The sequence below is a fragment of the Chryseobacterium rhizoplanae genome (genome assembly GCF_900182655.1).
Lineage (GTDB): Bacteria > Bacteroidota > Bacteroidia > Flavobacteriales > Weeksellaceae > Chryseobacterium > Chryseobacterium rhizoplanae.
Map to the genome: position 1 here is coordinate 230,687 of NZ_FXTC01000006.1, position 57,452 is coordinate 288,138.

A 57,452-nucleotide genomic window follows, 5' to 3' on the forward strand; every position below is an offset into this window, starting at 1 on the left:
AGTCACCCACAGACTGAAGCGGGAAAATATTTTTTACCATGAGTTTACAAGGTCCACACCATGAAGCATATGCATCTATAAAGACCAGTTTGTTTTCTTTTTTTGCTTTGGCAAGGACAGAGGCAAAATTGCCGTCTTCAAATTTAATTCCCTGTGCCCATGCAAGAACTCCTATAAAGATTGAGGAAAGTATTGCTATTTTTTTCATAAAAACTTTTTATTCCCTGCAAATGTAATAAATATGATGACACATGAGCCGTTCACATTGAAAATAATTGTAAGGGAACTTTAGTTTTAAAACAGCTATCGGTTTATATGAAGGAAAATCATTTATTATTTGTGTCTAATTATTAAAATTAATGTAAAACACTGTTTTAAGTTAAATGATTAAATTTCAATATAATATTTTAATAAAAAATAAAATATCACTAGTTTTGTAAAAAACAAAAAGACACCCGTGAAAATAATGATGAATTATTATAAAATAAAAATAATAATTTGTTTTTGTATGTCTAAGAATCTCCTGAAATTTTTGTTTTTGCTGGCAACAGCAGTCCCTATATTCGCTCAGAAAAAAAACAGCTTTGACCTTATCTGTGAAAGAACTTCTTCTGTTACGGCGCATAAGGATTTACCAAAGGCGATCAAGACAGCAGACTCTCTTTATATGTTGGCACAGAAGCCTTCTGAGAAAATACAATGTCTTATCCTCTCTTCAGAACTTTATCATCATGCCGGTGAGCTTAAAAAAGCAATTTGTTATAGTGAAAATGCGCATTCGGTGATCAATCAGATTAACGATCCTGAACAGATGGCTGTTGTCACCAGATTACTTGCCAGGCAATATAGACAGGTAGGGTTATATGAAAGATCTAAAAAATACATTATAAAAGGGCTGGAAGCTTCCGGCAGGATTACCGATTTTGAAAAAAGCAATGAAGCGGCAGGGCTTCTGAATCAGGAAATGGCTTTCTATGAAATGGAGCTGGGTAATTATTCCAATGCCATACGATTCATAGAATCTTCACTGAAATATTTTGAAAGAATAAACAGCCGTAACGAAAACAGAACGGCTGCTGCCTCTTATCAGCTGCTGGGCGATGTTTATTTCAAACTTAATGACTATCCGGTTTCAGAAAATTATTACAGAAAAGCTGAAAGCCTGCTTAAGGTCGGAAGCTGTACACTCGGATTGGTTTATAATGGTTTGGGAGGAATTCGCCTGAAGCAGAAAAACTGGAAAGATGCCGAACTATACCTGAAAAAAGCAGAAAAAATAGCAGATACTTCCCGAAGTCTTAAGCTGAAAAAAGCAGTATACTCTAATATAAATGATTATTATGAAGGGACAGGGGATAATTTTAAAGCCTCTTTATATGCTGTGAAATATGTGCGTGCATATGATAGCATTGAAGCCCGTAATCAAAGCTTCACAATGAAAGGAGCAGAGATTCCAAAAGGAAAGAGCAGCAAAAAGAACGGACATATGAATCTGGTGAAAAATGCTACCATTATTGTCCTGTTCACTTTACTGATTGGTTTACTTGTTTTCTTCAGGTCAAAGCAGAAAAAACAACGTTCAAAGTTCAGAAATATCATAAGAGCCCAGTTGAATATGATCAGCAGCAGGAGTAATCCTCCTTTAAAACAACCTCATGATTCTGAATTTTCCAATATATCTGTGGAAGAAATTGATGAAAAAGATTCTGAAACAGACCGAAGACGAAATGATTCTCTGATGACTTCCGAAACGGAATCAAAGCTGCTTGAACTTCTTGAAGATTTTGAGAAAGGTGATCTCTATAACAATAAAGGAATGTCCCTTTCTTTCCTTGCTGGTGAATTGAATACCAATACAAAATATCTGTCTTATGTAATCAATCAGCATAAGAGTGCTGATTTTAAATCGTACATCAACCGTTTGAGAATCAAATATATTGTGGATAAACTGATCAATGATGAGAAGTACAGGCAATATAAAATAAGCATCCTTGCGGATGAGTGTGGCTTTTCTTCGCACAGTAAATTTGCTGCAGTTTTCAAAGCAGTTACAGACTATTCACCATCAGCTTATATCAAATATCTTGATGCTGAAAATCAATCAGATAAAAATATCCATTTTCCCGAAAATGATTAAAAAGAGATAGGTTTTTAAATTCTATCTTGCTATTTTCACGAAAATGAACAACCTATTATTTTACAGAAACGCTTTGCTATCCTATCTTTGCGCCAGTTCGAGGGACATGAACACCATTATACTACAGCTTAGCTCTTTTAATTTTTGAAAAAATATCTCTTTTCTGAAATTAAGATTATCATAAGATCATCATCCCAACTGAAAACTAAGCCATGAAAATTAATATATAGAACAAGTGTATATTTCATTATTGAGACATCCACGATTCCCACTTTATTTTCAAAGGAATATTCTGTTCAGAATATAAACCATATCTCATAATCGGGGTTGATTGCCCGGTTTTTTTTCAGTCAAGTTTTTTTAAGTGCAAATCCACAGACTTCTGTGGATTTGTGATTTTATTTAACCTTTGTACTGTTGGGTTTTGTTTTTGAAGTATCGGCAGCTGCCGGAGCGGGTATAGAATTGGCTACTGCAGAATCTCCCATTTTGTTTCTTAAAGAATCCTTATTGTGGGCGTCTTTATATTCTTCTCTTTTTTCTTTATTCTGAGCACAACTTCCAAGGAAAAGAAGTCCAATAACTGCTCCTATCCAGAATTTTTTCATAGGGTGTATTTTAATGTTTGGTATTAATCAAATATAAAGATAAAAGATAAAAGATAAAAGATAAAAGATAAAAGATAAAAGATAAAAGATAAAAGATAAAAGATAAAAGATAAAAGATAAAAGATAAAAGATGTTGTTATTAAAATTCAATAGGGGTGGGTTTTAACCCACCTTTAAAAATAATACCTCATCATTGGCTTTAGCCAAAACCTAAAATAACGGTCCTTTTAAAGCCAAAACTGCGTTATAGTTCCAACATTTCCAGTTATTCAATAAAAAAATCTGCAGCGCTTTCATCTGCAGATTTTCCATTTTAAATTGAACGTATATCAATACTACTTGACAGGAGACATCACCGCTGAATCCTTTTTGATCTTGATACTGTCAGGATTTGTCATTTTTGTAGTCGTTGTATCAGTTGTGGTAGGCGGTATGCTTTTTTGTGCATTATCTACTGTTGCTGAATCACGGCTGCTTGATGACATTGTCGATTCTTTGGTTCCACAGCTCACTGCAAATATTCCTATTCCAACGGCTGTTAGCAATAACTTTTTCATACTATTTTATTTTGGGGTGTATAATATTTTAAAAATCAACAATTATTCCTAACAGGGTAGAGAAAATCGTAAAATATAGGTAAAGTTTGTTAAAAGATGTTAGGTAGCAGGTAGGGGTTGTAGGGATCAGGAGTTAGGGTGTTGGAGAGTTAGAGAGTTAGAGAGTTTGGGGAGAGTATTGAGTATCGAAGGAGTAAAAGTGTATTTATGGATACCAGTAACCTTAAACCTTAAACCCTGAACCTCTGCAACTCACATCCCGAACCTCGCACCCCGCCTCTCACCACAAAAAAGCCCCGAAATCTAAATTCCGAGGCTGTATTTAAGAACAGACAATAATTACTCATTGCCTATTATTCATTACTTATTAATTACCCTAGGTATGGATATTTGTAGTTTTTTGGAGAAACAAACGTTTCTTTTACGCTTCTTACAGAAACCCATCTCAGAAGATTCATTTTAGAACCTGCTTTATCATTTGTTCCCGAAGCTCTACCACCACCGAAAGGCTGTTGTCCTACTACAGCACCTGTTGGCTTATCATTGATGTAGAAGTTACCTGAAGCATTCTCTAAAGCTTTATAAGCTTCATTGATAGCATAACGGTCTTGTGAGAATACAGAACCTGTTAATGAATAAGGAGAAGTTGAATCTACCAGTTTTAGAGTTTCTTTCCAGTCCTGATCTTCATATACGTAGATTGATAAGATTGGGCCAAAGATCTCTTCTACCATACTTTCATAGTGAGGATTTGTAGTTTCAATTACTGTTGGGTGTACGAACCATCCTTTAGAATCGTCATATTTCCCACCGATAGCTACAGTAGCTTCACCTGAAGCATTAGCTCTGTCGATATATCCTTTACATTTCTCGAAAGAATTTTTGTCAATTACAGCGTTGACGAAGTTTGAAGTATCTTCCGGAGAACCTACTTTAATAGAATTCATCTGAGTTTCCATTACTTTTTTCACGTCAGCCCAAAGAGATTTAGGTACATACGCTCTTGAAGCAGCAGAACATTTTTGTCCCTGATATTCAAAAGCACCTCTTACCAATGCAGTCGCTACAGCTTCTACGTTAGCAGATGGGTGAGCAATTACAAAGTCTTTACCTCCTGTTTCTCCAACAATTCTTGGATATGTTCTGTAGTTGTGGATATTATCACCAATCATTTTCCACATTCCCTGGAATACTTTTGTAGAACCTGTGAAGTGAAGACCCGCAAAATCACGGTGTGCCAATACTTTTTCAGCAGTTTCTTTTCCGTCTGTAAAGATCATGTTGATTACCCCTGCAGGAAGACCCGCTTCTGTCAATACATCCATGATTACTTTTGCAGAATATACCTGCTTGTCAGAAGGCTTCCAAACGACAACGTTTCCTAGCATTGCCATACAAGTAGGAAGGTTTCCGGAAATCGCTGTAAAGTTGAATGGAGTTACTGCAAAACAGAATCCTTCTAATGGTCTGTACTCAACACGGTTCCAGATTCCATTGTCAGAAACCGGCTGCTCAGCATACATTTCTGTCATGAACTCTACATTGAATCTTAAGAAGTCGATGAACTCACAAGCTGCATCAATTTCAGCCTGGTGTACATTTTTAGACTGTCCGATCATGGTAGCAGCATTGATTACATCTCTGTAAGGACCAGCCAAAAGATCAGCTGCCTTTAAGAAAATTGCTGCACGCTGTTCCCAGCCTAGTTCATTCCATTCCTGTTTAGCTGCCAATGCCGCGTTGATAGCGTCATCCACATGCTGCATACCACCCTGATAGTAGAAACCGAAGTCATGAGCATGATCCTGTGGAGACTGAAGCTGTACTTTTGTATCAGTTTTAACTTCTTTTCCATTGATGATCATTGGAATCTCTACCTTTTCTGCCCACATTTTTTTATAAGTGTCGATAAGGCTTTTAACTTCCGGAGATCCCGGTTCATAAGAATTTACCGGCTCATTTACCGCTAATGGTACTTGCGAAATTGCTTTTGACATATTACGTTTTATTATTTTATTAAATTAAATAAGATGTGTATACAAATTTACGATAATTATAAGGAAAGAAAAAAATACCGTCTGTTTTTATGAAATAAAGCTTATTGTTAAGTAATCATTAATGAATAAAGGGTTTTTAACATGTTGTATTGAGAATAACAGATGTATTTATTCGATCTTTTAAATAGAAGGAAAAGATGATGCAGATTATCATAATTACAGGAATAAGGACAAGAAAATATTTGTCACAGTTCAAAAGTAATGCTTAAGTGTTATAAATAAGGGATTTATCATGAAATGTTAAAATTACATAAAATTGCATTTGTTGCGATTTTGAACATTTTAAATAATTTTTTTGATAGCCGGGGTTTTAGGATTGTTCTAATTTTACACCATTATTAATAGTATGAAAAAAAGAGTTTTATTTTTCTCTTTTCTGATGTTTTTCTCAGCGTTGTGTGCAGGTCTTTTTGCGCATAAAGGGAAAACTCAGTCATACTCTGATATTATCTCAAAAATCAATCTCCTTCAGCAGAAATCCGATCAGCAGACCCAGCCTGAAATGTATAGTTTTTCAGATGTGCAGGATGTACAGGATTCCAATGACTGGGAGAAAGTGAAATTTGATTATTCAATACTTGCCCAGCAGTGGCTTAATTATTTCTTTGCAGAGTATTCTCACAATACACGGGTTGAAGCTGTTCAAAACCGTATTTATATTTCAGCACCAAGATACATCCTGTATCATTGCCTGCAGATAGCGGGCTGCTAGTCCCTTTTCTTAATTTTAATGATCCGTTGTGATTTGTATTCATGTTAATACAGATCCGTAAGAATCATTCCCATTTACATTTTTGAACCTATCAGTTTGCCTTTACGGAGAGGTGAATAGGATATTGTTTGTCCAATTTTAAATAAAAATATTATGCACTTAACACCGAGAGAAACGGAGAAGCTTATGCTATTTCTGGCAGGCGAACTCGCTCTAAAAAGAAAGGCAAGAGGCCTTAAATTAAACTATCCTGAATCAATAGCACTGATCAGCCACTTTTTGCTTGAAGGAGCAAGAGATGGAAAAAAAGTAGCCGAACTGATGCAGGAAGGCGCTAATCTTCTTACCAAAGAGGACGTAATGCCCGGCGTATCAGAAATGATACACGATGTTCAGATTGAAGCCACTTTCCCTGATGGGACTAAGCTGGTAACCGTACACAACCCAATCCGCTAATACTACTGATTATGATACCAGGAGAAATTTTCGTAAAAGAAGGTACAATTATCTGCAATGAAGGCAGAGAAACTGTAAAAATAAAAGTAACCAATACAGGAGACCGCCCTATTCAGGTAGGTTCACACTTCCATTTTTTTGAAGTCAATAAAGCGATGAGCTTTGACCGTGAAAAAGCTTTCGGAAAGAGATTGAATATTGTAGCAAGCACTGCAGTACGTTTTGAACCGGGAGAAGAAAAAGAAGTGGAATTGGTAGAAATAGGAGGAACCAGAAAAGCAATGGGCTTCAATAATCTTGTGGACGGACAGGTAGATTCCGAAGAACAGAAAAGAGCGAGCCTTGCAAAAGTTGAAGAATTAAACTTTAAAAATCACTAAGATGAGCTTACACGTAGACAGAAAACAATACGCCAATATATTAGGTCCTACAGCCGGAGATAAAATCAGACTGGGAGACACCGAAATTATTATTGAAATTGAAAAAGATTTCACCCATTACGGAGACGAAGCCGTTTTCGGAGGAGGAAAAACAGTCCGTGACGGAATGGGACAGAATGTTACTGCTAAAAGAGATGAAGGTGTTCTGGACCTTTGCATCACAGGAGCTGTCATCATTGACCATTGGGGAATTGTAAAAGGTGATATCGGAATCAAAGACGGAAAGATTGTAGGAATTGGAAAAGCTGGAAACCCTGATACGATGGACGGTGTAAGTCCTAATATGATCATCGGAGCTTCAACTGAAGTTCACGGAGGAAAAGGGTATATCGTAACAGCCGGAGGTATTGATACTCACATTCATTACATCTGCCCCCAACAGATCGAAACCTCTTTATATAGTGGAATTACTACCATGATTGGCGGAGGAACAGGTCCAAACGACGGAACCAACGCTACGACGGTTACTCCGGGAAAATTCAATATGCAGAAAATGCTCGAAGCGGCGGAAGAATATCCTATGAACCTTGGTTTCTTCGGAAAAGGGAACTGTTCAGCTGAAGAGCCTATCGAAGAACAGGTGGAAGCCGGAGCCTTAGGAGTAAAAATCCATGAAGACTGGGGAGCAACTCCTGCTACGATTGATGCAGCATTGAAAGTAGCTGATAAATATGACGTTCAGGTTGCCATCCACACCGATACTCTTAATGAAGGAGGTTTCCTTGAAGATACAATGAGAGCGATCAACGGAAGGGTAATCCACACCTTCCACACAGAAGGAGCTGGAGGTGGCCACGCACCGGACATCATCAAAGCAGCAATGTACCCGAATGTATTGCCAGCTTCTACAAATCCTACGCGTCCTTACACAGTAAATACAATCGATGAGCACTTAGACATGCTGATGGTTTGCCACCACCTGAGCAAAAATATTCCTGAAGATGTGGCATTTGCTGATTCCCGTATCCGCCCTGAAACTATTGCTGCTGAAGATATCCTCCATGACATGGGCGTTTTCAGCATCATGAGTTCAGACTCTCAGGCAATGGGAAGACCGGGAGAAGTGATCACAAGAACATGGCAGACGGCAAGTAAAATGAAGGAGCAGAGAGGTGATCTTGCTGAAGATAAAGACAGTGGAAATGATAACTACCGTGCAAAACGATATGTGGCCAAATACACGATCAACCCAGCTATAGCACATGGTATTTCAGAATATGTAGGATCTCTTGAAGAAGGAAAATTAGCAGATTTGGTGATCTGGAAACCTGCATTATTCGGAGTAAAACCGGAAATGATTGTAAAAGGAGGATTTGTAATTGCTGCTAAAATGGGAGATCCGAATGCATCCATCCCAACACCTCAGCCCATTATTTACAGAAATATGTTCGGTGCTCACGGAAAAGCTAAGTTTGGTATTTGCGCCAACTTCGTTTCCCAGGTTTCTATAGACAACGGAACCATCGCTTCTTATAAACTGGAGAAAATGATTCTTCCGGTAAAAAACTGCAGAAATATTTCAAAAAAAGATCTTATTCATAACGATAAAACTCCTTTAATTGAAGTGAATCCTGAAAACTATAAAGTAACGGTAGACGGTGAGTACATCACTTGCGAACCGGCGGAAACACTTCCTTTAACACAGCTGTATTATTTATTCTAAGATCAGCTTAAAGTAGAGTGTTTGAAACCAGAATTATTTGTCTTTTGTCATTCTGAACTCAGACTGAAGGTCTGCGAACGTAGTTCTGAAATGTAGTGAAGAATCTCATGGAATTTATCAAGGAGATTCTTCCTTCGTCAGAATGACATTTTCATAAACTCTCTTTATCCAAAGTTGATCTTTAGAATTTTAAAACAATTATAGAACTAAGTTTAAAATGAAAAATTTAAATAAAACAGTTGTTTCTCTTGCCGTAGCCGGAATGTCTATGCTTTCAGGAAATGTAAGCGCTCAGTTTTTGGGCGGGCACAGGCTTAAAAGTGATGAAGAAGGGCCCAAAGGACAGTTTATGGTCTATGGTTCATTAGACTATTCTAAACTTACAACTCCATCCAGCAGCAGCAGTACGGTATCAAGTGCGCCGCTTGGAGTAGGGTACTTCATCAACAATAATGATCTTATCGGAGTCAATTATGCGTACTCACAGAATACAGTTGATCACAATGTAGTCTATAAGCAAAATGAAGCCGGTATCTGGTACAGCCCTTCACTGATGCTTGGAAAATACTTTGTACTGATCGGGCAGGTAGATGCTCACTATGTCTGGGGACAACAGCTTTCGACAGCATCAGACGCAATGCAGAACTTTAACGGATTCCGTCTTCGTGCGTATCCGTTGATCGGAATATTACTGGGAGGAGGCTGGGCTCTGAAATTCAAATTTGCAGAACTTTCCATGCTTCAGACGAAAACAAAAGAAGAAGGCTGGACGAAAAACTATATAGCCGGAATCAGTGGTTCAACATTCGGGGTAGGAATCTCCAAAAACTTAGACTTTAGAAAAAAATCCAAAAATGATAATTAATCAAATCATAGGCAATCTCTCAGAAAATCCTACAGGGAAAACCATAGATTATCTTGATCTGGAATGGTTTGAAACTACCAAAAGAATCCAGCGTAAAAAAACCAGACAGGGAACTGATGTTGCAATCAAGTTTCTCAGAGAAGGGCAGCGTTTGCGTGAAGGAGATATTCTTTTTGAGGATGCAGAAAAAATAATTGCGGTCAATGTTCTGGAAACAGAAGCTATCGTAATGTCGCCCGCTTCACTCCTGGAAATGGGTACCGTATGTTATGAGATCGGAAACAAACATATTCCGCTTTTCATTCAGAATGATAAAGTATTGCTTCCTTTTGAAATGCCAATGTTCAGATGGCTGGAAGCAAGCGGGTTCAAACCGGAAAAACAATCTGTGAAGTTGTTGAATCTTCTTAAATCTAATGTAGAACCTCACGGACACGGAAGTCTGGGATCAACAATCTTTACAAAAATCTTAAAAATGGCCGCCCCGAAAGATGAATAATATCAACATAAATTTCTTGTCAGGACTGCTTCATCTTGCAGATCCTACACTTCCCATCGGAGGGTATACTCATTCCAACGGACTTGAAACCTATGTGCAGGAAAGGATTGTACATAATTTAGCTACCGCAAAAGAATTTGTACAGAATATGCTTCAGTACAACCTTAAATTCAATGACGGAGCTTTTGTAAAACTGGCTTATGAAGCAGCTGAAAAAGGAGATCTGCAGGAATTGTTACTTCTTGATAATGAATGTAACGCTATAAAATGCCCGAAAGAAATCCGTCAGGCCAGTCAGAAACTGGGGATCAGGCTGATCAAAATCTTTAAAAGAAGAGATCATTTCCCTTTTATGGAAGCGTTTGAAAAAGCAGTACAAAATAAAGAGGCTAATTCTCACTACTGTATTGTGTTTGGAGTGTATGCTTACCTGATGAAAATCCCTTTATATGAAGCTCTTTTAGGATTCTATTATACCTCAGTGGCGGGAATGATTACCAATGCGGTAAAGCTTGTTCCTCTTGGGCAGCTGGATGGACAGGATATTCTATTCTCACTATATCCCGTAATGGAAAAAACAGTTTTGGAAACCATGGAGCTGGACAGAGACATGGTAGGACTTTGTAATACGGCTTTCGATATCAGATGCATGCAGCATGAGAGGTTGTACTCAAGACTTTATATGTCGTAAAAGGTGAAAAAGTAAATTGGCGATTGCCCTCTGCTGAGTGAAACGCCCTTGCGATCGTAAAATATTCACGATAAAAAAACTTAGCGCCCATAGCGTTAAAAAACAAGTAAAATTTTAGAAAAATGGAAAACAGAAAATACATAAAAGTAGGAGTTGCAGGCCCCGTAGGTTCAGGAAAAACTGCATTACTGGAACGTTTAAGCAGAAAATTATTCGGGACTTATGACCTTGGAGTCATCACCAATGATATTTATACCAAAGAAGATGCTGAATTTATGGCTAAAAACAGCCTTCTTCCCCACGACAGAATTATTGGAGTAGAAACAGGAGGCTGCCCTCACACTGCCATCCGCGAAGATGCAAGTATGAACCTTGAAGCTGTAGATGAACTGGCGGCACGTTTCCCGGAGATCGAACTGGTTCTTATCGAAAGTGGAGGAGATAACCTTTCAGCCACATTCAGCCCGGACCTTGCAGACGTTACTATTTTCATCATCGATGTGGCAGAAGGAGAAAAAATCCCTAGAAAAGGAGGTCCTGGTATCACAAGATCAGACTTATTGATCATCAATAAAATTGACCTTGCCCCTTACGTAGGAGCCAGCCTTGAGGTAATGGAAAATGATGCCAGAAGAATGAGAAAAGGAAATCCTTTCGTATTCACAAACCTTAAAACAGATGAAGGACTGGACAAAGTAATAGGTTGGATTAAAAAATATGCTCTTTTAGAAGAAGTTGAAGAACCGAACTTAGTAAGATAAATGGACAGTCGTTTAAATATAATTGCAGGATTCAAGGGAGGAGAATCCTATATGAAAGATCTTTATGTCTCACTTCCTTTCAGAGTAGTATCTGTAGGACAGCGGAAAAGTGACAAAAAGCTCTATCAGATGGTGATGAGCTCCTCTCCGGGAATTCTGGATGGAGACCACTACCATTTGGAGGTTGCTCTTGAAAAAGGATCTGCCCTTCAACTGCAGTCGCAATCCTATCAGAGGCTTTTCAACATGAAAGATAAAGCACTTCAGGAACTTAATGTTTCCATGGAAGATGAAACGTCTTTTGCTTACGTTCCTCATCCTATAGTTCCGCATGAAAACTCCAATTTTAAGAGTAAAGCGAATATTCATATCGAGAACAACAGTCAGATTATCATCAGTGAGATCATTACCTGCGGAAGAAAACATTATGGAGAAGTTTTTAAGCTGAAACGTTTTCAGAATGTAATGGAAATCTACCACAATAATAAGCTGGTAGTAAAAGATAATGTTCTCATTCAGCCTGATATGATTCCGATCAGCAGCATCGGGAACCTGGAACAGTATACCCACCAGGGAACTCTAATCTTCTATAGTACAAAGGAAAATGTAGACAAAAACGGATTGATTGAAGAGGTTGTTGAAGCCGCCGCACCGCACCATGAACAAATGGAAGTAGGGGTGTCTGCAATGGATGACAATGGTTTTGTAGTAAGAGCTTTGGGGCATGGAGGAGAGTTGATGTACAATTTCTTCCTGCATATTCAGGAAATTCTCTGGTCACTCGGGTAGAAAAGGAGAGCCTTGTCAAGGTTTTAAACCTTGACAAGGCTCCTCATATAATGATTCATCTACAAAGTTTGCGAGAGGCGTATTCAATAGAAGCGGGCTTTAGCCCGCTTAACAAAAAGAAATCTTCCATTGGCTTTAGCCAAAACTTAATAAAGAATCTGAAATAACAGAATTAATAAAAATGGATAGTACAGTTTGGGCACTTCTTTTGAGTGCCGTTTCAATAAGTTTCATACATACCGCTTCAGGGCCGGATCACTACCTGCCGTTTATCGTGATTTCAAAATCAAAGAAGTGGAGCGGTATGAAAACAGCAATATTAACGGTTGTCTGCGGTTTCGGACACGTATTCAGTTCTCTGATTTTAGGCTTTATCGGGGTTTTCCTGGGATGGCAGCTCAATAAGATTTCCTGGTTTCAGGATATCAGAGGAAATTTCTCAGGATGGGCGCTGCTGATCTTTGGAGGAGTTTATCTGGTATATGGTCTCATTCAGGCTATCAGAAACAAACCTCATAAGCATTTTGATGTAATGGGTGATGATGTTTATGTATACGAGCATAATCACAGTGAAGTAGTAATGCCTCAAAAAAGAATAAAAGTGACACCGCTTGTACTTTTCATGATTTTCGTAATGGGACCCAGCGAACCTTTGATTCCTTTATTATTCTATTCAGGAGTAAAACATTCAATGTCTGAAATTGCTGTTCTGGTAACTTCTTTCACTGTAACTACCGTCTTGACAATGCTTGGAATGGTTCTTCTGGGACGTTATGGTTATTCAACACTGTTCAATACCGAGAAACTGGAAAGATATATGGGAGTGGTGAGCGGAGCTGTAGTAACCGTTTGCGGAGTGGGAATGGTCTTTCTTGGATGGTAAACGAGTTCCGGGGTTCGAGTGGTAGAGTTTGAGAGTAAGAGAGTGGAATTGTTTAAGGTTTAAAGTTGTTATCCTTATCACTGATAATTGACAATTCACCCTTTACTTATGAAGCAAAATTGATTCTGTCTCCAATGTCTATCATCTATCCGTCTCTTATCTTAATATCCACAACTATTAATACAATAAAAAAACTATGAACGAATTTTTCAAAAAACTCCCTTTTATAGACCATGTTTTGAAAGGAATCGGGCAGATTATGCTCCAGGAAAACAGGTGGACAGGACTTCTGTTTCTTATAGGAATCTTTATGGGAAGCTGGCAGTGCGGGGTGGCAGTATTGCTTTCAACGGCAGCCGGAACTTTCACTGCCATGAAACTTAACTATGCCAAATCTGAAATCAATGCCGGACTTTACGGCTTCAGTGCGGCACTTGTAGGAGTAGCATTATCCTTTCTGTTTGAGACTACATTGCTGATCTGGATTTTAATAGTGCTGGGTGGAGCGTTGGCAGCTGTTATTCAGCATTTCTTTATCCAAAAGAAAATTCCGGTGTTTACTTTTCCTTTCATTATCATTACCTGGATATTGGTTTTTGCACTCCACCATTTTACGCATATTCCACCATCTGCGATGTTGAGCAGTGAAGTGGTGCCTACAGACTATGATGATTTTCTTGCCTGTACCAATGGTTTTGGTGAAGTGATATTTCAGGGTGGAGTACTTTCAGGAATGATCTTCTTTCTTGCCGTTTTCATCAGTTCTCCCATAGCGGCTTTATATGGGCTCGCAGCTTCTATTCTTGGGGCAGGATTATCACAGTTGAACGGAGAACCTATTAAAGAAATCCACATGGGATTATTTGGTTTTAATGCCGTGCTTTCAGCAATTGTTTTTTCCGGAGTCAAAAAAACAGACGGTCTATGGGTACTTATTGCTGTTCTTATCACTATTGCCATTGATGATCTTTTAATAGACAATCATTGTCTGGATATTGTAGGTGGAGTATTTACTTTTCCATTCGTAGCTGGAACGTGGATTACGCTTTTAATTCAAAAAATATTTCTTAAAACGAAAGCGTAGCTTTTGAGTTTGAGAGTTGAAGGGGTTGAAGGTTGTGGAGCTTTAAGAGTGAGAATTTTTCCAGTCTCTCATCTCTTCGTCTATTATCTCTCATCTCTCATCTCTTATCTAATTATAATTTAACTAAACAAAAAATGAAAATAACAAAAATAGCAGCTGTATTTCTGGTCATGGCATTCAGTGGAAAAATGATGGCGCAGGAAACAGAAAAACAGTTGCTGATTAAAGATGCAGATGACAAATTTCCCATTGCAGATGCTTTGGTAAAATATGACCACGGGAACAGCCATACTCATACAGCGGCAGATGGTATGTTTGCCATCCCTGTGAAATCCCTTCCTGATACTCTTGTGATCAGCCGTCAGGGATATGATGAGATAAAATGGGTGGTAACCGGCGATGAAGATAAAAATAAAGCTATTTTCTTACAGCATAAGCCTTTTCAGATTTCTGAAGTGGCCATCAATCACAGTTCGTTTTTATCGGCCATTACCAAAGTGGATCTGAATAAATTTCCGGTAAATTCAGCACAGGATTTATTGAGAAAAGTGCCGGGATTGTTTATTGCACAACATGCCGGAGGAGGAAAGGCTGAACAGCTTTTTTTAAGAGGATTTGATGCCGATCATGGTACTGATGTCAGTGTGAATGTGGACGGAATGCCGGTGAATATCGTTTCTCATGCCCATGGTCAGGGATACTCAGATTTACACTTCATAATTCCTGAAACCGTCAATAATATTGACTTCGGAAAAGGGGCCTATTATATGGATCGTGGAGATTTTAATACGGCAGGATATGTAGATTTTCAGACCTATAATGGGTTAAAAAACAGTATGATTAAGCTGGAAGGAGGTTCGTTCAATTCAAAAAGAGTGTTGGGGATGTTCAATATTCTGCATGATGATCTTGGGCGGAAAAATGCCTATATAGCAGCAGAATACAACTATACAGACGGGCCTTTTGATGTAAAGCAGAATTTCAACAGAGTCAATATTTTCGGGAAATACAATCAATGGCTTACAGATAATGATTACTTCAATATTCAGTTTTCAACATTCAATTCTTCATGGAATGCTTCCGGGCAGATTCCGGAACGTGCCGTAGATGAAGGAATTATTGGCAGATGGGGAAGTATAGACCCTACGGAAGGCGGTAAAACTTCCAGAACAAACCTTCAGATGAATTTCAAGCACATTATTTCCCCTTCCGAGCAGATTGATGCCATGGCTTTCTATTCAAAGTATAATTTCAACCTCTATTCCGATTTTACCTTTAATTTAAAAGATAAAGATCACGGAGATGAAATTCAGCAGACCGACGGAAGAAATATTTATGGAGCTGAAGTGAAATATACAAAGACATTTTCCCTTGCAAACAGCTCTTTAAACTGGACTTCAGGAATAGGGTTAAGAAATGATGACATTAATACTTTACAGCTTAATCATGTTTATCACAGAGATATGCTGCTTGACAGACTATCTGACGTGACAGGAACGGAAACCAATCTTCACGCGTACTCAGGACTGGTATGGAAAACAGGAAAATGGACCATTAACCCTGCTTTGAGAGTAGATCATTTTATTTTTAATATGCATAATCTGCTGGATGTGGAACAACTGCCGTCCGGACAGTCAAAAGAAGCAACAAGATTAAGTCCGAAATTGAACTTCTCTTACGCTCAGAACGATAACGTGATGTGGTTCCTGAAAACAGGGATGGGCTTCCACTCCAATGACCTGAGAGTAGTTGTTCCCAATAAAAATGAAAATACCCTTCCGTATTCTATTGGAGCAGATTTCGGGGTGAGATTACATCCTTTCAAATCATTGATTATTACTCCGGCATTATGGTATATGGATCTGCAGCAGGAATTTGTTTATGTAGGAGATGACGCTGTAGTAGAGCCTTCCGGGAAGTCCAGACGCTTCGGTGCTGATCTTGGAGTTCGTTTCCAGCCGTTGGAAAACTTTTATCTTAATGCTGATATCAACTATTCTCACGCGAGATTTACTGAAGAAGAAAAGGGACAGGATTACGTTCCGCTTGCTCCGGTGGTGACCAGTACAGGATCCGTAAACTGGGATTTCATGGATGGTTTTTCTTTAGGACTTCAATATCGATATCTGGGAGCAAGACCAGCAGTAGAGGATAACAGTATCAGAACCAAAGCTTACTTTGTAAATGATCTGATGCTTTCCTATAACCGCCAGAAATGGGGAGCAAATGTTCAGCTTAACAATCTTTTCAATGTAAAATGGAATGAAGCTCAGTTTGCAACCGAAACTCAGTTGAAGGGAGAAGCAGAACCTGTTACAGATCTTACCTACACACCGGGAAGTCCTTTTGGAGTGAGAGTAGGAGTGTATTATAAGTTCTAAATGAATGAGTGGGAGAGTAGAAGGGTTTGAGAGATGAAGTTGGGATATGCAGAAGTTGTTTACCCTTTTACCTTCCATTGATTCAATATTGAGTCTTAAAAATATTTTGTATAACTTTAATTAATCATAACAAGGATATGGAAGTTCTATCCAATTTTCAATATAAAAAACTTTTTCTTCCGAATATTACGGACAAGATATTAGCCAATAATGCTGATATACAGCTCTATCGCATAGAAAACTACCTTAAAGGTATTCTGATGCCGGTGATTCCGTACCGTACAACGTTTAATTTTATTATTTTCGTTACCAACGGTCATATCAGTCAATATCTTGAAAATAAAGAATACCATGCCGAGAAAGGAGGAGTGATTTTTATTAAACAGGGAACCATCACGGCAACCGTAGAATTATCTGATGATATTGAAGGTTTCTTCCTTGCTTATGAAAATAATATCCTGTCCGAACAGGAGCTGCCAAAACACAAAAGCAGTATTTTTTTCATGACTCCTTTTCTGAATCTGGACAGCCTGACTTATGGTACCATTACCCAGCTTCTTCCCATTATGGAACAGGAATTGTGGCTGAATAACCTCAATATCAATGATGTTGTGGTTACCATGCTTCATCTTATCTTGATCAAAATGCTGAGCACAGACTCTGATACCCATCACAAATCAGCGACACGTCCTATGGAACTGTCCCTTCAGTTTCGGGATCTTTTGTTTAAATATCATGTGGGAGAAAAAAGAGTGGCATTCTATGCGGATAAGCTGTCTGTAACAGAAAGCTATCTGAATAAATGTGTAAAAGGTGTTACCCAGAAATCCCCCAAACAGTGGATCAATGAGATCGACATCAATTACAGCAAGGCATTGCTTCATTCCAGTAAAGATATTGCAGAGATTGCTTACGAACTGAACTTTCATACCGCTTCCCATTTTACCCAGCTTTTTAAAAAAATTGCAGGCATTACCCCGAAGGAATACAGAATACAGTTTTTGAATAACAGCAGGATTTCAATATAATAGGGTTGGGAGCAGGAAGCCTGATGCTGGAAGTATTGCAGAAGCTTGATCAAAATGAGTTGAAAGTTCAGAATTTGATTTCATAAATTTCAAAACTTCCCTCTCCCTGCTTCCCTCTTCCTACATCCTCTCATTTTCAAGAATTTTCAGAACCAGCCTTTCCTCTTTTGTCAGATCGGCTTTTCCGTCATTTTCTTCTATGATTTCAAGTTCGTCAAGGTATTTTTTGATGGTATTGTTTTCATAGAGATTAATGACTAAAGGATGAACATAATATTTTCTGCAGACAGCTGATGTATTTCCCAGGTTTTCTGCAACCATCTCCAGGGCTTCTTTTACTTTCTTTTTATATTGACTGTCATTTTCAGCATAGCCAATTTCTTTAAATGCGATCAAAGCACTTACCGTTCCGGACCATGTCCTGAAATCCTTAGCCGTAAAATCTTCGCCGCTGATCTCTTTTATGTACTCATTCACCATCCCCGAATCTACAGAATGGCGGTTTCCATCATCATCAAAATACTGGAAAAGTTCTTTTCCCGGAATATCCTTACATTTCTGAATAAGCCTTGCCAGTCTTTTACTTCTGAGGTCAACGTTATGCATAACGCCTTTTTTTCCTTTAAAAGAGAAGGTAATTTTCTGTCCTTTTACCTTGACATGCTTATCCTTTAAAGTAGTCAGTCCAAAAGAACCATACAGTTTTTCATACATCGTATTACCAATACGGATATTGGTCCTTTGCATAAGGCTTACAATTAAGGCCAGGATTTTACGCTTTTCAAAATTTCTCAGCGCAAGATCCTGTTCTACATGCAGTCGTATATCCGGTAATGCATATCCGAACTGAAGCATCCTGTAAAATTTCGTATGATTTCTTAAAGCGCTCCAAAGAGGATGGTAGCGGTATTGTTTTCTTTTTTTGACATCGAAGCCGGTGGCCTGAAGATGCCCGTTGTCAAGGGCACAGATCCATACATTTTCCCAGGCGGGAGGAAGTACGAGACTGTTGATCCTTGTAATTTCGTCCTTATCCTTTATTTTTTCACCGTCTTTATAATAGGAATATTTCTTTCCCGTTTTCTTACGGGTAATTCCGGCGGTTTCTGCATCGGTGGTATATACAAGATGTACCGCCTTTGCAGAAGCTTCCGGGTCCTTCATTATTTTAACAATTTTGGAAGGCTTAAGGTGAGAAATCATCTCCAAATCTGTATTCTTCTCCATAAGCATGGTTAAGAGTTTTTACCCTTCGAAAATATCAGTAAAAGAATCCCTACTATTACACAGACTAAGAGAATTCCCCACCACATTCCTGCCTTAAAAATTGTTTCCACTGCTTCACAACTTGTTAGTGTCAACAAACTTAATATCGTAATACTGTAAAAGCTCCACTTTTTCATAAGTTTATATTTTTGTTGAGGTGTTAGATTCTGAGTCGGTCAGCTCTCCATTTTTTGATAGACCTTTTAATTTCATCTCCTGAGATGTTTTCATGAAGAGCTCTGTATAAAAGCTCCTTGAATTCATCGTCATAGGTAAATCTCAGTGCAGCAATCTGATCAAATCTTAGTTTTTCAACAACTTCATCTGATCTTTTATTGAAAATTTCAAAATACCGCTGTTGAAACTCCAGAATTACCATTCGGTTTTGAAGCCCCAATGCGTAATGTTGCCGCGTCATAAATGCCAGATAAAAAAGCAGAAAAATAACGATAGAAAATAATATCCATGTCAGCTGATTTCCCGGATCATCCCAGATTTTATAAATTCCGAAAATCTCCAATAGGATGAGCAAAGGAAGATAAACAAAATGATGAGGTGGATAAAACTTCCTGTGGTTATTATAGTTCTGCTGTTTCATGGAGTTGAATACAGCAATAATCTTTCCAAAAATTTATTATTTTGATAATGTGGTAGTTTTTTTTACATGAAAATGATTTATTTTATCAAATATGTTTAACATTTTAATGAGAATATCATAAAAGTTTTTGGTGTCTTTAAGGGAGAAATCATCAACGTGATTTAAAGTAAAAACTTAAAAAGTCAAACTGCAGATCTCCTCAAAAAGAATTCCTGTTAAAATAACAGATTATTAAGTAAAATAGCCATTAGATTTCAACTCACGACTTCAAATTTTTCGTAACTTTCGGTGTTTAAAAAAAGAAAAGAATGACTTCAAAGGAAAAAGTTGCTGCGCTTCGTGAAGAAATGCAGAAAAATAATGTTGATGCATTTATAGTATATTCTGCAGACCCGCATATGAGCGAATACCTTCCCGAAGAATGGCAGGAGAGAGCTTGGCTGTCTGGTTTCCTGGGTTCTGCTGGTTTTGTGGTAGTTACCAAAGACAAAGCCGGACTTTGGACAGACGGAAGATACTTTACACAGGCCGCTATCGAGCTGGATGGTTCAGGAATCGATCTTTTCAAAGATGGTATGGAAGGAACTCCTAATTATATCGACTGGATTATTTCAGAAATCCCTTCAGGCGGTAAAGTGGCTGTAAATGCTTTAGCAGCTTCTAATGCCAACTGGGAACTGCTTTCTCAGAAATTTAATTCAAAAAATATTACGCTGGTAGATTTTCCGCTTTTAAAAGAAGTTTGGAAAGAAAGAGGAACGCCGTCTGCCAATCCTATTTTTGTACATCCGGTAGAGAGAGCAGGTAAATCTGTTTCTGATAAAATTGCTGCCATCCGTCAGAAAATGGAAGATCAGGAAGCTACCGTACACATCATATCAAGTCTGGATGATGTAGCATGGACCGTCAATCTGAGAGGAAGTGATGTAGAAAGCAATCCTGTATTTTTAGGGTATATCGTGATTACAAAAAATGATGCGGTACTCTTCACAGGATTAGAAAAAATGGAAGTAGGAGCAAGAAAGCAAATGGATGATTCCTTTGTGAAAATGATGCCTTACGAAGAATTCTACAATTACCTGAAGACCTTCAAAAATGAAAAAGTACTGGTTTCTCCCAACAGTAACCAGCAGATTTTTGAAACATTAAAAACAGACAATCAGTTTATCAAAGCTCCGGTTCCGGGTAACCTGATGAAAGCCCAGAAAAATGAAGCTGAGCTGGAAGGTTTCAGAAAAGTAATGGTAAGAGATGGAGTTGCTATGGTGAAATTCCTTTATTGGTTAACGCATAATGCAGGAAAAGAAGCCATGAATGAATATTCTATCGGACAAAAGCTGAGAGGATTCCGTGCAGAAGGTGAAAACTTTGTGGGAGAAAGCTTCGGTTCTATTGTAGGATATAAAGACAACGGTGCCATCATGCACTATTCTGCCAAAAAAGAAGGAAGTAAAGAAGTAACCAATGAGGAAACTATCCTGGTAGATTCAGGAGGTCAGTACCTTGAAGGAACTACAGATATTACAAGAACTTTCGCCTTAGGGACACCTTCGGAGGAGTTTAAAAGAAATTCAACATTGGTATTACAGGGATTGATCCGTTTATCAATGGTGAAATTCCCGAAAGGAACAAAAGGCGTACACCTTGATGCCATTGCAAGACTTCCGTTATGGATGGAAGGCAAAGATTTCAACCACGGAACAGGGCATGGAGTAGGAAGCTTTATGAATGTACACGAAGGACCGCAAAACATCAGAAAAGACCTTAACCCTCAGGAACTTCTTCCGGGAATGGTATGTTCAAACGAACCTGGATATTACCTTGAAGGGCATTACGGAATCCGTCATGAAAACCTGATCGCAGTAAAAGAAGCAGAAAAAATAATTCACGGAACATTCTATGAATTTGAAACATTAACATTCTGCCCGTTCTTTAAAGATACCGTAGTGAAAGAAATTCTTTCAGAAAGTGAAATCGCATGGTTGAATGGCTACCATAAAACATGTGAAGAAAAGCTTGCTCCTTATCTGGAAGGAGAAGTTAAAGAATGGTTCCTGCAATTGGTAAGCCCTCTTTAATAAACATATAATCAAGATGAAAAGCAGATGTAGTCATTACTTTAAATCCTGAATTTTAAACAATAAACAGAAGAATTGTTAGATAAACCAAAGTCCTGTAAGGTATTCCCTGCAGGGCTTTTCTTTTTTGTACAACCGTATTTTTACGGATATAATTCTAGGGATTTTACTGATGGATAAAAAACAGTGTTGACCTATCTTTGTTACAACAAAACATCATTCATATCTTCATAAATAACTCAAGTAAATTCAAAACGGTGATCATCTCGTCCTGAGATGATTTTTTTTTGCTGTTAATTAAAATTTGTCTTAAGTAGGCTGAAGAATCTAATGCTTCTGGCTATCAATGAGATTCTTCCTTCGTCAGAAATCGAAGATTCGACGTAGTCAATGACAAAAGTCAAATTATTTGCCTTTTGAGACTGACCACCTTTGCTCACTTAAAATAAAATCTTAGAAAAAATGAAAACTTTGCGTTTATAAAGCATGTTGCATTCATCTTTTATCTATTTTCGTGTTTCATTAGAATGCACTTATTTTTAAGAATGATGATACAGGATTATTTTAAAAATTTTAATCTGTTTTCAGAGAAAGAAATTGAAGAACTACTACCGCTTTTCGAAATCCGGAAACTGAATAAAAACGAATATTTCGTACAGGAGGGTGAGCGTTGTAGAGAAGTAGCTTTCATAAACTCAGGAATTTTCCGGTCTTTCTACACTTCCGGTGACGGGAAAGATATGACCTATTGTTTCAAGTTTCCGAATACGATGATTGCCGCCTATTCATCATTTATTTCAGGATGTCTCAGTAAAGAAAGCATCCAGGCTATTACTGATGTAGAATTATTGATCCTGAAAAAAGAGAAAATGGATATTCTGGTTCAGGATGCGCTGAACTGGACTCAGTTTTTAAAAATCATTGCTGAACAGGAATATCTTGAACTGGAAAGAAGGTTTTTTCAGCTTCAGAGAGACAGTGCGAGCCAGAGATATGCTGCACTTCTTGAAAACTATCCTGATTATATTCAGAAAATCCCATTACAGTACTTATCTTCTTATCTGGGAATTACACAACGGCATTTGAGCCGTATCAGAAAGGAAGTTTCTTTTTAGACATTTGTCCTGCTTATTGAAATGGGCGCGCTATACTTTTGTCAAAAAAAGTTATGGAGCAAAATATTTTAATCATTGGAGGAAATGGATTGGTTGGAAAAACTATTTCCCGCATTCTGAAATCAAGAAACCCTCATCTTACAGTTTATATTGGAGGACGAAAAGGAGGACAAACGGATAAAGACCTGAGAATAGACGTTACAGATCCTTCTTCTTTTAAGGTTATTCTGGAAAAAAAAATAAGCCTCATCATTCTTTCTGTGAATGACAGAGAAGATGATGTTCTTCGTTTTGCGATTGCTCATCATATAGATTATCTGGATATCACCAAACCTACTCCGGCTTTGGTAAAAGCTTATGATATTGCCGGAAAATCAGATGTAAACAGCAGAATTGTCTTCAGTTCAGGCTGGATGGGCGGAATTGTACCGGGATTGGTCAATACCCTGTCCCATTCAGATGATATTAAGGAAGTAAAGGTTTTTGTATATTATTCTGTAAAAGACCTGGCAGGGGAGAGTTCAGCCCATTTTATGGCAGAAAATGTAGCGGTTCCTTTTGTACATTATAAGAATGACAAGCCAGTTTCTATCAGACACTTTTTGGATACAGAATCTTTTAAATTCTCTTTTGGAATAGGAGAGAGAAAGGCTTACAATTTTGATGTGCCGGATCTGTATATTCTTAACAAAGTGGAACGAATTCCCGGTGTAAGTGTAAAAATGACTTATAATTCCAGGTTCATTACCTGGCTGCTGGGATCCTTTCAGTATCTGAGAATCTTTAATATTTTATCATTAAAAGAAAGAAAAATGATTTTTGGATCCAGTGGAAACGGAGATCAGTCTGTGTTTGAAATTATAGTAAAAGATAAAGAAGGTCAGAAGAAACTGAGCTTACGAAGTATGAAAGGACAGGCAGAACTTACTGCTTTATCTGCTGTTCTGCATACCGAAGAACTGTTGAGAAATCCCCATGAGAATAATGTCTATTTCAGCCATCAGCTGCATGAGCCTTTATCATTAATGACACAGCTTCATACCTATGAAACGATCAATATCAATATCACCCAATGAAAAAAATAGCAATTATCAACGGACATCCCAATCAAGATTCTTTCAACTTTGGAATTGCAGAAGCTTACAGGGAAGGAGCAAGAGAAACAGGAGCAGAAGTTAAGGAAATTGTCATAAGAGAGTTGAAATTTAATCCTAATCTGCAGTTTGGATACCAGAAAAGAATGGAGCTTGAACCGGATCTGGTGAAAGCATGGGAAACTATTCAGTGGGCAAACCATTTGGTTTGGGTGCATCCCGTTTGGTGGGGAGGATTTCCAGCCTTGATGAAAGGATTCATAGATCGTCTTTTCTTACCGGGACTGGCCTATAAATACCGTGAAAATTCTGTATGGTGGGATAAGCTTTTAAAAGGTAAAACTGCACATATAATTACCACATTAGACCAGCCGGGTTGGTATTACCGTCTGTTTTTTGGCAGACCCAGCGTAAATCAGCTTAAGAAATCCATACTGGAATATTGTGGCGTAAAACCTGTAAAACTAACTTATATCGGGATCATCCGGGATTCTAAAGATGAGCAAAGGGTTCAATGGCTGAGAAAAGTGAAGGAATTAGGAAAGAAACAGAAATAATTTAAATTTTAGGATGTAGTAATGATAACTTTATCCGGCACTCATTTTCTATTGCCGGATAAAGTTTCATTATTATAGTAAAATACAGTTACTTTACCATTTTACAATCCTTTTTTTCCTTCAATCCAATAGGCCTGTGATTTTATACATTTGGGAGAAACTCCTCTTGCTTTAAGAAATTTCCTGATCAGAGACATTCTTCCCCCGTTTCCGGTGAGATAAAAAATAACCTCATCATCAGAGATGGATTCTTTTTCTTCCCTTAGAAAATCATTCAAAGCTTCAATCATTCTCATGGTATTGTTTTTCGGGCTGTGGTAACCAAATAAATTCAGTTTTTCAAGAGCAGAACATTCTTCCAGTTCATGAAGACAAATAAATAAAGAACCATTTTCTTCCACGGCTTCTTTGATTGAAAGTGAACTTCCCAGTGACGTTTCGTCACCCACAGAAAAATGAATTTTTGCGTTGGGAGCAAAGAATTGTTTCCCTCTGGGCATTAAAAGCTTTATAGAATCTCCGGCAGAAAGCTGGGTCACAAAATGACTGCCGGCAGCAGAAGAGTCATGCAGGTGAAATAAAACATCAAAAGTTCCTGCTTCCTGGTTGAAGTTGAACGGAGAATAATTCCGGAAATCGCGGCCATTGATTCTTATTGCTATTGCATACGCAGGTTCGTAAGAGACATCCTGTAAATCTGTTTGAAAACGTATAAGACGAAGATCATTCGTGACTTTTTCTATATGGATAACCGTACAGTCTTTAAATTTTGAGGACCAGACATTTTCTACAGTGTCGTTGATCCATTTTGGTAAGCTCGGCATAAATCATTTTTATTGCAAAGGACGTTGCAAAATCAGAAAATACCGATAGCTGTTTCGTGGGAATAATTGGACTATTCGTGGTTAGTGTTTGTTTTGATACAGATTCCTGAATTCTGATGGGGATTGGTCTTCCAGTTTGGAAAATAAACGGCTGAAATAAGTGTGGTCGCTATATCCCAGCTCATAAGCGATCTCTTTTACACTTAGGCTCGTAAAGACCAGCAATCTTTTAGCTTCAATTAAAATTTCCTGGTGAATCCAATGCTGTGCGGGTTTTCCGGTTGCTTCACGGACAGCCTCCGTCAAATATCCTCTTGTGATATTTAAAATTTCTGCATATTCGGATGGACTTTTCGTTGTTTTAAAATCCTTGCGAACCAGACTTCTGAATGTCCTCGATAACTGCAAAGCACGGTTTTCGCTGGAAGCTGGGAATAGATTTTTCCGGGAATAAATCAGAACGAACATTCCCAGGAAAGCATTGAGCAATGACTGTACAACCAGAAAGCCTTTTTTAGAGGAAAGCATGTCATCTGTATAAGAAGCATGAAGCAGGCTGGCTGTTGTATTCACTTCCTGAATGAGGGTTTTATCTATCGCCAGCGGCTGTATTTCCCCCAGAGATTCATCAAAAAAAGAACGTACCGTATCAGGAACAAGCTCTGCTTTTACCGCTACAAACCATCCGCAAACGTCTTTCATCAAAAGCCCCTGATGTACCTGTCCCGGCAATACACAGAAAAGAGTGGAATCTTTTGACTCAACCGTTTTAAAATCTACCATCATTTTTACATGACCGCTTTCCATGCAGGTGAAAATGTAATGACTGTCCCGGTGTATCCCTTTGTCCAGAAGAATATCCTCCGCATTCTGAGTCCGCTTATCCATTCTTTTGACATGGAATCTGTGGTGAGAAATGCCGTTTAAATCATAAGTAGGAATGGTCTGCTTCATCTGTAGCCTGTTGTTATGAGGATAAATACGCAATCGTAAAATTACGTATTTTCACGGTTTTGCACTCGGAATATTAATCTCAAATTCGCGGTGAATAATGATTAGGTTTCTTTAGATCAGATTTTATATGAATATACACCGGAATTCGGAACAGAAAGAAACCTGTTCCGGATTTTATTTTGCTTTTGAAAATGCCATTTTTATCGCTAAATAGGTTAACACGCTGGCCATAAACCATTTCTGAACCTTTATCCAGACCGGATTATTGGAAAAGAAGACGGCAACTCTTGCAGCCGTTAATACAATGATAAAGTTAATGCTGAAGCTGATCAGAGTCTGAATCACTCCAAGTTCAAGACTCTGAGTGAATACGGAACCATACTCAGGTTTGATGAACTGAGGAAAGAAAGACAGGTAAAAGACAGCCACTTTCGGATTTAATACATTCGTTAAAAAACCAATGGTAAAGAGCTTTTTAGGACTGTCATGAGCCGCATTTTTATCAACATCAAAAATATTTTTGCTCTTGGGTTTTATAGCCTGATAAGCCAGATATAAAAGGTAAACAGTTCCCACAGCTTTAAGAACGGTGTACGCCAGCGGAACGGCCAGCAAAACTGCAGTCAGACCAAAAGAAACCATGACAATGTGGAATAAAAACCCACACACTACTCCGGCCAGGGAAATAAACCCGGACTTTTTCCCTTGTGTTATAGACTTTGAAATCAGGTAAATCATATTAGGACCGGGACTGATCACTAAGATGAGTGCAGCCAGGATGAAAAATATAAGTTCGTGAAATGGAATCATTGGCAGTCGTTATTTAAATGGGAGTATTCCCGGCACAAAGATACAGACTGTTCCTGATCCGATATTATAAAAAATTCAAGAAATATTAATTTTCACTCAATTGAATTTTATTTTCCACTTGAATGTGATTTAAAATAAATATCAGTCTGTTTTTTTTGTAAATTTCAACACATAAAATAATTATCATTCACAAATAAATACTATCATGACTACTGAAAATATCTTTGAAGCCATCAGGAAATGGAAAAATCTTATTGATTTCTATAAAAACGGAATTGACACAAATGGGGCAGAAATTTTGAATTTTTTAAATCAGGGAACTCATTTCAGTGTTTTAGGTGAGGAAATTGAACAATGGAAACAGAACCTTGGAACAGTAGAATTAAAGACGATCCATGCATATGTGGGTATTCATGAAGAACAGTTGAAATTTTTTCTGATTGATTCTAAAAGTGATAAGGATGCCGATTTCAGTAACATCATCATTAAAGAATTTTCCCGAAACTTCACTGAAGAAAAGATGGAAAGCAGCAATGATGAAGAAGTGGCACCACCTCCAATTACAGCTGAATCTGCCATTAACCGTAATTTCAGATGGAACATGTTTGGCACTTCATGGATACAGGCTCAGAAAACAGAAGCTATTTTTCAGCTGATTTCTATTCCGTTTTCAGATTATGACAAAATGGGGATTACAGGAGCACAAACCTGTACCAGTTTCTTCGGACTTACGGATGATCTGGAGAAAAAAGATCCGGATTTTCCTTATCATATCGAAATTATTACAGTGAAAAGCCTTGCGATTAATCATATGAGTGAGACTGCAGAAAACTATTCTACTCCAAGGCCTCCTTTTACCGTTGATACTCTTAATGATTATCAACTTTTGAAGCAAAGCACCAGTGTTTTCGTATAACAGCTTATCCCTGTATTTACAAATTATTATTAACCTGGTCTTGTGTACAGGACTGATTATATTGGTAAAAGAAGGGATAAAAACAAAACTTCCTGTAATTATATTGCTCTCAGGAGAGTTCATGCTGGAGCTGACGGACTTAGCGGACCGGCTGATGAAATTAAATACACTCAATATTTACAACTATATATTGAGCCAGTTTTTTGGCTTAATGATTCTTACTGTGATTTATAGCAATTACTATATCCGGCTTTCCCGTGAATTAAAATGGATAATCTATGGGTATGCAATATTAGCATTGATTATTAATTTGTTGTATGTACAAGACGATACACAGGTTACTTTTTATTCCAATATTATCACCAGTATTATTATTTGCACTTATGCCGCCTTTTATTTTGTGAAGATCATCAGGGAAGGCAGGGCAGACAGAGATATGTTTATCGTGAATATCATTGTTTTTCTGTTTTTTTCTATTGAATGTATCATATCCACGACCTTTAATTTTTTAATCAGCAACCATCTGAGTTGGGTAGCTCCTATCTGGCTTTTCAGAGGCCTCCTGCTATTGTCATTTTATATTGCTTTTATTAATCTGGGATGTGGCGTTGGGAAAATCAGGATCAGATAGTTCTATGGATATGGATCGGTATTGGACTATTTTTTTTAACAACGTTATTCATTACGTTATTGGTCATTAATTATTTGAGAAGTATAAAGAAAAATAAACAGAAAGTCTCTCAGCTGGTCCGGAATACAAAAAAGGAATATTGGGAGAATACACTGCTTTTACAGGAAAAGGACAGGGAACGCCTGGCAGAAGAACTTCATGATAATATTATCTCGCAGTTGAACCTCATCCGCCTGAATCTTACGGATAAAAAGCCTGAAGAGCTTAATCGCGATTTAAAAAAATCCATGCAGCTGATAAGGGAATTGTCCCATAATCTCACACCACCGGATCTTGATGAGGTTGAACTGGCAGATTTGATTGCAGATTATCTTGAACAGGTTAATAAAAATATAGAGGTCATTTTCCGCCATATTACCATAAGAACTCCCATCAGCAGTCCGGTAAAACTGAACCTTTTCAGAATTGTTCAGGAACTGGTCACCAATATTCTGAAACATGCTGAAGCTACCAGAGTAGATGTATCGCTGAGAATATCTCTGAACTATCTGATGCTAACCATAGAAGATAACGGGCGGGGCTTCATCATGGAAACCCATTCGGGAGGTATTGGATTGAGGAATATTCAATCAAGAGCACAAAAAATTAAAGCCATTTATAAACTTAAAACACAGCCTGAAAAAGGCACAAAATTCATAGCCTGTATGGCAATACAATAAAAATAAACATGGAACACACAAAAATTAAAATCGGAATTGTAGATGATGACCTGCTGTTTGTACAGCTTTTGAAAAACTATATTGATCATAATGGAGAGTACCAGGTTACGCTGACCTCAACAGGCGGTTATCAATTTCTCACTGAGGATTCCGGATCTTTAGATATTCTGATTCTGGACCTGAGAATGACGAATGGTGACGGCCTTGAAGTCATGTCTGAACTGGCCAAAAGAGAAACGGAGACCAAAATTATTGTTCTTTCCAGTTTTTACCGCCGTTCATTTATGGGACAGATGCTGAAAATGGGAGCCCATGCTTTTTTGCCCAAAGAAATTGAATTGGAGGAATTATTGGCTGTCATCAAAACCGTTCACCACACAGGACATTACTTTTCCAATGATCAGATTGATGTTATGAGAAGCCAGCTTTCCAACAAGCTTCCGGAGTTTCATGCCTTTTCTAAGAATGAGCTTACTGATAGAGAAGTGGATGTTCTGCGGCTGGTTTGCCAGCAGCTCAGCACTAAGGAAATTGCAGACTCTCTTTTTATTTCTCCCAAAACGGTAGAAACCCATAAAACCAACCTGATGATCAAAACAGGAGTGAAAAATATGGCCGGGCTTGTGATTTACGCAGTACAGAATCAGGTTATCGATCCGAATGAAATCGTATTATTTGATAAATAGTTTTATCTCAAAAAGAATCAGGGAGTACATGAATGCACTCCCTGATAACAAGAAAATCTAAAAATACACTATAATTTAGGATTCAATACTTTAGCAATAGAAACCGCATCTGCTACAGTGTCCAGGCTATAGATCTGCAGAATACCCTGAGTGGTAGCTGCCTGACCTAAAATGTTTTGTTGGTTTTGTGCATTTACTGCATTTTCAAACATAATTCCTGTAGAATGTGCTGCAGATTGATAGACGTTACTTAAAGCCATTGCAGGAGATTCTGCTACTACTTTTACGTTCGATTGCGTTACTGCGTCTGTGATTTGTTCGTTTACTGGCATAATGATTATTGTTTATTTGGGTTAAAAATATCCGGGTTTTCCGGTTGTTTGGATTGATTATTTAAGCTTTCCTTAAAATGAATTACGGATTAAGGATTTTAGCCATAGAAACAGCATCAGCAATGGTATCCAGACTATAGATCTGTGCGATACCCTGTGTAGTAGCTGCCTGAGTAACAATATTTTGTTGGTTTTGTGCGCTTACTGCATTTTCAAACATAATTCCTGTAGAATGGGCTGCTGTCTGATATACGTTGCTTAAAGCTACTGCAGGAGATTCTGCAACTACCTTTACGTTCGACTGTGTTACTGCGTCTGTGATTTGTTCGTTTACTGGCATAATGATTATTGTTTATTGGTTAAAAACAACCGGAGTTTCCGGTTGCTCGGACGATGTACTTAAGCTTTTCGCAAAAATGAATTACGGATTAAGGATTTTAGCCATAGAAACAGCGTCAGCAATGGTATCCAGGCTATAGATCTGAGTGATTCCCTGTGTAGTAGCTGCCTGAGTGACAATATTTTGTTGGTTTTGTGTATTCACTGCATTTTCAAACATGATTCCTGTAGAATGGGCAGCGGACTGATATACGTTGGCAAGCGCCATTGCAGGAGATTCTGCTACTACTTTTACGTTGGATTGAGTTACTGCGTCTGTGATTTTTTCGTTTACTGGCATAATGATTATTGTTTATTGGGGTTAGAATAACCGGGTTTTCCGGTAGTATAAAATTGTTTTATTTGCGGTCTGCAAAAATGAATTAAGGTTTAAGGATTTTAGCAATGGAGATGGCATCAGCTATGGTATCTTTACTGTAGATCTGAGTGATCCCTTGGGTTGTAGCCGCTTGCGTTACGATGTTGTGTTGATTTTGAGCAGTCATCGCATTTTCAAACATAATTCCTGTAGAATGGGCAGCTGTCTGATACACGTTACTCAAAGCCATTGCAGGAGATTCTGCAACTACCTTTACGTTCGACTGTGTTACTGCATCTGTGATTTGTTCGTTAACTGGCATAATGATTATTGTTTATTTAGGTTAAAAAACGACCGGATTTTCCGGCTGAGAATTACTTTTTATCAAAAAAGCTAAAAATTAAGGCTTAAGAATCTTAGCAATGGAAACCGCATCTGCTACCGTATCCAGACTGTAGATCTGCAGGATACCCTGAGTGGTAGCTGCCTGACCTAAAATATTCTGTTGGTTTTGTGCATTCACTGCATTTTCAAACATAATTCCTGTAGAATGTGCTGCAGATTGGTACACGTTGGCTAGAGCCATTGCAGGAGATTCTCCTACTACTTTCACGTTCGATTGCGTTACAGCGTCTGTGATTTGTTCATTAACTGGCATAATTGTTTTTGTTTTTTTGTTGAGATCTGATCTCGGTTAATAATTATTGAGGTAAACTAGTTTTCTATTTTATTTTTAAACTCACTACAGACCCTGCAGATGATACATTTCAAAAGCATTGGTATTGACAGGTTATGAATAAATCAGACGTGAAGGGTGGCTCTGAATACAATGGTTGAAACCCTATCTGTAAAATCTGTATGAGTTTAAAGCATATTTCCTGATAAAAAGGATGAGGCTTTTATTTTTAATATCTGTCTTAAAAATAAATTTCTGCTGCAGGTATGCTGGCAATGCTGGATTCCTTTGGGCTAAAGATGGATTCTGAATGATTGCTTCTACACATAGACAGCATCTGAAAGACGGTGCAAAATAAATGTTGACCTGATTGTATATATGTTGAGGGCACCGGATTTCATCTTTGCAGGGAAATAAGCCACATCCGTAGTTTGTGAACTGAAATTAGAAACGTCCTTTCCTGATGGTTTCCAGTTCTTTTATTTTCATATTCTTTGGACTCATTTTTTTTAGGCCCATCACATAGCTGCCGATGGCAGTCATGTTATTTCGCTGTTGGTTCAAGGCAGAATTAATCTGCATTGCTCCCGTAGAATGTGCACTTACCTGTGTTGAAATAGCGTTAGGTACGGCGGTAGACATTCCCATAATTATCGTATCAATTTCGTTCATAATAATCTGTTGGTTTTGATGTTTTATGGGCGGATATTCCCAAATCTGGCACTCAGCTTATTCATTCGGTCCATTATTTTGAGCTCTTTCTCCTTTACCTTTGCTGTTGAAGCCTCCTGAAGTCTTTTCAACTGTTCTTCATAGTTCATCATAGGAGGATCAGCCTGAGGTGGTGGTGTAGCCTCTTGTACCTGAGGTAATTCCTGCTGTTTCACGGCTTCTTCCAGCTTTTCCAGCAAAGGAGCAAGCGATTTCATGGTTTCTTTGACGGCTTTATCTCTGATGTAATTAATGATTTCTTCTTCATGTCTTAAAACAAAAGGCATGATTTCTTTTTCAATGATTTCAGGTTCCGTTACTGGTACCGTAGGTTTGTAAGCGGGGGCCTTCTTGCGGGTTCTTCTGCGCATAAGTTCTGTTTTTTATCATGTAAGATTTTACAGCAGATAATTTATAAATGCAGCTGCAGCCTTCCAGTCATGGTTAATATCTTTTACTACATTATAACCGGTTATCTCCAGAGCAATACACGCTGAAATAGCAGTGGCTGACAACATTTCTTTTAGCTGGTTGGGAGGAAGGGTAAGGATATAATCATCCGGAATCACAGGAAGTCTGCCGTTGTTTGGAGGGTTTTCATTCACTACAATACTCAGGATTTCCTGGAAATAATGGGCAATCAGTTTAGAAGCCTGGAATTCCAGCTCTCTTTTTAATTCAATTATTTCTTCCTGGCTTACCAGTTCGGAAATAGCAGCTACATCCACATCATGTACAGAATACTGAGCTTCTCCCGTATCAGATGGAGTGATCGTGATATCTGTTTTCAGAATCCATTTTGCCTTTTCAAGATTAATGGTAAGAAGCTTTGAATCAAGATCTGAAACTGCAATTTCATTTAAGGTGGTAAAAGGTAAAATTCTCACGTTACAATAAAAAGCTTTCGGATCATCCAGCTTGACCATGATGACGGCAATTCCCGTTGATCTGTCTATAGGTTCCACTACAAAAGACTGGAAATGATTGTATCTTTTATTTCCTCTGTTGATGCAGTTCACCAGTCTTATGGCAGGCTGAATATTAATGTTTGAGGTCTGAAGATTAAATACAACTCGCTCTGCATTATGTTCCGTCTTTTTTACATCAGTACTTCTCGTGTCAAAATAAGAAATATCACTGCTTCGGGTCAGGTAAAGTCGTTCATTTAAATCATTTAGATTTTCTAGATTTAAAATTTTGGCGGGTTTGGTTGTTGAAGAATAATTCATCTTTTATTTATTTTAATTTTTTCAAGGAGTTGACTTATTATTGTTTTTTTCTTTCGGTTAACTTCAGGTTCTACTGAAGGAATTACTGCTTCCTTAATCTCTGGTTTTACGAGTGGCTGTGTCAGTTTTACTGACTTTAATACTAATTTTCCCCCATGATCAGCCGTGATAAAGCTTTTTCTCATACCTTCCTTTTCTGATGAGACTTCTTCCGGAACCGGAGCTACTCGTTTTTTTTTTCAGGATCTTCAGTCTCAGGAGAAACTTCCGTAAACGGGGGAGGAGAAGGAAGAGCTACTGGAACCGGAGGCGTATTGACATTATAAATAGTATTGGAAATTTTAGCCTTCACCTCAGCATATTCACTTACCATTTTGAACAGATCCTTCATCATTTCATTTCCTTTTCCTGCATCCTGGCCTTGCAGATGTTCTGCCAGCTGAGTGGAGGTTTCCTTACTGCCGGGAGCCGGCCCGAAAGTCGTTCCATACGTCAGTAGATTATTGGCCAATCTGCTTAATGCAATCAAACCTACCTGCTCAAATCCTTTCAAAAAAGACTGTAAATCCTGAACCATCATTCCTGTAGACTGTTCTATCATTACTTTTGTCACTCCGGTCATTGGGGAAGCCTTAGGCGGGGCCAGTACCTCACTGTTCACAAATACTACAGCTTTCTCCGCCGGAGTGGTAGCATTTGCTGCCTGGGATTGTTGGGTTTCACTGTTGTGTTCACTCATGATCGTAAGGTTTTATATTATCCTTTTAAAATTTTAATGGCATCTGCAACAATCGCAGGGTTGAGCTGGTTCAAGTTCTGCTGATTGGTTACAGAATTCTGAATGGAAATTCCACTGGCATGCGTGGCCATCTGGTAAAGCATACTCATAGCCTGTGCGGGAGACTCACCAAGTACGGTAACATTGGTCTGCGTTACTGCATCTGTAGTCTGGGTGTTTACTGTTTCTGCCATATTCTGGTTTTAATGGATTATTATTATTTTTATTTCAAACATCTTTTTTCAAAGTCTTTGTTTCAACTCAGCTTTACTGTTATGTCTTGGTTAAGTCTTCGCTGTGAGACTGTTGATCTCTTTTGTCTGATACAAATTTCATCAAACGAAATAAATCTTCATTAAGGGAAAAAACTGAATTTTAAAAAATAAGGGAATTCTCCTACGAGTGAAATTTTTAGATCAGCATCGTTTCGGTAAATAATAGAATCAGGAAAATAAAGCAGTACCTATAGCTGTATTTAACCATCAGTAACACATGATACACAAATACACTATCTGCCCATAAGGGGAAACCCTGAATTTCTAAAAATGGGTAGATCCCCTCTATTTTGTCGGGAGCTTTACCTTGAAATTTGTTCCCTAACGTATTATAATAAACGATATGATAAAAAATAGAAAAAAAAACAAAGCACCTGTTTCCAATACAGATGGTGCTAATCACAGACCAGCACCAAGACCTGAACCTCAACCTCAACGTGCACCCAAACCTAAACCTACAGTACTTGTCCAACCCGGATATGCCACAGGTGATATGTTTGGAATTGCAGCGGCTTTAATTGATGATGAGGAACTTCATGTTGTCATTTCAAAAGGCGACGGCAAGGACCATACCGATAAAGCAGATTCTATAAACAAATTCTATAGAGATTCCGGAATAGGTGAGGACAGAATACATGTTGTAGAAGTAAAACAGTTAAGGGGAGATAAAGATGGTAAGAAAAAATTAGAAACCGAAGCGCGTAAGTATCAGCAAAGAGGATATATTAACAGGGTAAACTATGGAACAGATTATATTGCCAGAAAATACTCGCCGGCCCTACGGGATAAACTAAAAGAAAGATGGAGGGTCAATATCAATAACGATGAAAATGAGGCTATAAAAGAATGGCTGGAACAAAAAGGAATACCCACCAGTGGTACCAACTTACTTATTTTATGGTCCCGTTTCAGCGGGAAAGGAGGAGATATTCATATAGAACACGATACCAGCTATACAGGGATCAGACAGATTGTTTATAGAGTAGCGGAGATGTATGATGCAATTATTATTACCGGAGATAAAGGCTATGTGAAGGAGAGAGGATCTAAGTTTGATGATATTGTCAATGAGGTCAAAAGTTATATTCATCCTTCCAAAGTATTCAATATCACCGAATTTTGGGATGATAAAACACCATCTTTATTAGCATGGGGTGGCGATACCCGTTTTGGGCAGTTTAAGCTGTATGAGTACTTTGAGAGAAATTTTACCCATGTAAAACATTTGGGCTTCAGAAGCGGTAACCTTGAAGTGATGGCGATGTTAGGATATACGGTAAACTATATGGAAGAAGAAGGAAGTGAGAGCGGAAGCAGAATGCTGGCCTGGAAGAAGGGACGTGGAGGCAAGACTAAAAAAGGAGGTGACGCCACCGGATATGAACGTTTGTTGCTGAGTGAACCTCCAACACGATCAGGTAAATTTCTTCAGGAAAAAATAAAAGACATCAATCAAAGAATTGAGCACGAATTAGATGAAGAGATCAACAAAATAATAATGATCACACCTAAAACGGAAAATGAGATAAAAGAACTGAAGAAGCAGCTTAAACCTAAAATTGAAGCAAAATTCAGAGACGAAAAAAGAAATTATACAGGGGCACATTTCGCTCCGCGCAAAAAAGATGGAACATCTCCAACCCCCATACCAAAAGAAGAAAAAAGCAGATTTTATGAAGGGTTTAATGATAAGGATATGGAGCTTATTCTCAAATTCTTACAGCCCGAACGCTGGATTGACAAACAAACTCCTTACGATCCTATCATTCCACAGAAAAGAAAAGATTATAAAAAACTGTTGGAAATTGCTGATTAAACAGTAAGCCGGAACTCTGCGGATTAATTAAAATACGAATTTTCATTGATGTTTCAAAAAAACAGCCTTCTGCACAGAAGGCTTTTTTTTTGATGAATAGCGCTATGTTGAAAGAAGAGCATCATCAGCATCCTTTTCAGGTAATTCTTTTCTCTTTCTCCAAAAGAAATAGGCAACAACAGCAGTCGCAATGGGCAGAGCAATACCAAACTCATCAATATAGTAATTGGTATTTCCTGTATCTACCGTAAGCGGTGTGAAAATAGACTGTATAAAAAGGTTGTGGCTGGCATGTAAAATAGCACCAGTCCATAAACTTCCTGATTTTAGCCTTAACCACGTGAAAATAAAGCAAGATGCAAATATCATCACTGTAAAACATAAAAGGGCCAGCCATTTGGGACCACCCGTATTATAATTGGAAAAAAGCAGAAGAGGATAATGATAGATAGCCCATATAAGACCCATCCAAAGAGAGGTTGCAGTATAAGAATTTATCTTTGCTAATTGCGGAGTAAGAAGGCCCCGCCAGCCTATTTCCTCACCCAATGCCGAGCCTACAGAACGCACCATGCCAAAGCTGCTCATCAGAATAATGTAGAGGATCAAAGTCTGTCCATCAGAAAGATTCCAGCCCATCCCTTTACCGGCTTCTGCTACAAATTCATGATTATAAAATCCGCCAGCTCCACTGATCCAGATGATAAGATAAGGAACAAAAGCGTAAACAATAGGAATACAGTAAGCCATGATCTGGTATTTCGTAAGTCCCCATTTCCAGCCCAGGGAAGAAACAGGAATTTTCCGGATACGGCAGGTAAGAAGTGCTGCAATGGCCGGACACCACATGACAATGGTAGCATAAGATATAATGCCTCCGCCGAGTTTCCCGGTACGGATGCACATATAATAAACCGGGAGACAGAAAAGCAGGGTAAGGCACAGGTAAGTGGCAATATTCTTCCTGATTTCGGATTTGGATAGTGTATTTTCCATAAACTGATCTGGTGTTGAAGTTTATAAATAATTGAAAAATAGAAGGTTATTTTTTAATAAAAGTACACTTATTTCTTATATGAATACCAATTTTACTGCTGTTCACTTTAAAAAGAGGTCTTATTTTTTTTAATAATGGAAAACTGTAAATTAGCGAAAACATTTTTTTTTCGAATTACCCCAGAACATGTCCAGACTAAAAGCGATAAGAGAACAAAAAAATCTGACCCAGGAGGAACTGTCAGAAAAATCAAAAATTTCTGTAAGAACCATTCAGCGGATAGAATCCGGAACAGAACCTAAGGGACATACTTTAAGAGCGCTGGCGCAGACTTTGGAAATAGAGGAATCTTTATTATTGCAGGAAGAAATCATCATTTCCCAGGAAAAGCATGAGGTAAAAACAGAAGCCACAGAAGAATCTGAAACGGTCAGTTATTCTATGATTAAGATGATCAATCTATCCTCCTTGTTATTTGTGGTTGTACCACCATTAAATATTCTGGTTCCCTTTCTATTGATGTTTATAACGAAGCAGAGAAACAGTCTTACCAAACAGATTATCTCTCTGCAGATGTTTTGGACTGCTATAGCGCCCATTGTATTTATGCTCGGAATCTTTTTAAAGCTTGGAAAAGAGTTTACCCTTATTCTGATGATCCTTATTGCACTGTCCAATGTAGTCATGATCCTCCGGAATGCTGCTGAAATTGACCGTAAAAAGAAATTGTATTTTAAACTGAAATTCAGTATGTTATAATTCTTGTCAGGGCTTTGTCGGGTTTTTGTCGGGTTCATTTTTATTAAAAAAACGAAATGAAATTGAATCTTTGTCAAAAAAATAACAATGACAAAATCGGCACAGTTTATCCTTCCTTTTCTTATTCTGATGATGAGTATCGTTTATGCACAGACAGAAAAAACAGATCCTCTCTACAAAACAATTATATCAAAAGACAGCCTTTTTTTTTCAGCAGGTTACAATACCTGTAACATCGGAAAGATGGAAAGCATGTTAAGCGACGGGTTTGAATTTTATCATGATAAGGGCGGTTTTGAGGACAAAAAGAAATTCATCATTGATTTTAAAAACGGATTGTGCAAGTCTCCGGAAACCTATCAGCTGAAAAGAGTCTTAGTGGGTAAAAGTACTGAGATTTATCCTATGTATAAAGAGGGGAAAATATATGCTGCTATTCAGAACGGAGACCATCTGTTTTATGAAAAAGTAGGAGATCAGGCCGAAAAATTAGTTGGGGAAGCAAAGTTTACTCATCTGTGGATCCTGGAAAATGCTGAGTGGAAACTTAAAAATTCATTGAGCTTTGATCACCATCCTAAGCAGACAACCGATAGTGACACCATGTTTGATAACGATCAGTCGATGCAAAGCTGGCTGAAAGAGAATAAGATTCCAACCTTGGGATTAGGAATTATCGAAGGAGGAAAACTGCAACAGGTAAAAGTGTTTGGAGATACAAAACAAGGAATTCCAGCTTCCGTCAACGCTTATTTTAATGTAGCATCCCTTACCAAACCTGTCACGGCAATGGTAGCATTAAGGCTGATAAGTTTAGGGAAATGGAAGTTGGACGAACCTTTAGATACCTTTTGGACAGATCCCGATATCATCAACGATCCAAGGCATCAGAAACTGACCACCAGAATAATCCTGAGCCACCAGACCGGTTTTCCCAACTGGAGATGGATGAACGCTGACAAAAAACTGAATTTTCAGTTTGAGCCCGGTACAAAATACCAATACTCAGGAGAGGGTTTTGAATACCTTAGGAAAGCATTGGAAAAAAAGTTTGGGAAATCACTGGACCAGCTTGCGAAAGAACTTATATTTCAGCCTTTCAAAATGCGTAATACAAACTATATCTGGGATCAGAACACGGATGAGTCAAGATTTGTGACAGGATACAACGAAAAGGGAGATGCATATCCCATAGAAAAAATTAAAACCGCCAATGCTGCCGATGATCTGCATACTACGATAGAAGATTACGGGAATTTTATGATCAGCATTATGAAAGGAAAAAATCTGAAGCCGGAAGTCTTTCAGGAAATGATCAAAAAACAGGTAAAAGTAAAAGAGGGTAAATATTTCGGGTTAGGCCTTGAAATCTACGATCTGGGGAAAGGTGAATATGCTTTATCCCATGGTGGAGCAGACCAGGGAACAAGATGTATTGCTATTGTACTGCCCAATTCAGGAAAGGGAATTGTGATATTTACCAACGTAGATGATGGCTATAAAGTCTATGAAAAACTGGTTCTTCATTACTTAGGAGATCAGGGACAGAAAATTATTAAGATAGAAACTAAATAACTATGCATGCTATAATAAATCTTTGTATATTCGGGTAGTGATCTGAAAACAAATGAAATAACATACTATTTGTTTTCAGGAGGTAACAGATATGAGCAGAAATAAAAAGAAAGCTATGTGGCAATATTATATTATCCTTGGGGCAGGAGTAATTCTGTTTGTTGCAGCATTGCTGAGCCTCAAAAACACACTCTCATTCTTAAAAAAAGCAGAAAAGGCAACCGCAACCGTTACCTCACTGCGGGAATTTGAATCGGATGGAGTAGTATTCAGTCCTCTCTTTACCTTCCGTACACAAAATAATGTTGACTATACGTATGAACTGCCGGAAGGTACCAATCCTTCAGCCTGGTCGGTAGGGGAGACAGAGACCGTTATTTATGATCCTGCCGATCCCTCTTCCGTAGAATTATATACGTATTTCAGAATTTTTGCCTGGCCTTTAATCCTGATTTCTATTGCATTGCCATTACTGGTGATAGGAGGAGGCTATTTTATTGCAGCTCAGTTTTTAAAATAACCTCTTCCTTTTATATTTCTATTTTACCTTTTCCAGAAGATACAGCTTAGCCCCGGAAAATCCCAGTTTTGGCATCAGGTTTCCTTCCAGCATCATCGTCTTATTATTGGCATCAATGACAGAAATATAATTGTTGGAATTGTATTCTATATAGTTTTCCTTTTCTTTTGTTGAAGGGTTTTTTCCAAACTCTAAAGAATATTTTACCCAGTCTTCATCCTGTGTACTGCAGTGTACAGGCTTGAATTTAGACTTTTTAGCCTTAAAAACAATCTGGTCAAAACCTTCCGTACATTCTGAGGTGAATGAGCCGTCAGGATTCTGATCTTTTGAAAAATCCTCGAAAGAACCACGGTAAACACCTACCACTTTCCAGGTTCCATCTATACGGTCTTCATCAATCTTCCCCTTCGCTTTGCTTACCGCCCAGCTGATTCCGTTTACGGTTCCTTTTACCGCTTTATAACTTAAGCTTACAGCGCCTGAAACTACTTTTGTAGCCGTTCTTACCACACATGAATTGAGAACAAGGACCGCCGAAGCCAGAAATAGTATTTTCTTCATTTTGTCAAATTTTTTCAGATACGAAGATACTGTTTTTGGAAAAATTGATAAATAAATATCATCTTATATTGTACTGCTCTATCTTCAATAGTAGAAAGTATTATATTTATTGCTGCAAAATCATTTTGAACAAAATTCTAAGGATGTAAACAATGTTTATAAGGATTAGGTATAGCTAAATGATAAGCACAAGATTTACCTGTAATGTGTACAAAATATAAAACATAATAATCTATATGAAAAATGATTTTGAATTAGATGAATCCAGTAAAAAACCACTACTTATTTTTGGCTTAATATTCGGATCAATTGTATTTATTACTGTTTTTTATTTGAGTTATAATGCTGAGAATCTTACGAAAAAGGTTATACTTGATGAAAAAAGGCATTCTAGAATAATTAGCATTTTTAGGGCAAAAGAAGAACATAATTTTATATATATTAAACTTTCTGGAGGGCAGATTTATAATTTCAATAACTTATACAGAGTAGGTGACTCTCTTTCAAAAAGCAAAGGAGATTCCATAGAGTACATTTTTAGAGGTGATAGTATAATAAAGAATAATTTATTTGAAGTAGCAAGAAGAGAAGGGACACTTAAATAAAAAACCTTTTACTGGCGAACGTTCCATCAGAACCCTGGGAAATTAGAAAACTTTAGTCCGGTTTACCGTCCGAAAATCAGCATTCACCGTTCAATATGACCTGTTCAAAGTATTTACCCTTATTACTATCTCAGTTTTGCAATAATTTTACCCTAACAAAACATCACGATTATGAATACTACATTGAACTTCAGTAAAAAAATACAGGCTGTTTTATCCCTGGTCATTTTTATAGGAATGGGATTATGGTCTCTGAAAGCACAGACTTACAGCGCTGGCGAAAAAGATATCGAAAATGCAGCGGTCAGATCAGCTTTCCAGAATACAAAGAAAATAAGAGCCGGATTGCTGGATGTAGGGTATGCAGAAGTAGGACCCGAAAATGGAAAACCCGTTATCCTTCTTCATGGATGGCCTTATGATATCCACAGTTTTGAACAGTCCTCTGCTATCCTTGCTGAAAAAGGGTATCGTGTTTTGGTCCCTTATTTAAGAGGCTATGGCACAACGACCTTTGTTTCACCCAATACAAAACGAAACGGTCAGCAGAGTGCTGTGGCATTGGATATCATTGCTTTTATGGATGCCCTGAAAATTGATAAGGCGATCATTGGCGGTTTTGACTGGGGAGCCAGAACTGCAGATATCATGGCAGCACTGTGGCCAGAACGCTGTACAGGCCTGGTTGCCGTAAGCGGATATTTAATTGGAAGCCCGAAGGCCAACGAAAAACCGTTACCTCCAAATGCTGAATTTTTATGGTGGTATCAGTATTACTTTTCAACTGAAAGAGGGTATAAGGGGTATAAAGCCAATACTGAAGCATTTAATAAACTGATCTGGAAAACGGCTTCACCCAAATGGGCCTTTGATGACCAGACCTACGAACGTTCTGCCGCAGCATTCAATAACCCTGACCATGTTGATATTGTGATCCACAATTACCGCTGGCGCCTGGGATTGGCGAAAGGAGAAAAACAATACGATGCGCTTGAAGCTAAACTGGCAAAATCTCCGTCCATTACAGTCCCAACAGTGACCCTGGAAGGTGATGCCAACGGAGCGGCGTTTCCTGCCCCGGAAAGTTATGCTTCCAGATATACAGGAAAATATGCCCATCACACCCTCACAGGCGGAATTGGACACAATTTACCACAGGAAGCTCCAAAAGCATTTGCAGATGCCATTATAGAGGTAGATTCTATGTCACAGGCTAAATAAAAATCTGTCGGATTTAAGAAGATTTCTCTAAAGTGTCATTCTGACGAAGGAAAGATCTCATTAATAACATTCTTCCTTCGTAAAATGACATAGTCAAATGATTGAACTATGAGACAGTCTCTATCTTATCGTAAACTATCCTTCAAAATTTTCTTCAAGCTTCAGTTTATTCACCAAAGGATTGGCATACATCGACAGGAAATACTCCTTAGAAACCGGATCTGACGGGTCTATACGCATCTCAAGTCTTCGGATAAACAGCTGTTTCTCCTGTTCGGTATAGTGTGAAGCATAGGTATCTGTATGATGAATCAGATCGTAGGCAATAAATTTTGTCGGCCAAAGCTTATAATTCTTAATGATGGAATGGTCAATCACCTGTGCAACAGCCTGCAATTGTTTGTTTTTATTCTCAATCGTAGCGGCAATTTCATCCAGTTCGGTATCAATAACATCACCGGCATGCAGATGAATTCGTTTCTTTTGCCCTAATATTCCGCTGAGCATGGTGGTAAAATCTTCATTTTTACCTTTGATGTATTCCTCATCCCTGTGCTGTGCCAGAAGTTGAGGCATTTTCAAAGAATCTGTAGGATCATATTCATAAGAAATGGATACGGGAACAATTTTTAAGGTTTTAAAATACTCTATCAGCGACTGATCTCCTGATGCCATGGCAAGCATTTTTAAAACACCCTGTTGAGTGGCATCATTACCGTCTTTGGTACGGCCTTCACGCTGGGCGATCCATACAGAGCGGTTTTCGTGATGCAATTGATGATCAATATACTCAGACATCGTTTGTGAACTTTTAAGCTGATCACGAAGCGACAGCCCTCTTTGAACCAAAAAGTTACGGTTCAGCTTGGCCAATACATTCAAAAAGTTTCTTTTCACAAGGTTATCCCCAATGGCTGAAGCAGTCATAATGTGGCCGCTTTCCAGAAGAGCCAGGTTAAGCAGGGAAGTATCCAGTACAATATCCCTGTGATTTGAAATATAAAGGTATGGCGTGTTTTTATCCAGTTTATCGAAGCCTGAGGTCGTTAAACCTTCAGAACTTTTCGCAAGGATCTGACGAACGGTATGTGCCACAAAATGATGCTGAAAATCACTTATAGAGTGGATCTCTTTAAACTGTTCCAGCCAGACCTGCTCATCCACACCGGGAAAAGTAAAGTTCATCAGTGCTTTCATCATAGGATCACGGGCTACACTCTGCAATCTTTCATTCACTTCATGATCATGAAAATACCGTATTTCATCAAACTTTGACATGCGATTATTTAAAAATTAAAACTTTTTGCAAAAGAACGAAAATTTATCTGGGGAATGGGTATAATGCTTGTTAAAGTATTATGAAGGGCGTAGGAGTTAGCTGAAATAACTGTGTATAACAAAGAAATCCATGTAACACCGCCCACTTGGTCACGTTATAAGCACCCATCTTGTCATTCCGTAGGAATCTAAACTCTTTTTATCATCATTTATTATTCAAAGCTTCAGGGTCTGGATTCCTACGGAATGACAAACTGTGTGGAATAGTCTGAGCGAATAGTTTGTGTGGTAAAGTCTTGAGTAAATAAGTCTCCAGATACGCATGATACCCGCTCACCTTGTCATTCCGCAGGAATCTAAACCCTTATTTTTATAATCATTCATTATCAAAAACCTTTCTGTATCTGGATTTCTACGGAATGACAAGCTGTGTGAATATTGTCCATATCAAAACCAATTTTCAAACAGATAATTCAAAAATTCTAAATTAGGATTTGTTCTCCTTATAAGTTCAAGTTTCTTAATTCTTGACCAGTTTTTAATTTCCTTTTCTCTTTCAATAGCATGATGAATCCAATCATATTTCTCGTAATAAATTAGAAATTCAAGATTATATCTTGCTGTAAAGCTACCGGAATTTAGCTTTGTTTTGTGCTGATGCAATCTCCTGTGGAGGTTTCCTGTAACACCAGTATAAAGTACTTTTCTATTTTTATTGGTGAGAATATAGATATAGTAGGTATATCTTCCTTTTGAAAATTCAATCATTTGTGTGTTTGTTTTACAAAAGTTACAAAAAATATATATCCACTTGTTTTTTCAATTGAATTTAATCCCCTTGCTCGCGCGAGCGTCTCGCTCGTGTCCATCTCAATCATTAAGTTTATATCTATTCTCAGAATTCAATTACAGAGTAAAGATTCTAGAGATTGAAGCAAAATTGATTTTTATTCAAAGTTTAAAAGTAGTAAAACTTATATAATAAACAGCCCCTGCAGGAATACAAGAGGTGTTATCTAATTTTATTGTGGGCACGACGCGCCAGCGGGGGATGGCCAAACAGCTGGCAGAAGCCTTAGAAGTGTCTCTGGATTATCTTGTAGGATCTACGGATATTCTACTGGATAAAAATATTGTCGCTAAAATTTTAGATATACAAAAACTAAAAGAGAACGATAGACAGCATGTCTTCGCTCTCCTAGATCCTTAAGCAAACTAAATTGCAAAGCATTTTATAAAACAACAGAGCCACTCAAGCGAGTGGCTTTGTTATTCTATTCATTAAACTTAAATACATTAATTTGTTTCATGTCTTTAAGTTCATTATTAAATTGAGCTTTTAAAATAACTTCTATTACATCTGGTGATAAATCTTTTAGTTTTAAAGGGTTTTTAGGACTGGCTACTAAATGATAATTAGAATCTAAAAAATTATTTAAAACAGTTTTATCAAAAGCATAAATTCCCTTTTTAGCCATATTTATAAAATCTGATAAATACGTTTCGTTTACATCAGGTAATATAATCTTTAGCTCCGGATTAATAATAACATCGGATATTTCAGGTAGATTTCTAAAATAAGAAGACAATATCCCATTTTTCTCTCCTAATTCCGCTATTGTTTCAGGAAGCTTACCTCCTGCTGATGCAACAAAAGCAATTTCATTATTACCTGTAAAAAACCAGTCTATATCTAAACTTTGTTGTTCTATTTCTGTATACATATATTATTTTTCAAAAGTTGTTTTGCAATTTTCCCCTTGCTGGCGCGAGCGTCTCGCTCGTGTCCATCTCAATCATTAAGTTTATATCTATTCTCAGAATTCAATTACAGAGTAAAGATTCTAGGGATTGAAGCAAAATTGATTTTTATTCAAAGTTTAAAAGTAGTAAAACTTATATTATAAACAGCCCCTGCAGGAATGCAAGGGGTGTTATCTAATTTTATTGGGGGCACGAGCGTCTCGCTCGTGCCAGCGGGGGATTTTTTTGATAACATATTTGTACCCTCCATACATTAAGTTAGCCTAAATGTCATTTTGAAATTTAGAGTATTGAAAACAATAACTTAAATAAGCAGCACGTTTGTAAATTTGCATTTTTATTGGGTTTTGCAAATCTCAGAAGAGAAAACATCTCCTTCAAATTGAGTTTCAACAATAGCACATTTTCCTTCTATCCTTTTGATTGTACACAAATATCCACCATGAGTGTTAATATATTTGTCAGTTTCGTCGTGCTGACTTTTAGCTAAATCTAATAGCAATGTAAATTGACAGTTACTCCTCCATAGTATCTTATAATATCTATCCTTCTGTATCTTTCTATTTGTAGATAGATCAAAAGTTTCTTCTACCTGCAAATTATTGGATCTTTGTATAAGATATCTTTTATTTGTTTTTTTATTCAATAATTCAAACTTTCCAGATTTAAAGTCTGAACAAGTAGAATACTCCCGATCAATTTTTTTCGCATTATTATTAACAAAAAAATAAGCAAAAATTATAAAAATTAATTTCATGTTAATCATTTTTTCATAATGAAGATTAGCATATCATTTTGATACGCTAATCTTGAGTTATTTTAGATTGAGAGTTATTCCACTTCATCCTGACGTATTTCAATATTTCCATCTTTCATTAGGAATCTGTATCCCAAAGGTATTGCTAAGTACTTTAAAAAATCAGGCCGAGCAAATGCAACATGATAAAAATGTACCATTTTTAATGACTTAATATCATCATTGTAATCATCCGTTATAAGGTACCACCCACTCTCATTTTGAGGTGAATCATATCTAATTCCTTCAATATCCTTTCCTTCGTAAACACCATCTGATATAACAACTGACATAAAACTCTTAAATAGACGATTTTCTATTAATATCAAATATGTCAATATCTTTTTCCTGAAATATGTTTTCTAATGCTGATGTACCATTTTCCATTTTATATTTGAGTTCTTCATCAGAAATTGGAATACACAAAAGCCAATGTACAGTTTTTGTTTCAAGCTTTAGTGGTTGTAATTTATCCCACAAAAAGGGTGATATAAACATAATATGTTTCATTTCAGAAGTTTCAAGGTACATTTCAACGATTCTCATAAACACTGAGCCTGGTTGACATTCCCACCCATTATTAGTAATATAAAACCCTGAAGTGGAAAGAATATTAGCCAACATGTTGAATTCTTTGTATCCACTAATTAAAAGCTCTATTGGAATATTTCTAAAGCTATTATCATTCATTTCAATTTTATTGGGGTGATCAGACACTCCTATCGTACCACAAATTTTTACTCTAGGATAGAGAGGATCATCACAGGTGAAAATATCGATAAAATTCTTTTTATCATTGTCGTAATGACGATCAATCATTTTATTAACACCAACAATATTTGCTATATAATTAGAAAGCTTTTTGTTTTCTTCAGAAGGTTGTTGAGACATAATTTTTTTAAAATATAATTTTATTTTGTATTAATCCACGTTTAAAATTATTAGAATTTAAAAGCAACCAATCATATCAATACTATTTTTGTTCATATTTATGACTCCTATTTGCTGATTTAGATTCTGGTTGATAATTTTTTGCGTTTTTATATTCTCTTAAAAACTCTTCTTTTGTTATTTTTCCACTCATATATTTTTCATGTAATGTTCTATACTCATGTCCTGGTAAATGCCCCATATCCCATGGTCTAGGTTTTATTGCTTTATCCCATGTAAGTTCTTCTTTAGTGTTTGGATCATAGACTTTACCATCATCTTTCTTTGCAGATTCCCAAACTTCATCTACTTGACCCTTAGCATAAGAAGGTCGGCTTTTACTATATGGTTTTTTAACTGTTACTTTTGCCTCCGCTTTTGCTAAGGCTTTTGCTTCCGCTTTTAATACTGTGGCAGCTGCTTTAACTTCTACTTTTGCCTGCGGAACAAGATTTAATGCTAATAATTTCGCAGCTTGCTTTCTATCAGCAGGCTCACCATCCAAATCACGGACGGTAGCTATTGTGTAAAGCTCTTCAACGGGAGTTACTAATTAATAACAGCCATAAACGCTGCACTATTGGCTTCCTGATTTGCTTTCTCTGTACTCCATTGAACACCACCATTTTGTCGCATGAGTTCCCTGAAACGAAAATCTTTTCCTTCTAAACCTTCTAGCTCAACATTATCAACAACTCTATTTTCAGAGAAATTATAATGTGACTGGTAAGCATATTTTTCACTTGATAGGTCCACAGTAAAGAACTTTTTCTGTTTCAATATACTGTTTCTTCATTCAAAAAAGCTTCTATGCTTTTCAGTTGCATTTCAAAAAATTAGCGTATTAAGTAATACGCTAATTTCATAATTTTATTTTTTTATTGAATCAAATTGTTCTTTTGTTATTATTTTTTTTTCTAACATCTTGTTTAACCACTTTGTAGCTGCTTTTTTAGAATCTTCTGGCATTTTTGAAATATCGACTATATTATAATATGGATAATTAGCTTCTATGTCATATTTCTCACATAATGCTTTAAAATAATCTAAATATGCTTTTTTATAATTGAACTTTTCTGCCATCACTTTCGCATATATCATTAGACTGTCTGTTCTTTCCATTTTATTAGAATCCATAAATATGTAAAAAAGTTCATCATAAGCATCTTCATTTCCATTAAGTGCTTTTTTACTTAATAATTTATAGTCACTTGTAGATGGGCTATTGGTAATTGTTTTAGCACTGTCCAATATGTTTGATTGAGATTGTGCTTTAACTGTATCATTATTAGTTTTAATATTTTTCTTATTATTTTTGCAAGAGCAAAATAAAACTAGGAATAACAGCCAATAATTTTTATTTATCATAATTTAATTTTAAAATAATATTCTATTCCAAATTCCTCCACCTCCTGATGGAACCCAATCACCAGGATGTTGTTCTGTATTTTTTCCATCTTCAAAAGTATTCCATTTACCTTTTTCATTTGTTGTTACTCTTCCTGTTCTGCAAGCATGAATTACAACAGTAAATCCTTCATGGCTTTTTGCATTTTTCCAAAGTTCACTTCCTTGCATTAAGACATTATTTAAAGCAGCACCAGAATTAATTGTTGTTTCTCCTTCATAAGTCTCATTATAAAATTCTTTAGGATTCTCATGTGCGAAGAGGTGAACTGTATTTGTAAACGGATCATCCTTATATCTACCACTATTTGCGATATCTATAATATCGTTATTATACGATGATTTTTTTAACAAAACAACTTCTAACCCTTCCAGCTCTCTACCATCAACAACTCTATTTTCAGAGAAATTATAATGTGACTGGTAAGCATATTTTTCACTTAATGGATCAGCATTAAAGAACCTCGCCATTCCGGCATCATAGTTCCTCCATCTGTAAGAACGTAAGAACTCCATTTAGTGTCAATCTGATTTTCCTGTCCTTGTGTAGAGTATCTATAGCTTGGGGTTACTGTACCATTAATATTAAAATCGCCACCGAACTCAAGTCCGAAAGGATAGTAATGGGCGGTTCTGTCTGTCTTTATGTTTCCTATCTAGCCTCTATATCATTTACAAACATACAACCCCTTGACATTGTCAGAATAATATAATTTATAATCGGAAGGTAAAGTAAAATCATCTATTTGCATTAAATAAGTATTCCCATCATTTTGATGAGGAATAGTAAATTCAGACATTACAATAACATATTTTTTGCCTTTGCAAATTTTCGCTCCACTATCACAAGTATCTTTTTTATAGGAAAAAAAATAATCGACTTTTCTCGTTTTTAAATTTTTAAATTTAAAAACATACGATTTTTCAAATTCAATGATTCTCTTTATTCTGATTTCAATTTTTTGTTGGCTATAAAGAAATGAATTTAAAATAAGTACTGGAATTAATGTAAAATTTTTCATTTTTTTAATTTCTTAATCTAATATCTTTTGCAGTTGCAACAGGAACCTTAGTAATGCTTGTCACGGTTTTTCTCTTATGCGGTTCCCCATTGCTTTTAATTAGTGGTTTTGTTTTTGTCACATTAATATAAGTTGTTACTGTTCCAAATTTGGTTCCTCCAATGGTCACATCCACAGAATCTATGGTTTGTGATACAGTATAATTATTATGAGTAGGATCTAATCTTTTTGCTGCATTATGTGCATTAAGGTATGGCTTTTCACTCAAATCTCCTCCAATTCCAAACCCAGGTGTTCCAGGATTATTTTTCCCTGCAATATAAGATTCAAGAATTTCATGTAACACCGTTCCTCCTTTTGGCCGTCCAGTAGTATTTTCAATTATCTCTGCTTGATTTGGATTCATAATTTGATTTGTTTGAACAATTCCATTGTCGTCTATTTCACTTCCACCAAAAGCCCCTCCTAAAATCGGAGTATTATCAACACTATTTGAACTTGTTGCATCTAAATTTACCATGACAGAAGAATCATTTGTTGCTTCTAACAATTTTAATTCAGCAGCTGTTGCTGTTGCACCGTTTTTAATACTTCCAGTAACTTTCCCTTTTGAATTCATTTGCAAATTAAGATTTCCCGCTTTTGCCTGCAGTTGCTCAAATGCTTTATCTTTGAGGTCTCCTGAAAGTATTACATCTTTGTTTTGCATACCATCTGGGTCAATAAATCTAATCGGATTATTATATGCGTAAGCGTAAATAGACCAGCGACGGGATATTTCCGCTAGTGGGTCAACACTACCCCATCTTCCAATATCAGGCATATACATCCTAGCTCCATAATCCTCCCATCCGGTTTCTCTTTGTTTTTCTTTACCATTATATGAATAAGCATAATTTGGAGATATTGAATTTGCAGTGCTCAGATCTCCGCCAAATTCTAATCCAAAGGGATAATAGTTTGTTGTCCTATCTATTTTCAGGTTACCGGAAGCATCTTTGTAATACGCTAATCTGATGTTTCCTACCTGATCGGTATAGTTTATTAAGATTTAGGGTACTGTTTCCAATACCCTAAAAAATTACTATCAAAATACTTAAATTTTAGGAGTGTCCTAGTCCCAACTTTTCCATTCAGAATTCTCATCTTCTCTCCATAGCCCCTTTTCAATACCTAATGATAAAATAGGCTCTAATGAACTATCAATTCCAAGTAAAGTTGCTATTGGGATTACTCTCAAATTATCTTTATCAACATCTTCTCCATTTTGAGTAAATCCTTCCCATTCATTTTCTTCCCATCTTGTTATCTCAGTTATTTTTTCACCAAACAAAACCTGTACTTCGGTTACTATTTGTGAATCCTGGGGTACATCTAGGTTCCATTTAATTTTATCATCAAGCCACCTCCAGATAATATTATTTGCATTCCACTCTATTGACATATCTGGAATATCCAATGTATAATGCTTATTATCAGGTAAAATTTGATATGCCCTAAAACCTTCAACTTTGTAATAGTCATAAACTCCAAGCATCATTAGTTTACTCCATGAATCATGAATTTGTTTAAGTCTAAATATCCCAAGCCCATTAACATCCAAAGAAAATTCATTAGTATTTATATCTTTACTTAGTTTGGGGACGATTGAATTAAAAATTCTTAAAATATCTTCATAAAGATAATTTTCATTGCCTGCTAATATTAATTCAAATTGTAGTTTTTCTAAATTCCCGATTGTATATGCAAATCTGGGATTTTCGCTTGTTTGCACTACTGTAATATGAAAGCCATCTCTTTCAATATTATTTTTAATTTTTTTGAAAAATTCCTCTTTATTATTCATTTGTATATTTATTATCTATGTAATTCTTTATGACAAGGTTTACATACTGCTGCACCATTACTCATATCTGTAGGTCCACCATCCGCATGTCGCTTTATATGATGAGCATCTACTTCTTCAACAGTTTTTTTCTGACGACATTGTGGACATAGTCCATTTTGGTTATCCAACATCTTAGCCCTTTCATTTTTAGTCCAGACTCTCTTCTTATCTCTTTCACCTGGAGGTACGCTACCTTTACCTTTAGGGGGTTTGGGTATTTCTGATAAAGCTTTGCTTTCTGCTTTCGCTTCTGCTTTAGCAGCAGCTTTCGCTTCTGCCTTCGCTTCCGCCTTTAATACTGCTGCAGCTGTTTTTACTTCTACTTTTGCTTGTGGAACTAGATTTAATGCCAGTAATTTCCAAGCCATAGTCTTGTCAGCAGGATTACCATCAAGATCACGCCCGGTAGCTATTGTATAAAGCTCTTCAGTGGGAGTTACTGTTTTAATGACTGCCATAAAGGCTTCACTATTGGCTTTCCCATGCTCTTCTTCCGCTCTTGCCTGAATGCCCCCTTTGGACTTCATATACATTCTGAAACGGAAATCATCGGGCTCCAGTCCTTCTAGTTCCACTGCATCTACAACTCTGTTTCCACTGAAGGCATAAGTTGACCATGTATGATACTGCTCTGCCAAAGGATCTACATTAAAGAACCTTGCCATCCCTGCATCATAATTCCTCCATCTGTAAGAACTCCATTTGGTATCAATCTGGTTTTCCTGTCCCTGCATAGAGTATCTATAGCTCGGAGTTAGTGTACCATTTATATTAAAATCGCCACCAAACTCAAGTCCGAAAGGGTAGTAATGGTTGGTTCTGTCAATTTTCAGGTTTCCGGAAGCATCTTTGTAATACGCTAATCTGATGTTTCCTACCTGATCGGTATAGTTGTAAATATACAGATTTTTAACAAAGTCATAATACCCTTCTGCAGTAGGAACAAAGCTTAATATATCATCAGTATACTGAAATCCATCCAGATAATCAGTTTTGCTGACGGCTTCCGTCTGTCCTCTGCCTGTTCCATAGGTATAGACTTTTCTCAGTTTGGCTCCGGCAGCATTATACAGGTATTTTGTATTGACATTGTAGGTCTCAAAATCATGAGTATTATATAATTTATTAAATTTTATATAGTTGGGAAGATTAAGATAATTATAGTCTATCTGGAGCATCCCTCTATCCTCATGGGTAATCATATTTCCGTTGCCGTCATAAGGAATTGCGGTTGATACAGAAGCCGGATAGCCGGCATAGTTACTTGTAGCATCACTCACCGTATTCACCCTGTTTCCGGTGTAAGTATAGGTGAGATCGTCAATCTGCTCTGCTCCAAAATTTTGCAACAATCTATTTCTTTTCAGACTTTGGATATTACCATTTACATCATAGGTAAGACTTTCATTAAAATAGTTATTCTTTGGAAGGGCTGCATTAGGTTCGGAATAAATACCATTTTTTAGCCTTTCTAATCCATCATACTGGTAATTATACCTTCTAAATGTTCCATTATCAGCACTTGACCAATCTATTTCTGCAATATTCCCATTGTATTTTCCGGTAGAAACCTCCGAATAAACAGGATTATGGTATTTAAGCTCATAGGCAAAGAGTTTTCCGTTCAAGTTGGCGGGATCATTCACTTTCGTAATCCATCCTCGGATATTGTAAGTCTGGTCTATAGACTGTAAAGGAGTACCTGTAGTATTTCCTGTTTTTTTATTGGTAAGCTGTCCCAGATCATTGTATGTGTTTTCTACTAATAGTTCTTCTGTTAGACTGTTCACCTTATGATAGAGCTTCAGCAGTCTTTTCTGGTCGTCGTATACAAATCTCTCTTTGATTACCACTTCAGCATCTGCACTTCCTTTTTTGTGATAGGTGTAACTTTCATCCACAGCACCGGAGAAATCAAGCTTGAATTCCTTTTTAGTATAACCACCTAAATGGTTCCAGCTTTTCTCCGCCACCTTTCCACCTTTGGTGTTATAATAGAAATAGGTTTTCGTCCAGTTATCATCTTCTATGTTTTTTACATAAGATGCTGTTGGCAAACCTTGGGTATTGGCACCTCCATTGAGAGCCTTATCTTCATTAACTACATATTGATCGAGGATTTTCGCCGGAGGGAATTCTTTAGTATCCCTTGGATAAGAATCATAGTAATTAACAGAAAGAAGCGTCTGAAAATTAGTAAAAAGAGTATTGGTATAATACACTACAATCCCATTTTTGCTAAAACCTACAGCAGTAGGGGTTTCGCTGATAACAAGATTATTAATCTGTGCCTGTAGATCCGCCCGGCTTCCTCCGGAGATAAGTCCGGTGTAGGCAACACGACCAAAGGCATCATATTTGGTCAGCAGCCACTGCCCTTTATTTTTCAGATTCACATCCTGGGTAAGGATCGGACGGTCTGCTGCATCATACACCACAGATTCCCAATCGTCTCTTCCGGGAAGTCTTTTCTCCACCTGTCTGTTCAAACCATCATATCGATATTGGTAACAAAGGCTGTTTAGAATATCTGTGGTTACAACATTGTTATTCTGTTCAATTTTCTTTACCGCCAGAGCAGGAATTACAAATGCCTTTTGACCATATTCATTGTACACATAGTAGGTATCTATGTTTTGTGTTCCATCTGTTCTACGTACCAGTACAGTTTCCCCACGTCCGTTCTGAAACTGGATAACCGGAGTTCCGTCTTCATCGGTAACCGTATTTTTGTATAATATCCCCGCGGCATAAAATTCACTTCCCGGCACTATGGATACAGAAGAAACAGTTTTGTTATCTGTAGCTGTGGTTGTATTGGTGATAAATTTCTTTACCTCTGTTCCCAGATTTACTTCATATTTAAGCTTTTGGGTATGTCCACCCGCCATTTTCCAGGGATCACCCGGCTGGGCCACTTGCTTCACCCTGTCTAAGGGAGAATTTTCAATCTCTTTTTCTGTATACGCATTGGTGACACCGTAATAAGAATTAACCGTGCTTTCATTGATAATCCCGGTATGGATTGCAGAATTAAGGGTATTGGCCGGAACTGGAAGAATATCCTTAACCTGTCTTCCAAACCCATCATAAATAATGGGGGTAACTAAATCTTTCCCTGTAGTGGTCGCTTTTACATTGACAATCTGTTTTGGTCGTCCTAATCCGTCAAAATAGGTAATGGTCTCAGTTTTCTTACTGCAATCACCGCTCAGACAGGTTTTGGATTGTATATAGTTTTCTGTGGTACTTTGTGCATAGGTCATCATGGCTGTAAACAGCAGACCTAATAATTGCATTTTTTTCATTTGTGTTTACTGCTTATAATTATACTTAAATTCTTTAACGACCTTATAACTGTAGGTTCCGGCACTGTCTCTTTCCCTGATCTGAACCTGCTTCAAACGGTTGGCACTGTCATAGACATACAGCTCTCTTATTCCTGATGGGGGTGTAATGGTCGTTACTCCTACTAAAGGATCATAAGTATACTTGGTTGTCATTCCAACAGGCTGAAAAGCATCAAGAGCCAATAAGAGTTCAGCTTCTTTGGTTGGATCAGCTGCATCTTCATTGGACTTGGTCACGATAGTAGTAATCATCCCTTCCACCTGGCTATACAATGCTCCTACAACTTTGGCAATCGGTCTGGTCTTATTGTATCCCCAAACAATGCTTACTGGTGTCCCGTCTTTCTCCCTGTATTGAAGAATATTCCCCTTATCATCATATTTTTCATAGGTGACATCCTTAGAGGAAGTAGTAGGGCTCAGCGTATCATAGGAATATTCAGATAGTGGAAGCACCAAATTTCCGGTAATTGCATGAGGTAGAGCGGTTGGATAAATAGTCTCTTCCCTTGAAGTTACTTTGGTGATATTATCTACTGTTTGTTGTGCTTTCGTTTCCAACGAAATACCCACCATATTTTTATCAATCATCAACTGATTGTTTTTCTCATGAGCGTACTGATATGTTTTTTCCGTTGTAGATAGATCTGGGAATATGATTTTTTCCGAAGTTATCTGGGTATGTTTAGGATTATTATAGAAATACTGGGTTTCTGTTTTCATCGCATTTCCGTTCAGGTAATCTATTGTTTTCTGGGACTTCAGATATTCAAAATGGGAAATGTTTTTGTACTGCATAATGTCCAGGTTATCCAATTTATCTTCATAAGTAATAGGCCCTACCGGTTTACCAAAACAAACATCATTATAGGATTGAGTAGTATTTTGCGCTCCTGATGCTTGGCAATTCTTATAACCATCTAAAGCATTATATCGGTGAGAATGATTGGCTGCACAATAGGTATACGAAATGGTTTTTACCACATCTTCTGCCGTACAGAGCTTTGTCTCATTCTTGGTAACAGGATTATCATAATTTTTTCTAATAGAAAAGCCATCCACCTGATATTTTCTGTTGTTATCTTCTTCATAATTCATCTCTACACTTCGCAACAGATTACCTTCGGCATCCAGATATTTAGTCAAAAGTTCGCGTCCATTTTTCCATCCAAAATTTGTCCAAACTGAGTTTCGGATATTATCTCCATGAAGTACTTTACCAAAATCATCTGAACTAATAGAATAATTATGGATAATATTGGACTTCCCCTCTACAATTTCCTGTACCGTTTTATAGAATACATTGGGATGGGTAGCAAAGAGTTGGTTAATATTGGAAGAAGTCACCATTGTATAAGGAAATCTTTCTACACCTGTAGGAACAGATCCGCTTGGTAAGTTAGGGTTATTTGTGCTACAGGTTCTGGTATAAAGAAGCTGCTCCTCAAATGCAGGAGTTCTTAACACCACGGCTTCTGTATATTGATCATTCAAATCACGGTAAATAAACTTTCTTGTATTGGCTACACCATTTTCAGATGTATCTACAATCTTGGCGATTCTTAACCCGCCAATAGGGGCTTCTCTGTCTCCATACACCGCCTCTTTAGTGGTATAGCTCGCTGATGCAGTAGAACGGGTACAAACAAACAGCGTCCAAAGCTTAAGGGTTAAAGGCTCATCTTTCTGAACATGGGCAAAAACGCCTGCTCCATTATTGGTAGGAAAAGTAACCGAATTACCAGCACTGGTAACAATTCCGGTAGGGGTTTTAAAATATAATGGGACAGCCTGACCATTAGAATTTAACAATGAAACAATTGCTCTGTGTTTCCCCGTAACCTGCTCAGCAGGATCACATGAACTGTTAAATTGTGCACTTCCTCCCAAAGTGATGTCTTCTGTCCGAAGCGGAGTAAAAGCTACTGTATTTTCAACATGACCGTTAGTATCATCAGCGGTGGCTTTGATTTGAGTTCCAGTTCTTTCAGAGGGACTGAGCATTACATTTTTTTCTATTGCAGTATGGTTTTCGTAGAAAAACTCTGTTGATCCTTTAGTAGGATAAATAATCTTTTGAAGTATCCCAATAGCTGTATTTTGCGGAACAACAGACTGTGATGCCCCATTATATGAACTCCACATAGATACCTTTTCTATATTAGGAACCAGATTGGTATTGGAGGTATTACCATTATAATATCCCCAGCTATCCCTGCTAAAGGCAAGTCTTTGAGGAAATACATCTGGTAAGTTGTACTGGAATCCATAGGTCGTGTTTAAAACACTGTCCACTACAGAAGTAAGAAACAGACGGTTATTTGCTGTAAGGTTGTAATTGAGAGTAACGTCATTAATAATACTACCATTAACCTTTTTGGTAACTTTCTGTAATCGTTTATA

The 57,452-nt window shown here is 37.3% G+C and carries 66 protein-coding genes (2 of these 66 running past the window's edge); 29 read left to right on the plus strand and 37 right to left on the minus strand.

Features of this window, described 5'->3' with window-relative positions; translation table 11 throughout:
* Positions 1-208: the beginning of a thioredoxin family protein gene (locus FN817_RS15085; protein ID WP_142718670.1), read on the minus strand. It extends 953 nt beyond the left edge of the window; the window shows 208 of its 1,161 coding nt (coding positions 1-208); its start codon is at positions 206-208; its stop codon lies off the left edge, out of view.
* A gap of 300 nt (positions 209-508) precedes the next feature.
* Between FN817_RS15085 and FN817_RS15090 the strand changes: the two genes are divergently transcribed.
* Complete coding sequence (locus tag FN817_RS15090; protein WP_167498877.1) at positions 509-2,137, plus strand: AraC family transcriptional regulator; 1,629 nt, start codon at positions 509-511, stop codon at positions 2,135-2,137.
* Positions 2,138-2,535: 398 nt separating this feature from the next.
* On the opposite strand, the gene FN817_RS15095 is transcribed toward FN817_RS15090, so the two are convergent.
* From FN817_RS15095 to pruA, 3 genes are all read right to left on the minus strand, one after another.
* Positions 2,536-2,745 (minus strand): hypothetical protein, encoded by a 210-nt coding sequence (locus tag FN817_RS15095; RefSeq protein WP_142718672.1) that lies wholly within the window; start codon positions 2,743-2,745, stop codon positions 2,536-2,538.
* Positions 2,746-3,080: 335 nt separating this feature from the next.
* Positions 3,081-3,302, minus strand: a complete 222-nt coding sequence (locus FN817_RS15100; RefSeq protein WP_142718673.1) for a cytochrome C551 — start codon at positions 3,300-3,302, stop codon at positions 3,081-3,083.
* Positions 3,303-3,673: 371 nt separating this feature from the next.
* On the minus strand, positions 3,674-5,299 hold the full coding sequence (gene pruA / locus FN817_RS15105) for an L-glutamate gamma-semialdehyde dehydrogenase (protein WP_142718674.1): 1,626 nt from the start codon (positions 5,297-5,299) through the stop codon (positions 3,674-3,676).
* Positions 5,300-5,705: 406 nt separating this feature from the next.
* Here pruA and FN817_RS15110 point away from each other — a divergent pair, with 406 nt between their 5' ends.
* The 13 genes from FN817_RS15110 (at position 5,706) to FN817_RS15170 (ending at position 17,611) form a co-directional block, all read left to right on the plus strand.
* Positions 5,706-6,071, plus strand: a complete 366-nt coding sequence (locus FN817_RS15110) for a hypothetical protein (protein ID WP_142718675.1) — start codon at positions 5,706-5,708, stop codon at positions 6,069-6,071.
* Between the two features lie 153 nt (positions 6,072-6,224).
* Positions 6,225-6,527, plus strand: coding sequence for an urease subunit gamma (gene ureA, locus FN817_RS15115; RefSeq protein WP_034697260.1), 303 nt, complete (start codon positions 6,225-6,227; stop codon positions 6,525-6,527).
* Positions 6,528-6,538: 11 nt separating this feature from the next.
* Positions 6,539-6,907, plus strand: coding sequence for an urease subunit beta (gene ureB, locus FN817_RS15120; protein WP_142718676.1), 369 nt, complete (start codon positions 6,539-6,541; stop codon positions 6,905-6,907).
* Between the two features lies 1 nt (position 6,908).
* Positions 6,909-8,630: an urease subunit alpha gene (ureC, locus tag FN817_RS15125; protein WP_142718677.1), complete on the plus strand. Its 1,722-nt coding sequence runs from the start codon at positions 6,909-6,911 to the stop codon at positions 8,628-8,630.
* A gap of 217 nt (positions 8,631-8,847) precedes the next feature.
* Positions 8,848-9,495 (plus strand): hypothetical protein, encoded by a 648-nt coding sequence (locus tag FN817_RS15130; RefSeq protein ID WP_142718678.1) that lies wholly within the window; start codon positions 8,848-8,850, stop codon positions 9,493-9,495.
* Positions 9,485-9,994 (plus strand): urease accessory protein UreE, encoded by a 510-nt coding sequence (ureE, locus tag FN817_RS15135; protein ID WP_142718679.1) that lies wholly within the window; start codon positions 9,485-9,487, stop codon positions 9,992-9,994. The genes FN817_RS15130 and ureE overlap by 11 nt, the downstream gene beginning before the upstream one ends.
* A complete protein-coding gene (locus tag FN817_RS15140; protein ID WP_228451574.1) occupies positions 9,987-10,685 on the plus strand; it encodes an urease accessory protein UreF in 699 nt (232 codons plus the stop codon). Before ureE ends, FN817_RS15140 begins: the two co-directional genes overlap by 8 nt.
* 122 nt (positions 10,686-10,807) lie before the next feature.
* A complete protein-coding gene (ureG, locus tag FN817_RS15145; protein ID WP_002977658.1) occupies positions 10,808-11,446 on the plus strand; it encodes an urease accessory protein UreG in 639 nt (212 codons plus the stop codon).
* Positions 11,447-12,235, plus strand: coding sequence for an urease accessory protein UreD (locus FN817_RS15150; protein WP_142718680.1), 789 nt, complete (start codon positions 11,447-11,449; stop codon positions 12,233-12,235).
* Between the two features lie 181 nt (positions 12,236-12,416).
* Complete coding sequence (locus FN817_RS15155; protein ID WP_142718681.1) at positions 12,417-13,118, plus strand: hypothetical protein; 702 nt, start codon at positions 12,417-12,419, stop codon at positions 13,116-13,118.
* A gap of 196 nt (positions 13,119-13,314) precedes the next feature.
* A complete protein-coding gene (locus tag FN817_RS15160) occupies positions 13,315-14,202 on the plus strand; it encodes an urea transporter (RefSeq protein WP_142718682.1) in 888 nt (295 codons plus the stop codon).
* Between the two features lie 134 nt (positions 14,203-14,336).
* Entirely contained in the window at positions 14,337-16,583 is a 2,247-nt protein-coding gene (locus FN817_RS15165; protein WP_142718683.1) for a TonB-dependent receptor, read from the plus strand.
* 137 nt (positions 16,584-16,720) lie between these two features.
* Positions 16,721-17,611, plus strand: a complete 891-nt coding sequence (locus FN817_RS15170; RefSeq protein ID WP_142718684.1) for a helix-turn-helix domain-containing protein — start codon at positions 16,721-16,723, stop codon at positions 17,609-17,611.
* Between the two features lie 120 nt (positions 17,612-17,731).
* Here FN817_RS15170 and FN817_RS15175 read toward each other — a convergent pair whose 3' ends face one another.
* The gene (locus tag FN817_RS15175) at positions 17,732-18,838 is read right to left on the minus strand and encodes a DNA topoisomerase IB (RefSeq protein WP_142718685.1); all 1,107 of its coding nucleotides are present in this window, start codon (positions 18,836-18,838) and stop codon (positions 17,732-17,734) included.
* 199 nt (positions 18,839-19,037) lie between these two features.
* Positions 19,038-19,475: a DUF6526 family protein gene (locus tag FN817_RS15185; protein WP_142718686.1), complete on the minus strand. Its 438-nt coding sequence runs from the start codon at positions 19,473-19,475 to the stop codon at positions 19,038-19,040.
* 308 nt (positions 19,476-19,783) lie between these two features.
* Between FN817_RS15185 and FN817_RS15190 the strand changes: the two genes are divergently transcribed.
* From FN817_RS15190 to FN817_RS15205, 4 genes are all read left to right on the plus strand, one after another.
* A complete protein-coding gene (locus tag FN817_RS15190) occupies positions 19,784-21,553 on the plus strand; it encodes an aminopeptidase P family protein (RefSeq protein ID WP_142718687.1) in 1,770 nt (589 codons plus the stop codon).
* A gap of 548 nt (positions 21,554-22,101) precedes the next feature.
* Complete coding sequence (locus tag FN817_RS15195) at positions 22,102-22,668, plus strand: Crp/Fnr family transcriptional regulator (protein ID WP_142718757.1); 567 nt, start codon at positions 22,102-22,104, stop codon at positions 22,666-22,668.
* Between the two features lie 53 nt (positions 22,669-22,721).
* Positions 22,722-23,744: a saccharopine dehydrogenase family protein gene (locus FN817_RS15200; RefSeq protein WP_142718688.1), complete on the plus strand. Its 1,023-nt coding sequence runs from the start codon at positions 22,722-22,724 to the stop codon at positions 23,742-23,744.
* On the plus strand, positions 23,741-24,319 hold the full coding sequence (locus FN817_RS15205; RefSeq protein ID WP_142718689.1) for an NAD(P)H-dependent oxidoreductase: 579 nt from the start codon (positions 23,741-23,743) through the stop codon (positions 24,317-24,319). The genes FN817_RS15200 and FN817_RS15205 overlap by 4 nt, the downstream gene beginning before the upstream one ends.
* A gap of 101 nt (positions 24,320-24,420) precedes the next feature.
* Here FN817_RS15205 and FN817_RS15210 read toward each other — a convergent pair whose 3' ends face one another.
* The 3 genes from FN817_RS15210 to FN817_RS15220 all read right to left on the minus strand — a co-directional run bounded on the left by FN817_RS15210 (position 24,421) and on the right by FN817_RS15220 (position 26,907).
* On the minus strand, positions 24,421-25,143 hold the full coding sequence (locus tag FN817_RS15210; RefSeq protein ID WP_142718690.1) for an FAD-binding oxidoreductase: 723 nt from the start codon (positions 25,141-25,143) through the stop codon (positions 24,421-24,423).
* 81 nt (positions 25,144-25,224) lie between these two features.
* The gene (locus FN817_RS15215) at positions 25,225-26,097 is read right to left on the minus strand and encodes a helix-turn-helix domain-containing protein (protein ID WP_142718691.1); all 873 of its coding nucleotides are present in this window, start codon (positions 26,095-26,097) and stop codon (positions 25,225-25,227) included.
* Between the two features lie 174 nt (positions 26,098-26,271).
* Positions 26,272-26,907 carry a LysE family translocator gene (locus FN817_RS15220; RefSeq protein WP_142718692.1) on the minus strand — a complete coding sequence of 212 codons (636 nt, stop codon included), beginning with the start codon at positions 26,905-26,907 and terminating at the stop codon, positions 26,272-26,274.
* A gap of 205 nt (positions 26,908-27,112) precedes the next feature.
* On the opposite strand from FN817_RS15220, the gene FN817_RS15225 reads away from it, so the two are divergent.
* The 4 genes from FN817_RS15225 to FN817_RS15240 are packed head-to-tail and all read left to right on the plus strand — an operon-like array spanning position 27,113 to position 29,859.
* Positions 27,113-27,823, plus strand: a complete 711-nt coding sequence (locus tag FN817_RS15225; RefSeq protein ID WP_142718693.1) for a hypothetical protein — start codon at positions 27,113-27,115, stop codon at positions 27,821-27,823.
* A 40-nt stretch (positions 27,824-27,863) separates the two neighbouring features.
* Positions 27,864-28,454, plus strand: a complete 591-nt coding sequence (locus FN817_RS15230; protein ID WP_142718694.1) for a hypothetical protein — start codon at positions 27,864-27,866, stop codon at positions 28,452-28,454.
* On the plus strand, positions 28,424-29,173 hold the full coding sequence (locus FN817_RS15235) for a sensor histidine kinase (RefSeq protein ID WP_142718695.1): 750 nt from the start codon (positions 28,424-28,426) through the stop codon (positions 29,171-29,173). Before FN817_RS15230 ends, FN817_RS15235 begins: the two co-directional genes overlap by 31 nt.
* Before the next feature lie 8 nt (positions 29,174-29,181).
* Positions 29,182-29,859 carry a response regulator transcription factor gene (locus FN817_RS15240; protein ID WP_142718696.1) on the plus strand — a complete coding sequence of 226 codons (678 nt, stop codon included), beginning with the start codon at positions 29,182-29,184 and terminating at the stop codon, positions 29,857-29,859.
* 68 nt (positions 29,860-29,927) lie between these two features.
* Here the strand turns inward: FN817_RS15240 and FN817_RS15245 are convergent, their stop codons facing one another.
* From FN817_RS15245 to FN817_RS15295, 11 genes are all read right to left on the minus strand, one after another.
* Entirely contained in the window at positions 29,928-30,191 is a 264-nt protein-coding gene (locus FN817_RS15245; protein WP_047378387.1) for a RebB family R body protein, read from the minus strand.
* Positions 30,192-30,273: 82 nt separating this feature from the next.
* Complete coding sequence (locus FN817_RS15250; RefSeq protein ID WP_047421299.1) at positions 30,274-30,531, minus strand: RebB family R body protein; 258 nt, start codon at positions 30,529-30,531, stop codon at positions 30,274-30,276.
* A gap of 81 nt (positions 30,532-30,612) precedes the next feature.
* Entirely contained in the window at positions 30,613-30,870 is a 258-nt protein-coding gene (locus tag FN817_RS15255) for a RebB family R body protein (RefSeq protein ID WP_047387826.1), read from the minus strand.
* A gap of 82 nt (positions 30,871-30,952) precedes the next feature.
* A complete protein-coding gene (locus tag FN817_RS15260) occupies positions 30,953-31,210 on the minus strand; it encodes a RebB family R body protein (protein WP_047387828.1) in 258 nt (85 codons plus the stop codon).
* A gap of 78 nt (positions 31,211-31,288) precedes the next feature.
* The gene (locus tag FN817_RS15265; protein ID WP_047378383.1) at positions 31,289-31,546 is read right to left on the minus strand and encodes a RebB family R body protein; all 258 of its coding nucleotides are present in this window, start codon (positions 31,544-31,546) and stop codon (positions 31,289-31,291) included.
* Between the two features lie 462 nt (positions 31,547-32,008).
* Entirely contained in the window at positions 32,009-32,236 is a 228-nt protein-coding gene (locus tag FN817_RS15270; RefSeq protein ID WP_077418521.1) for a RebB family R body protein, read from the minus strand.
* A 23-nt stretch (positions 32,237-32,259) separates the two neighbouring features.
* On the minus strand, positions 32,260-32,646 hold the full coding sequence (locus FN817_RS15275; RefSeq protein WP_142718698.1) for a hypothetical protein: 387 nt from the start codon (positions 32,644-32,646) through the stop codon (positions 32,260-32,262).
* 27 nt (positions 32,647-32,673) lie between these two features.
* The gene (locus tag FN817_RS15280) at positions 32,674-33,504 is read right to left on the minus strand and encodes a hypothetical protein (protein ID WP_142718699.1); all 831 of its coding nucleotides are present in this window, start codon (positions 33,502-33,504) and stop codon (positions 32,674-32,676) included.
* On the minus strand, positions 33,501-33,689 hold the full coding sequence (locus FN817_RS15285; RefSeq protein ID WP_047387839.1) for a hypothetical protein: 189 nt from the start codon (positions 33,687-33,689) through the stop codon (positions 33,501-33,503). Before FN817_RS15285 ends, FN817_RS15280 begins: the two co-directional genes overlap by 4 nt.
* Before the next feature lie 38 nt (positions 33,690-33,727).
* Complete coding sequence (locus FN817_RS15290) at positions 33,728-34,243, minus strand: hypothetical protein (RefSeq protein ID WP_142718700.1); 516 nt, start codon at positions 34,241-34,243, stop codon at positions 33,728-33,730.
* 17 nt (positions 34,244-34,260) lie between these two features.
* The gene (locus FN817_RS15295; protein ID WP_034697211.1) at positions 34,261-34,476 is read right to left on the minus strand and encodes a RebB family R body protein; all 216 of its coding nucleotides are present in this window, start codon (positions 34,474-34,476) and stop codon (positions 34,261-34,263) included.
* Positions 34,477-34,900: 424 nt separating this feature from the next.
* On the opposite strand from FN817_RS15295, the gene FN817_RS15300 reads away from it, so the two are divergent.
* The gene (locus FN817_RS15300) at positions 34,901-36,373 is read left to right on the plus strand and encodes a hypothetical protein (RefSeq protein WP_142718701.1); all 1,473 of its coding nucleotides are present in this window, start codon (positions 34,901-34,903) and stop codon (positions 36,371-36,373) included.
* A gap of 102 nt (positions 36,374-36,475) precedes the next feature.
* Here FN817_RS15300 and FN817_RS15305 read toward each other — a convergent pair whose 3' ends face one another.
* Positions 36,476-37,369 (minus strand): CPBP family intramembrane glutamic endopeptidase, encoded by an 894-nt coding sequence (locus FN817_RS15305; RefSeq protein WP_142718702.1) that lies wholly within the window; start codon positions 37,367-37,369, stop codon positions 36,476-36,478.
* Between the two features lie 187 nt (positions 37,370-37,556).
* Here FN817_RS15305 and FN817_RS15310 point away from each other — a divergent pair, with 187 nt between their 5' ends.
* The 3 genes from FN817_RS15310 to FN817_RS15320 all read left to right on the plus strand — a co-directional run bounded on the left by FN817_RS15310 (position 37,557) and on the right by FN817_RS15320 (position 40,224).
* Positions 37,557-38,129, plus strand: coding sequence for a helix-turn-helix domain-containing protein (locus FN817_RS15310; RefSeq protein ID WP_142718703.1), 573 nt, complete (start codon positions 37,557-37,559; stop codon positions 38,127-38,129).
* Positions 38,130-38,216: 87 nt separating this feature from the next.
* Positions 38,217-39,704, plus strand: coding sequence for a serine hydrolase (locus FN817_RS15315; RefSeq protein ID WP_142718704.1), 1,488 nt, complete (start codon positions 38,217-38,219; stop codon positions 39,702-39,704).
* 91 nt (positions 39,705-39,795) lie between these two features.
* Positions 39,796-40,224: a DUF3592 domain-containing protein gene (locus FN817_RS15320; protein ID WP_142718705.1), complete on the plus strand. Its 429-nt coding sequence runs from the start codon at positions 39,796-39,798 to the stop codon at positions 40,222-40,224.
* An 18-nt stretch (positions 40,225-40,242) separates the two neighbouring features.
* Here FN817_RS15320 and FN817_RS15325 read toward each other — a convergent pair whose 3' ends face one another.
* A complete protein-coding gene (locus tag FN817_RS15325; RefSeq protein ID WP_142718706.1) occupies positions 40,243-40,788 on the minus strand; it encodes a hypothetical protein in 546 nt (181 codons plus the stop codon).
* Positions 40,789-41,024: 236 nt separating this feature from the next.
* Here FN817_RS15325 and FN817_RS15330 point away from each other — a divergent pair, with 236 nt between their 5' ends.
* Complete coding sequence (locus FN817_RS15330) at positions 41,025-41,393, plus strand: hypothetical protein (RefSeq protein ID WP_142718707.1); 369 nt, start codon at positions 41,025-41,027, stop codon at positions 41,391-41,393.
* Positions 41,394-41,564: 171 nt separating this feature from the next.
* Entirely contained in the window at positions 41,565-42,614 is a 1,050-nt protein-coding gene (locus FN817_RS15335) for an alpha/beta fold hydrolase (protein WP_142718708.1), read from the plus strand.
* 135 nt (positions 42,615-42,749) lie between these two features.
* Here FN817_RS15335 and FN817_RS15340 read toward each other — a convergent pair whose 3' ends face one another.
* Together FN817_RS15340 and FN817_RS15345 are read right to left on the minus strand one after the other, a co-directional pair.
* Positions 42,750-43,892, minus strand: a complete 1,143-nt coding sequence (locus FN817_RS15340) for a 1-acyl-sn-glycerol-3-phosphate acyltransferase (RefSeq protein ID WP_142718709.1) — start codon at positions 43,890-43,892, stop codon at positions 42,750-42,752.
* Positions 43,893-44,339: 447 nt separating this feature from the next.
* A complete protein-coding gene (locus FN817_RS15345) occupies positions 44,340-44,660 on the minus strand; it encodes a GIY-YIG nuclease family protein (protein WP_142718710.1) in 321 nt (106 codons plus the stop codon).
* Positions 44,661-44,919: 259 nt separating this feature from the next.
* Between FN817_RS15345 and FN817_RS15350 the strand changes: the two genes are divergently transcribed.
* The gene (locus tag FN817_RS15350; protein ID WP_142718711.1) at positions 44,920-45,102 is read left to right on the plus strand and encodes a hypothetical protein; all 183 of its coding nucleotides are present in this window, start codon (positions 44,920-44,922) and stop codon (positions 45,100-45,102) included.
* 64 nt (positions 45,103-45,166) lie between these two features.
* On the opposite strand, the gene FN817_RS15355 is transcribed toward FN817_RS15350, so the two are convergent.
* The 13 genes from FN817_RS15355 to FN817_RS15415 form a co-directional block, all read right to left on the minus strand.
* Positions 45,167-45,616: a hypothetical protein gene (locus FN817_RS15355; RefSeq protein WP_142718712.1), complete on the minus strand. Its 450-nt coding sequence runs from the start codon at positions 45,614-45,616 to the stop codon at positions 45,167-45,169.
* 377 nt (positions 45,617-45,993) lie between these two features.
* On the minus strand, positions 45,994-46,413 hold the full coding sequence (locus tag FN817_RS15360) for a hypothetical protein (RefSeq protein WP_142718713.1): 420 nt from the start codon (positions 46,411-46,413) through the stop codon (positions 45,994-45,996).
* Positions 46,414-46,487: 74 nt separating this feature from the next.
* A complete protein-coding gene (locus FN817_RS15365) occupies positions 46,488-46,745 on the minus strand; it encodes an immunity protein Imm33 domain-containing protein (protein WP_142718714.1) in 258 nt (85 codons plus the stop codon).
* A 7-nt stretch (positions 46,746-46,752) separates the two neighbouring features.
* A complete protein-coding gene (locus tag FN817_RS15370; RefSeq protein WP_142718715.1) occupies positions 46,753-47,343 on the minus strand; it encodes a suppressor of fused domain protein in 591 nt (196 codons plus the stop codon).
* A gap of 82 nt (positions 47,344-47,425) precedes the next feature.
* Complete coding sequence (locus FN817_RS15375) at positions 47,426-47,887, minus strand: HNH/ENDO VII family nuclease (RefSeq protein WP_228451575.1); 462 nt, start codon at positions 47,885-47,887, stop codon at positions 47,426-47,428.
* Between the two features lie 44 nt (positions 47,888-47,931).
* A complete protein-coding gene (locus tag FN817_RS15380) occupies positions 47,932-48,138 on the minus strand; it encodes a hypothetical protein (protein ID WP_142718717.1) in 207 nt (68 codons plus the stop codon).
* Positions 48,139-48,252: 114 nt separating this feature from the next.
* Positions 48,253-48,750, minus strand: a complete 498-nt coding sequence (locus tag FN817_RS15385) for a hypothetical protein (RefSeq protein ID WP_142718718.1) — start codon at positions 48,748-48,750, stop codon at positions 48,253-48,255.
* Positions 48,751-48,759: 9 nt separating this feature from the next.
* Positions 48,760-49,305 (minus strand): hypothetical protein, encoded by a 546-nt coding sequence (locus tag FN817_RS15390; protein ID WP_142718719.1) that lies wholly within the window; start codon positions 49,303-49,305, stop codon positions 48,760-48,762.
* Positions 49,306-49,457: 152 nt separating this feature from the next.
* Entirely contained in the window at positions 49,458-49,811 is a 354-nt protein-coding gene (locus FN817_RS15395; protein WP_142718720.1) for a hypothetical protein, read from the minus strand.
* Positions 49,812-49,815: 4 nt separating this feature from the next.
* Positions 49,816-50,862, minus strand: coding sequence for an RHS repeat-associated core domain-containing protein (locus FN817_RS15400; protein ID WP_142718721.1), 1,047 nt, complete (start codon positions 50,860-50,862; stop codon positions 49,816-49,818).
* A gap of 63 nt (positions 50,863-50,925) precedes the next feature.
* Positions 50,926-51,657 (minus strand): DUF4262 domain-containing protein, encoded by a 732-nt coding sequence (locus FN817_RS15405; RefSeq protein WP_142718722.1) that lies wholly within the window; start codon positions 51,655-51,657, stop codon positions 50,926-50,928.
* Between the two features lie 11 nt (positions 51,658-51,668).
* Positions 51,669-54,998 carry a DUF6443 domain-containing protein gene (locus FN817_RS15410; RefSeq protein ID WP_167498878.1) on the minus strand — a complete coding sequence of 1,110 codons (3,330 nt, stop codon included), beginning with the start codon at positions 54,996-54,998 and terminating at the stop codon, positions 51,669-51,671.
* Positions 54,999-55,013: 15 nt separating this feature from the next.
* Positions 55,014-57,452 carry the 3' portion of a hypothetical protein gene (locus FN817_RS15415; protein WP_142718724.1) on the minus strand. 987 nt of this gene lie beyond the right edge of the window, so only the last 2,439 of its 3,426 coding nucleotides appear in the window; its start codon lies beyond the right edge, outside the window — the gene reads right to left on this strand; the stop codon is at positions 55,014-55,016.

Coding starts and splice junctions, on each gene's coding strand:
- FN817_RS15090 (WP_167498877.1), top strand. CDS start 509: ATGTCTAAGAATCTCCTGAAATTTTTGTTTTTGCTGGCAACAGCAGTC.
- FN817_RS15095 (WP_142718672.1), bottom strand. CDS start 2,745: ATGAAAAAATTCTGGATAGGAGCAGTTATTGGACTTCTTTTCCTTGGA.
- FN817_RS15100 (WP_142718673.1), bottom strand. CDS start 3,302: ATGAAAAAGTTATTGCTAACAGCCGTTGGAATAGGAATATTTGCAGTG.
- pruA (WP_142718674.1), bottom strand. CDS start 5,299: ATGTCAAAAGCAATTTCGCAAGTACCATTAGCGGTAAATGAGCCGGTA.
- FN817_RS15110 (WP_142718675.1), top strand. CDS start 5,706: ATGAAAAAAAGAGTTTTATTTTTCTCTTTTCTGATGTTTTTCTCAGCG.
- ureA (WP_034697260.1), top strand. CDS start 6,225: ATGCACTTAACACCGAGAGAAACGGAGAAGCTTATGCTATTTCTGGCA.
- ureB (WP_142718676.1), top strand. CDS start 6,539: ATGATACCAGGAGAAATTTTCGTAAAAGAAGGTACAATTATCTGCAAT.
- ureC (WP_142718677.1), top strand. CDS start 6,909: ATGAGCTTACACGTAGACAGAAAACAATACGCCAATATATTAGGTCCT.
- FN817_RS15130 (WP_142718678.1), top strand. CDS start 8,848: ATGAAAAATTTAAATAAAACAGTTGTTTCTCTTGCCGTAGCCGGAATG.
- ureE (WP_142718679.1), top strand. CDS start 9,485: ATGATAATTAATCAAATCATAGGCAATCTCTCAGAAAATCCTACAGGG.
- FN817_RS15140 (WP_228451574.1), top strand. CDS start 9,987: ATGAATAATATCAACATAAATTTCTTGTCAGGACTGCTTCATCTTGCA.
- ureG (WP_002977658.1), top strand. CDS start 10,808: ATGGAAAACAGAAAATACATAAAAGTAGGAGTTGCAGGCCCCGTAGGT.
- FN817_RS15150 (WP_142718680.1), top strand. CDS start 11,447: ATGGACAGTCGTTTAAATATAATTGCAGGATTCAAGGGAGGAGAATCC.
- FN817_RS15155 (WP_142718681.1), top strand. CDS start 12,417: ATGGATAGTACAGTTTGGGCACTTCTTTTGAGTGCCGTTTCAATAAGT.
- FN817_RS15160 (WP_142718682.1), top strand. CDS start 13,315: ATGAACGAATTTTTCAAAAAACTCCCTTTTATAGACCATGTTTTGAAA.
- FN817_RS15165 (WP_142718683.1), top strand. CDS start 14,337: ATGAAAATAACAAAAATAGCAGCTGTATTTCTGGTCATGGCATTCAGT.
- FN817_RS15170 (WP_142718684.1), top strand. CDS start 16,721: ATGGAAGTTCTATCCAATTTTCAATATAAAAAACTTTTTCTTCCGAAT.
- FN817_RS15175 (WP_142718685.1), bottom strand. CDS start 18,838: ATGGAGAAGAATACAGATTTGGAGATGATTTCTCACCTTAAGCCTTCC.
- FN817_RS15185 (WP_142718686.1), bottom strand. CDS start 19,475: ATGAAACAGCAGAACTATAATAACCACAGGAAGTTTTATCCACCTCAT.
- FN817_RS15190 (WP_142718687.1), top strand. CDS start 19,784: ATGACTTCAAAGGAAAAAGTTGCTGCGCTTCGTGAAGAAATGCAGAAA.
- FN817_RS15195 (WP_142718757.1), top strand. CDS start 22,102: ATGATACAGGATTATTTTAAAAATTTTAATCTGTTTTCAGAGAAAGAA.
- FN817_RS15200 (WP_142718688.1), top strand. CDS start 22,722: ATGGAGCAAAATATTTTAATCATTGGAGGAAATGGATTGGTTGGAAAA.
- FN817_RS15205 (WP_142718689.1), top strand. CDS start 23,741: ATGAAAAAAATAGCAATTATCAACGGACATCCCAATCAAGATTCTTTC.
- FN817_RS15210 (WP_142718690.1), bottom strand. CDS start 25,143: ATGCCGAGCTTACCAAAATGGATCAACGACACTGTAGAAAATGTCTGG.
- FN817_RS15215 (WP_142718691.1), bottom strand. CDS start 26,097: ATGAAGCAGACCATTCCTACTTATGATTTAAACGGCATTTCTCACCAC.
- FN817_RS15220 (WP_142718692.1), bottom strand. CDS start 26,907: ATGATTCCATTTCACGAACTTATATTTTTCATCCTGGCTGCACTCATC.
- FN817_RS15225 (WP_142718693.1), top strand. CDS start 27,113: ATGACTACTGAAAATATCTTTGAAGCCATCAGGAAATGGAAAAATCTT.
- FN817_RS15235 (WP_142718695.1), top strand. CDS start 28,424: ATGTGGCGTTGGGAAAATCAGGATCAGATAGTTCTATGGATATGGATC.
- FN817_RS15240 (WP_142718696.1), top strand. CDS start 29,182: ATGGAACACACAAAAATTAAAATCGGAATTGTAGATGATGACCTGCTG.
- FN817_RS15245 (WP_047378387.1), bottom strand. CDS start 30,191: ATGCCAGTAAACGAACAAATCACAGACGCAGTAACGCAATCGAACGTA.
- FN817_RS15250 (WP_047421299.1), bottom strand. CDS start 30,531: ATGCCAGTAAACGAACAAATCACAGACGCAGTAACACAGTCGAACGTA.
- FN817_RS15255 (WP_047387826.1), bottom strand. CDS start 30,870: ATGCCAGTAAACGAAAAAATCACAGACGCAGTAACTCAATCCAACGTA.
- FN817_RS15260 (WP_047387828.1), bottom strand. CDS start 31,210: ATGCCAGTTAACGAACAAATCACAGATGCAGTAACACAGTCGAACGTA.
- FN817_RS15265 (WP_047378383.1), bottom strand. CDS start 31,546: ATGCCAGTTAATGAACAAATCACAGACGCTGTAACGCAATCGAACGTG.
- FN817_RS15270 (WP_077418521.1), bottom strand. CDS start 32,236: ATGAACGAAATTGATACGATAATTATGGGAATGTCTACCGCCGTACCT.
- FN817_RS15275 (WP_142718698.1), bottom strand. CDS start 32,646: ATGCGCAGAAGAACCCGCAAGAAGGCCCCCGCTTACAAACCTACGGTA.
- FN817_RS15280 (WP_142718699.1), bottom strand. CDS start 33,504: ATGAATTATTCTTCAACAACCAAACCCGCCAAAATTTTAAATCTAGAA.
- FN817_RS15285 (WP_047387839.1), bottom strand. CDS start 33,689: ATGAGAAAAAGCTTTATCACGGCTGATCATGGGGGAAAATTAGTATTA.
- FN817_RS15290 (WP_142718700.1), bottom strand. CDS start 34,243: ATGAGTGAACACAACAGTGAAACCCAACAATCCCAGGCAGCAAATGCT.
- FN817_RS15295 (WP_034697211.1), bottom strand. CDS start 34,476: ATGGCAGAAACAGTAAACACCCAGACTACAGATGCAGTAACGCAGACC.
- FN817_RS15300 (WP_142718701.1), top strand. CDS start 34,901: ATGATAAAAAATAGAAAAAAAAACAAAGCACCTGTTTCCAATACAGAT.
- FN817_RS15305 (WP_142718702.1), bottom strand. CDS start 37,369: ATGGAAAATACACTATCCAAATCCGAAATCAGGAAGAATATTGCCACT.
- FN817_RS15310 (WP_142718703.1), top strand. CDS start 37,557: ATGTCCAGACTAAAAGCGATAAGAGAACAAAAAAATCTGACCCAGGAG.
- FN817_RS15315 (WP_142718704.1), top strand. CDS start 38,217: ATGACAAAATCGGCACAGTTTATCCTTCCTTTTCTTATTCTGATGATG.
- FN817_RS15320 (WP_142718705.1), top strand. CDS start 39,796: ATGAGCAGAAATAAAAAGAAAGCTATGTGGCAATATTATATTATCCTT.
- FN817_RS15325 (WP_142718706.1), bottom strand. CDS start 40,788: ATGAAGAAAATACTATTTCTGGCTTCGGCGGTCCTTGTTCTCAATTCA.
- FN817_RS15330 (WP_142718707.1), top strand. CDS start 41,025: ATGAAAAATGATTTTGAATTAGATGAATCCAGTAAAAAACCACTACTT.
- FN817_RS15335 (WP_142718708.1), top strand. CDS start 41,565: ATGAATACTACATTGAACTTCAGTAAAAAAATACAGGCTGTTTTATCC.
- FN817_RS15340 (WP_142718709.1), bottom strand. CDS start 43,892: ATGTCAAAGTTTGATGAAATACGGTATTTTCATGATCATGAAGTGAAT.
- FN817_RS15345 (WP_142718710.1), bottom strand. CDS start 44,660: ATGATTGAATTTTCAAAAGGAAGATATACCTACTATATCTATATTCTC.
- FN817_RS15355 (WP_142718712.1), bottom strand. CDS start 45,616: ATGTATACAGAAATAGAACAACAAAGTTTAGATATAGACTGGTTTTTT.
- FN817_RS15360 (WP_142718713.1), bottom strand. CDS start 46,413: ATGAAATTAATTTTTATAATTTTTGCTTATTTTTTTGTTAATAATAAT.
- FN817_RS15365 (WP_142718714.1), bottom strand. CDS start 46,745: ATGTCAGTTGTTATATCAGATGGTGTTTACGAAGGAAAGGATATTGAA.
- FN817_RS15370 (WP_142718715.1), bottom strand. CDS start 47,343: ATGTCTCAACAACCTTCTGAAGAAAACAAAAAGCTTTCTAATTATATA.
- FN817_RS15385 (WP_142718718.1), bottom strand. CDS start 48,750: ATGATAAATAAAAATTATTGGCTGTTATTCCTAGTTTTATTTTGCTCT.
- FN817_RS15390 (WP_142718719.1), bottom strand. CDS start 49,305: ATGGAGTTCTTACGTTCTTACAGATGGAGGAACTATGATGCCGGAATG.
- FN817_RS15395 (WP_142718720.1), bottom strand. CDS start 49,811: ATGAAAAATTTTACATTAATTCCAGTACTTATTTTAAATTCATTTCTT.
- FN817_RS15405 (WP_142718722.1), bottom strand. CDS start 51,657: ATGAATAATAAAGAGGAATTTTTCAAAAAAATTAAAAATAATATTGAA.
- FN817_RS15410 (WP_167498878.1), bottom strand. CDS start 54,998: ATGCAATTATTAGGTCTGCTGTTTACAGCCATGATGACCTATGCACAA.